Here is a 55,617-nt window from a genome sequence, read left to right as displayed (position 1 = left end):
TACGCGGCCGCGCCTCAAGCGCCAGCCGCGCCCGCCGTCCATAGCGCAGCGCGTTGCCAACGAGGTTGTCCAGCGCCCGCTCGACCGCCTGCGGGCGCAGGGGCACGAGCCCCACGTCGGGGGGCTCGGCCAGTTCTACCTCGCCGCCGCCGCGCCGCGCCTTGTCGGCCACCCGGCGGATCAGCGCTGCGGGGTCGGCCGGCTCGGGGTCGTCCAGCGTCTCGGACCGGGCGAAATCGAGAAAGGCGTCGATCATGTGCTCCATCTCCGCCACGTCGCGCAGCATCGCGGCGGTTTCGCCCGTCTCCTCGCTCATCGTCAGGCCCAGCTTGAGCCGCGTCAGCGGCGTGCGCAGGTCGTGACTGACGCCAGACAACATCAGTGTGCGCTGTTCCATCTGCCGTTCGATACGCGCGCGCATGTCAAGAAAGGCGCGCCCGGCCGCGCGGACCTCGGTCGCGCCCGAGGGCTTGTAGAACACCGCGCGCCCCTTGCCGAAGGCGTCGGCCGCGTCGGCCAGCCGCTTGATCGGCTTGAGCTGGTTGCGCAGGAAGAGATAGGCGATCAGCGTCATCAGCATCCCGGTGACCACCATCAGCACCAAGAGCTGATGCGGGTTCGAGGCCGAAACCCGGCGCCGGTCGAACGCGACAGCCATCGGCCCGTGGCGCGTCTCCAGCGTCAGGCGCACCCGGCGCGTATCGGTGAGGTCGACGGCGGAGAGCGCCGGCAGCCCTTCGCGCAGCGTGGCCAGCACCGTGCGCCCCGACAGGTCGTAGAACAGCCGCCCCGGCACGACCGGCGCCGCCGCCGGCAGGCTGACCTCCAGCGCCAGCGGCGCGGTCAGCGTCTCCAGCCGGCGCTGGGCCGCGGCGCGGCTGGGCGCGTCGTCGACCCGTCCCACCAAATAGGCAAGCTCCTGCATCAGGTTGCGCGTCATCTGGCGCGTGACATCCTCGAAATGGCGCTGGATGAACACCACCGAGACCACGAGTTGCAAGGTCACGATGGGCACCAGCAGGATCAGCGCCGCCCGGCCGTAAAGCCCGCGCGGAAGGGTGCGTTTGATCCAGCCGTTCGCCATGCTACAGGCTTAGCGGGCCGGGCAGATCGACGGAAGGGCGGATATGGACAAGGCAGACGCGTTCGCCCCGGTGCCGGGCCGTCCCGAGCGGCTGGCACCGGGGCTCAGGCGGGTGCTGGCGCCCAACCCCTCGCCCATGACCTTTCGCGGCACCAACACCTATATCCTGGGCGCGCGCCGCGTCGCGGTGATCGATCCGGGCCCGGCGATCCCGGACCATCTGGGCGCGATCCTGGCCGCGCTGGGGCCCGGCGAGACGGTCAGCCATATCATCGTCACGCATTCCCACCTGGACCATTCGGCGCTGGCGCCCGCGCTGGCCGCCGAGACCGGCGCGCCGGTGCTGGCCTTCGGCGACAGCGCCGCGGGGCGGCGCGCCGACCTGGCCGCGCTGGCGGGTCTCGGCGGCGGCGAAGGTGTGGATGCCGGGTTTGCCCCCGACCGGCGTCTGGCCGACGGCGAGACGCTGGCCGGCGACGGCTGGTCGCTGAGCGCGCTGCACACGCCGGGGCATATGGGCAACCACCTGTGCCTGGCCTGGGGCACGGCGCTGTTTACCGGCGACCACGTGATGGGCTGGTCGAGTTCCATGGTCTCGCCCCCCGACGGCGATCTCGGCGCGTTCATGGCCTCGCTCGACCGGCTGTCCGCCCGCGTGCCGGGCGTGCTTTTCCCCGGCCACGGGCCGGCGGTGCCCGACGGCGCGGCGCGCATCACGGCACTGGCCGCCCATCGCCGCGCCCGCGCGGCACAGATCGTGGCCGCGCTGAGCGACGGCCCGGCCCGGCCCGAGGCGCTGGCGCGGCGCCTCTACACCGACACCCCGGCCGCGCTCTTGCCCGCAGCAAGCCGCAATGTCCTTGCGCATCTCGTTGATCTGACAGACAGAAACCTGGCCGAACCGCTGGGCGAGATGGCCATCGACACAGCCTGGCGGCTACGCTGAGACACGCAGGCGATTTCCGGCAAAACCCTCTGGACGGACCCCGGCCGAGTTGTTATATCGCGCGTCACGTTCCGGCGTAGCTCAGTGGTAGAGCAGTTGACTGTTAATCAATTGGTCGTAGGTTCGAATCCTACCGCCGGAGCCAATCAACCACTTGGTTGTAAAGCAAAAATGGCGATCCTCTGGGATCGCCTTTTTCGTTTTTTGCAACGATTTTGCAACGAGCGCCGATTTCGCACGTTTGTTAATCACTTCGAGACGGACATCCGTTTGCCCTGCGGGATCACAACCAGACCGAAGCCAAGTCATAGGCAAGCTAGGATTAATACTCGTCGATTTTTTCAAACAGAGAAGCCTGCTCCGCAACCGCAGTCACAGGACCCTCCTCAAACTCTACTCCGGCCATTGCTCCAAGATCGCGCAACACACGGGTCATATGATGGGCCATGTTCCACTCCCGCCAAATCGAAGGGTTACCGGGTGAAATGATGCCTTTTGCAGCTTCCCACATGCGGCGATCAGCATACGAGTAGGCCTGACCTGCGAAGTCGGGACGATCAATTAGACGGTTCAGCACCTTGGTCATGTTCGGCGATTGCTGGCCCGTCGAGGCACCACGAATAACAACGGTTGACTGCGCAGTGGTGTATCGAACGTGGGGAATCGGGCGTCCGCCGCCACCCTTCTTAGGAAACGCGATCTTGCCGCAATCAGCGCCAAAGTCGCTAAATCCCAACCGATCATTCGGAATAGAGCATTCGGAGAGTAGCCGCTTGTATATCGTCCACTCATACCGAGCGACCTCATAATCGCCGTTTTCCTCAGCAGGGTTCGTGGTAGGGAAATTGGAGGCTTGGAAGACGACACCGCCCCAAGGCGCTACTGCACCGACCATCTCAAGGCCACCAGCGACCGCCTCAGCGGCGGACTCCATGCCCAGATCCACGCTGCCTGTGTAGTCGACAAAGATCTCGCAGTCTTGGGCGCTGACGCCCAAAGACTTCAAACCTTCTTCGAGCGCCTTTGGATCAAAGTCCTCAAATGGCAGATGAATAGCCAGTCTCGGCGTCTGTTGTTGAACCAATTGCCGCCAGATCGGATTGAGAATGTCACAGGCAGGCGCAACCGCTATAAGGTTTTTGTTCCGCGCCCACGCAACTTGAAACAGGCGGACGAGGCCACCATCACCCAAAGCAGGCAGCACATACTGCGCATCAAGATAGGCTGGGTAGAGCGGCCAATGTTTGCCAATGCGCTCACCAGAGACATAGGCGATTTCATCCGGTGTCAGGGGTCGGCCCTTCTCAGGGTCACGCTCCTTGGGCGGCGGAATGATAAAAAACGGCCTCAAATACTTTTGCATGTCGGGCTGCACTTTAGCGCAAGCCAAGTATTCGCCTTGTTTAAATCGCTGTGCTGGACGATATGGCAGCATCATTTTTCTCCTTATCGGGTTGCTCGATCAATTGCTTCCTCACGGTTTTCCCCCCGATTTTTTGAGAGAACAGCGAATAATCGTTTCTCTCTTTTCTGATCCGACCATAAACAATGGCTGAATGAATTCCGATGTCTTTGGCAAACTTCTCGATTACCTTAGGCGACTTGGCGATGCGAGCAGGAGAGCGCCGCCAAAGCTCATCTGGTACTAACATATTGGAGGCAAAAGCATCAGCCTGCGCCTCTTGATCGTCAAGGTCTTCTGGTTCCGCCTCGCCTTCGCGGAACTGATCGAAAAAACCGCCCCGTAACCCAGTCAACCTATGCAAAACAACGTGACCGACTTCGTGCAGCAAGCTGAACCAGAAGTTGCCGATGTCATCTCGTCGCAGTGTCAATCCTATTACCGGCACCGAATTGACAATGAACGCAGCGCCGTCGATGGCAAGGCCCTGGATTTGACGTTCGGCCACGAGGACAACTCCATTATCGAGCAGCAATTGTTGGGCGCGCTTTGGCCCGTCGCCATGAATGCTAAGCTTAGACAGTTCCCCAAGCCAGCCGGTCTCAGCCGGATTGTATCTCGCCACACCTTTCGCAATGATCTCAGCAGCGCGCGTCGCGACCCGCGCGCGCCATGCGTGCAGTAGAATATCTTCGCTGTGATCATTGACGTTGAGTCCGGTACGCAGCAGCGTCGGACTGCCGAAGTCGATGCGATTTTCGGCAATTAGACGACGCAGCTGATCCTCCGTCATGTCTGCCCCGAACCAGCCGTGATCTCGGCCATGTTTCAATATCTTTTTGATGTCCGACTTGGTCACGTTGTCGATGACCATATCCAAACCCCGAAATTGCGGGTCTGGTTCAATTGCTGCGCTCAGCCGAACCCCCAGAAGCGCTGCGACGCGCGCATAGTTTTTCATGCTAATGCTGTTGTACCGGTCGGCTTCATACCTCTGGACTTGCTGCTCCTTTAGACCAAGCCGCCAAGCAAGATCGCGCTGTGAAAATCCCTTAGCGATTCTAGCGACGATGAGCATCAGGCCCGGGTCCCTATCGGCTCGGGTTTCCAAATGAGCGGGCTTCCCTGTCTCCTTTGCTGCCTCATAGGCTTCAATAGCGTCCGATAAATCAGCCCGCTCAGAGCGCATCGTGGCCGCTACTTGTTTGACAACTTCCGGTGGCAAGCCCTCAACGACCCGCGATAGCGATCTTTCCGTAGCCAGTGCCTCGTCAAACGCCGCAACACGGGTCCGGGCTTCACGCAGTTCTTTTTCGTTGAGAATGATGCCTGTATCCATGCCCCCAAAATACCCAACATTTTTGTTGGGGTCAACAGGACACAACAAAAAAGTTGCGAAGCCGGCGGGCCGAGCCTCTGAGGCGGGTTTTGGGCTGGCGGGCGGAGGTGCCCAAAACACGGAGACGCCCATCAGCGCGCGATTTTTCGGGGTCTCTGCGCACAAATGAAACGGGCGGCTCGATAGCCGCCCGCGTCCCCCAAATGAATGGGACGACAGCTATGTCGCCCCGTTCGATCAGTGATAGTTCGGAGGAATCGTCACACTTCGTTTTCGTTCAACTTCTGAGCCGACAAGCCGCGTAGTTTGCCATTTGTTGGCATCCGCGGCGCGCAGGTGTTGCACGTCGTCGCCACGATGGACAACGATTTCAGTGACACCGTGTTTCGCAAGTGCGTTTGCGAGACGGAGAAGGTCGTTTCGACCGAGTTCCGCAGGATTCAAGATGTTCATTTTGGTTGCTTTCTTTGTATTGCGGTTTCAGAGTTGCCGTCTTGGCGGGACCACGAAGCCACAGTCTCAACCGCAAGGCTGGAGCAGTGCGCACGAAGGAAAACTCCAGATCGGCGCGAGGCCTGAAAACGGGCGACGCTAATCCGCCGCCCGTATTCCTGTTACGCTGCTTGCTTTTCCAATTCACGGAAGCTTTGCAACCAACAGCGACGTCGCTGTGCTGGCAGCACACGAGCAGTGTATCTTCCGCCACCAATTGCGGTGATGACCACCACCCAGTTCGTACTCGCACCTACAATGACCGTCTCAGCCGAGCCGACGTAGTCCCACGTATCAGTCCGACTCTGCTGGTAGAGACCACCGTCCTTTCGCTTGTGCAGAAAAATCGGGTTTTGGCGCATGACGTCCGTGGCGGCTTCGAGCAAATTTCGCCCGGCGAGATCACCCTTTGTTTGCGCCTCTTGCATTGCGAACGAGAATTCAGCGGTCAGTTCTTCGCAATAGCCACTCATGCCGCATCCTCGTCGCGAATGAGGTGCGAAACGTCGATGGTCCAACGCGTGTCTTGCAGCTTCTCGTCGAATTCGAGACGAAACACTCCAGCAGAAGTTACAACTTCCGCCTCTATGATCTTGTCGAGCCTGTCGATCTTTTTCAGCGTGGCGATTGCTTCGCCGTCGATGTAGTCTTTCATTGTGGGTTCCTTTCGTGATTTCCACAGATCCGCCCTTATTTGGGCCACCATGGCTTCCCACACGCGGACATGAATTTTTGGAGCAGCGGACATGGGAGAAAACTCCAACTTGGACGAACTCGCAGAGGCCGCGCGCCTCGAACCCGGCGACGCCAAGAAGGCTTGGCAACTTCTGTCCGCTCACATCGAGGGGGTCGACCTACCAGCTTGGGTGAAAGCCTACGTGCGGAGGTCCGCCGTCGCTGTGGCCGACTACGACTTGGAGAACGGCGATCAAGCCAAACTCGCTCACGACCTTGGGTTCTACAAAGAGGCCGAGCAGCAAGACGGTTGGAGCTACGACCTCGACGACGTTTTCGAATGGTTCACCGACCGGATGATGAAGGACGTTACGGACGGAAAGAAGATCAGCATTTCTCGCACCGCCCGCGAATACCTCGACGAAAACAGAATGTTCAACAATTCCCCTGACGGCGCGCGCAAAGCCTACGAAAAGGCCCGCAAGCGCCATGCGGAACGAATGGCATCCGAAGCAGAGCTTGAACGGCTGTTGGCCGAAAGGGGCGTTTAGACGTTCAGCGCGTCAGAGAACGCGGTTTCCGGCGCTGCCCCACGCTGACACCGCACGACACCGAGTTGCCGCAGAGAGCCGCGAAAATCCGCGGTCTCTCGTCGATCTCAAGGCACATCGACCCAAGTGGATTTGGCGAGCGCAACGAGAGACGCGTTCACCACCACCCGCGAAGGGTCTGCTGCACAGCGAGGCCCGCTTGCAGGTATTGCGAGGCAAACCCGCCGAGGATCAGTGCGATGCCCAAGTCGCCGTGTCCCCCAACACTCCGACTCTGGCTGATGATCTGGTTGCCCGCCGCCGTTGTCGTCGTTGCGAAGGAAGCCAGGTCGGCCTCGATCTCGTCGCGCAGCGGCAATTCGGGCGCGAATTTGAGGTCGCCCGAGGCAAACAGCACGGCGAGGTTTTCGATCATGAAGGTCTTGCCCGCATTGACATAGCGCGACCCCTTCTTCGACCAATCCTGCCCGCCCGTCATCTGCACCGCCTTGTGATCGACGCCTTGGTCCCACAGCATGTCCGACACCACGCGCCCGATGGACGTGCCGTCGATGGCGAGTTCAGACTTTCCGCCAAACGGCGGCGCGTTGCGCAGGCGCACGAGGTGATCCACAACATCGACATATGACACGCCACGGAAGCGGTCGGCGTAGACCACGGTGCGCTCACGCGGGCCGACGATGATCTTGCCGTCGTCCACGATGGGCAACGCCTGATCCTTGATCACGACGACCGCCGAGAAGTCATTTGCCTGCCCGAGGTCAGCGGCCACCCAATAGCGTTGGTAGCCCGAGATGCGCGGGATAGCGGGGTCTTGGTTGGTCTCGTTCACCACCTCGCCGTCAGGCAGATAGACGAGGTTCAATTCGGGTTCGTAGTTCAGAGTTTCGGACATATCGCAACCTCCGTGGTGCTTGTCGCTTGTTCGATGATGGAAAGGTCGAAATACGCCTGACCATCGGCCAGCATTTCGACTTCGATTTCTTGGCGGAATTTGGTCGCGGAGAGCGTGCGGCGCATTCGTTCGACCTTTTCAGCGAGCCTCGGAATGTCCGTGCCACGCACGACAATGCGGTGAATGCCGTCGCCCGGTTTCGCGTCGAGGAACAGCCGCGCGAAATAGTTGTTCTTGCCTGCGGGCGTGCTGCTGAAAAACACCTGCCCGTCTTTGGTCAGCATCGGCAGGACACCAGCAATCAGGTCTTCGCCGCCGTTCTCGCCCGCGAGGAAGGCGCACTCGTCGATCACGGCGAGGCTCACGCTGGGGTAGCCCCTAATGGTGTCTGACGTGGACGGCAGCGCGACGACACGCGCCCCGTTCGACATTTCGAGTTCGGTCAAGGTCGAACGCGTGATGACCAAGTCGGTGCGGCGGAGCTGCTGCCCGATCTCGCGGGCGATGATCTTCGCCTGCCGCTCGGCGGGTGCAACGCAGATGGTCAGGCTGTCGGGGACGTGCAGTTCCTCGACGGCACGCGCGGCAAGCACCGACGTTTTGCCCGCCTGACGGCCCACACGCAGCGCAATCTCGGACGCCTGCGTGGTGAACGCCTCGACCTGCCAAGGATCAGGCGCGTGACCGATCCAATGGCTCAGGCGCGCGACGGGATCGAGGTCACGTTCGAGGCCCACGCACCAGTCATGAAGGGCGTCAAACGGCATTCTTCTGTCGCTCGTAGTAGGCGCGCATGTTGGCGACGCTGCACTGGGTGCAGTTCCGATTTCCGTCGCGCGGCGAGACATGGCCGTTTTTGCAGGGGATGCCCGTGAAGTAGAGCTTGCCGCCCTCGTCGAACATCACATCGCGGCTTTGCGGCAGGCGCGCCCAATCGGGCGATCCGGCTTCCGTGGCGGCGGCAACGCGGCGGCTGTATTCTTCGAAGCCTTCGAAATCGCGGTGGGTCATAGCACCTGCTCCTCTTTCGTGACGGATAGAACGTGGTGGCGCATGTGCTTGAGAAGGACAGGTTGCGCCTCGGGCACCTCGTCACAGACAGCGCGGAGGATGCTTTTCATCGTCACCCATTCGGGCGACTCCGCGAGCGTGACTGAAACCGAAAGGTTGGTCGCCATCTTCCCGTGCATCTGTGCAATGTCGCGGAGCACTTTGCGTAGGCCTTCCATCGCGGCGAGAGCGAACCCGTCGTCCTCGGTTTCCTCGGCCTTGGTGATCAGCTTTTCGACGCGCCGCGCGAGGCTCTCATAGGTCCGCGCAACGTCCATCCGTTCGTCGTTGAGAACGCGCGTCGCCTCGTCCACTGGTTCGAGGCGCGCCTCGGCCAAGATCGCACGCTCCATCTCCTCGGTGATATGCTGCTGGCGGTAGCGCGAAACAGAATCCGGGTGCATCCCGACACGTTTTGCGACCTGAGCCTTCGACATGCCACCGGGCAGACCGTGTTCCCCGAGGACGATCTGCTTGATGATCGTCTTCTTCTCGGGGTGCGTGTTGATCGTGCTTGGGCGTCCGCTGCCTTTGTTCCCGGCCATTTTCAGGATACTCCCGCTGCTTTGGTTGAGGCCGTGATCGGCAAGCACGTATCGTCGCGATACCAATTGATCCGCTCATTCAGGCGGTTCCATTCCCCAACGGAGACATCGACCAAATGATCATGAACGCGATTTGCAACCTCTTCCCTCATGCCCGCCGCGACGAGATCGCAGCGCAGCTTGCCAGCCTGAACGCCAGCCAGACGGAGCTTCATCACCTGCGCCACGGCGACGATCAGCGCGTCCTGTGCGCTGTTTGACGGGTCGAGTTGAGCATGGTCGTGCTGTGTGACCACGGTCAGGTCGCGCAGCACGAACACCTCGTCTTCGGCGGAAAACCCGAGGACGACACGATAGGCCCATTCGAGGGTTGCACGATCCTCAGGCGTCATGGGATTTCTCCATGAGCGCGAGTTTCGTCTGCATATGCTGTGGAAGGTCGTCGGGCTGGTCCCAGGATTTGACGGTCATGCCCTCGGCGCGCAGGCGCTGATACTGACGCGGGTCCGCCCCCATCACATCGCGGCGCATGTAGGCGACCTTTTGGTCATCGTCCTTGATGATCGTGGTCGTTGTCGTGGCGACATTCCCACGACCGCGACGGTGGGTGTCGTCGGTCTTGTCGGGATCGACAATTTCCAGCGTTGCACCGATCTTGGCCGCTGCTTCCTTGGCCGCGTGATACTTCGCAGGGTCTCGCGCCTCGGCCCGTGTCAGGGTGTGGGCGGGTTTGGTGCCTTTGGGGTAGTAGTTGCCGTCAGACGCGCGCTCATAGCCCATGTCGGCCAGTTGTTTGTCCGTCTCGGTCTGCTGTTCGAGGCGGCGTTGCAGGTCTTTCTTCTCGTCCAAGACGCGGGCGTTGAAGTCGTGCAGCCCTTCGAGCTTCTTCTGCTGCGCACCCACGGTTTCGGTCAGTGCCGAAACCTGCTGAATGAGGGCCTTGAGTGCGGCGGATGTATCGTCGGCCATTGCGGTATCCTTTCATGTCACAACCAAAAACGGACACAGGCGGAGGCCCATGTCCGTTTCTCTGATTGGACATGACGAGACCACCGATCCGTCACAGGCAATGTATCAAGCGGCCCTTGCTGCCCCGACCGCAGAAGCAGGTGGAGCGCGTTTTGAAGGGGTGTTTTTCAGGTGGAGCCAACGCGCCCGAAGGGTTTCGACGGCTTGCGCGTGGCGCTTTTGAGCAGCGGGCGTTCGGTCTGTGGGCAACGGGAAGTCGGCACCTTCCATCATGCGTCGAACGCGCTCTGCGAGCACGTTACCATCCCAACCGATCAGGCTGCACAGGAAGGCACGGTGGCGGGCGTGTGGGCCTGTTCGATCCGTCAGGAACGCGATTGCCTGATCCTGTTCCGCCTGCGTCGTGAAGGTCGAGTAGGTGTCGGGCTTGGCGATCACGAACAGGTCGCGGTAGGCCTGCATCAAGATTGCCGTGACCAAGGCCGCCTCGGGCGATTGGGGGCTATCCCCAAACATCAGGCTCGCAGTTGGGCGACCACGGAGGTGATATGCTGCCACGGGATAGGGAACGAGTGTGGGTGAACTTCGACGGTCACGCCCTCGGGCTGCACCAATACATTGTAGCCGTCGCGGTAGATGTTGCCCTGATCGGGTTCGAGCGTCGATTTGAGGTCGTCAGCAAAGGCGGCAGCATCGGGCACACCGAGGTTCGACGTGGTGTTCATGCGGGTGTAGGTGAGGTTGACGGCTTCGTGCTCGTCGATTGTTGCGGTAATGGTCATTGTCATGTCCTTTGTGTTGTGGCGCGCACCGGGTCCATCGCGGCAAATAGGAGAGCCGATGCTAGGCCATTCCCGATGCGCGCAGACCCAGCACGAAATGCGTATCACCCGCTGTCGGGGCGTTGTTCTGGGGAATGAGGTGGAGACGGGACGAAAGCAGGTGACAGAAATCATCTGTCGCCCGGGGGATGAAATTCGGAACTTAAGCGACTACTTTACTTCCCCCGAATACAACTGCAGGCGGTTTTCATGAAAGCAAATTTGAGAAAGATCGAAGGGAACTGGGACATTGGATACGCGCTCGACAAGCACATGCTCTACAGCAATTTCCTCGGGCACAATGAAGCGGGTTATCCGATGTTCGACAACCACCGAACAGAAGCAGGTGAGGCCGTCTATCAGCTGAAGTACCGCTCAGATTGGGATCAGGTTGAGCCATTGGCGGACGCCATCGTAGAACACATCGCGCCCAAGCTTGGCCCAATCGGGCTGGTCATCCCTGTACCCGCCTCAATAACAAGGGCGCGCCAACCTGTCTACGAGGTGGCCGCAGCGGTAGCGAAGCGGATCAAGGTTGAATCCTTCGAAGGCATCATCTGCAAGACTGCGGCAGCGAACGGCACTGTGGCGCTCAAGAACCTTGGCACCAAGGATGAAAAGGTTGCCGCGCTCGAAGGCAGGTTTATTATTGAGGACACCATCACGAACGAAGGGTGCTGGAACGCCTTGGTGGTGGATGACCTATTTGACTCAGGGGCTTCGATGGAGGCTGTGTGCGCCTCGCTTCGAACCTACCGCAAGATCGACAAAATCTACGTCGCAACGTTAACATGGAAATAAGATGGCCAAGGTATTCATAGCAGGCTCTATCAAGATTAAGCGGCTCGACCCGAAGTTCATCGAACGCATTCGAAACATAGTGGCCGATGATCTTGAAGTGGTTGTCGGCGATGCAAACGGTGCGGACACTTCCATTCAGAGCGAATTGCGGAGTCAGTTTGCCGAGAACGTAACCGTCTATTGCTCGGGTAACGAACCTCGGAATAACGTCGGTGGATGGAAGGTCAAACTCATTCATTCCTCCGCAGAACCGGGTACGCGGGCGTTCTTCACAGCCAAAGACAAGGCTATGGCGGCAGATGCTGATTACGGCTTAATGCTATGGGACGCCGCAAGTGCTGGAACGCTAAGCAACGTCATTGAATTGATCAAAGACGGGAAGAAGTGCGTTGTTTTCGTGAACAAGATCAAGTCTTTCGTGAACGTAAAAGAGCCCAGTGATTTGAATAATTTGGTTTCGGTTATGTCCAGCGGCGCAAGGAACCAAGCAGAGAGGAAAATCGGCTTGAGCCGTATGCTTTCTGAAGTCATCAATCCGCAACTTGGATTACCGATCTAAATTTTCGTGGCCGTTATCCAGTTATGTCAACCTTGCTGACCGGTTTTCGCCCAGATTTCCGTCGCCGTTGCAAAGCGCGTTGCAAGAGGCTGCGCCAAAACGGCTAACCGATTGACTGCGCAGCCAGTTTTTGACCAAAATACTTGATTAACAATCAATCGGTCTGTTTTCAGACACGTAGTTGCGACTGTCTCGCAACAATCAGGTGGAGATAGCGGGAGGAGGTAACCAGCCAAATCGCGAGGGCAATGCCGCCTCTGCACGGTTGCACGGTTGAACCGTGATTTTCGAAACTAATGGAATTTTTAGTTGGTTGGTTGTGTCCACCCCCGCCATACAAACAACCAACCAATGGCGTTACAGAGTTTGATAACCGACCGCGCGACCGTGCAACCGTGCAGCACGCCGAAAAATGGGCGAAGCGCGCACTCGCACCCCGCCCATCAATACCAAGTCGAACAAACTCAGAATGCCGACTTCTGACTTGCCATCTCGATCACAGCGTCAATCGCTTCCTGACTGCTGTCATCCCACTCAAAGATGAATGTCCTGCGTGGGCCTCTCTCGACCCGAACACCGTGTTGCTTGAGCATTGGAATTGCGCGCTCCACACGGCTACCCATGCCTTTCGGCGAGCGAGGCACATCATCGCGGGCGACCGTCAAATGCCCGACTTCGATTTGCTCCTGCATCGACTCCCAAAGCTGCTTCGAGTTTGCCTCCCAACGCCGATCACCGACACCCGAGGACGCAATCTGCCGCGTCAGGAATTCGAAAACGCTGTCCGAGTGTTCGAGGTCGGCCATTTCTTCCGCGCTTTTCTCGGCCATGCGTTCGACGAACCAACCATCGGGTCGCCCCAAGTGGCGCGCGATCACTTCGCCCACACGGCAGAAAGTCGCGAAGCGTGACCCGCTATACTCGATCTGATCCGCCTCGTTGATACAAAGCACAACGAGGTCAAGCAGTGCGCCTGTGAACCTTGCGCGCTTCTCCTTCAACATGCTCTCGAACTGCATATCGTTGAGATATTCGTCAGGACGATGCAGCCTGATCCGCACGATGCGCTCGGACAAATCGGCCGCGTAGAACGTCGGATCAATGCCCGCGATGATGATGGGGCGTTTTGCCGACATGGAGACGCTTTCGAAGTCGGTATACAGCTTGCGCTTCCGAATGCCGCCGCCTGTTGATAGGCGACACAACGGATCGCTGATTTTCGCGATGGACGAGAAATTGTCGCCCGATACCGTTCCCGCGTTGTATGCGGCAGCGAACAGATCATCCTCGCTCTTTGGTTCGCCTGCCTGCGCGCCAACCTTCGGATCAATCGTTTCGATGATCGTCCGCAAAGCCGATGACTTGCCCGAACCCGCAGGGCCATCGAGAAGCGCGATAGGGCACGCCTGCCCAGGGAAATACATCGCCGTGACCATCCATGCGAGCAGGAACGGCATTTCCTCGTCGCCCACGTTCAGGAAGTCACAGAGTTCCGATAGCTCACCCTTTTGGGGGACAGGCATGGGCAGGCAATCGCCACGACGGAACACCACTGGCGGATCATCGACCACGCGCCATCCCGCAGCGTCGATCTCGACGACCTGACACAGGTCATCCGCAAGGAACACGTACCGAGATGCACCAGCTTGGGCAAAGCGCAGCCAAACCGCCTCTCTGTCGGTCTGCGAGGCGAGGGCGTCTGCGTAGTTGACCACCGAGTTCAATGTCGTGTCGTCAGGCGTCAGCCCTTTGTCGTTGAACAGACCGAGCGTGACGTGGTGTTTGAACGCGGTCGAACGGATGGGCATGAAGTTGCGGTCGCCAATCTGCGCGTATCCCACGCCTACCTCGTCACGAAGCAAGCGCACGTCGTCGAGAAACGAAAGGGCGGTGAGCTTGCGCGATTCCGTCTTGTTGTAGGGTGTGCCGCCTGTGTAGCCGCTCTCCTTGGCATACAGCCAAAACGTGATGGGCGAAAATTGCGACGTGCCCGTGTTGAACCACTTCTGCTCGTCTCCACGCTTGTAGGCGTCGGCTGTCTTGGACCATTCCGTCCACCGTTTGCGCGCCCAATCAGATCGTGGACCGTCTTTGCGTTCGAATGCAGCGATCAGGCACAAGGCAGCTGCGCCCCATTGATCGTATGTTTCCACATCGTAGCGCGAGATGAAGGCGTCGAAAGCGGCATCGTAGTCGATCCCCGTTTCTTTCGACTTCGGGCCTGACTTTTGCTGCTTCGCAAACTCAATTTTGAGTTCGTCACCATCGACCAAGTGAGCGAAACCATTTTCGTCTACGCCATCGACCCGCAGTGCGCGCGACTTGCGAGAAAGTGGTAGAGCGACGTTGTAGTGGTCTTTCTGCCCCTTTGGGAAGATTTCGATCTGATGGTTGTCGCTGTCCGCAAACAAGCCTTTTGTGCCGACCGTGAATGCCTCGTTCGGCCAAACGGTTTGCAGGATCGTTGTCGCCGTTTCGAGAATCTTCTTTCCCGAATTGATGATCTGATCGGATGAAAACTCGCGTTCGAAGACGACCCACAGATGGACGCCGCGACCACCGCCTGACCGGACAGCGAAGAACGGAATTTTGTGCGCGACGAGCGCGCCCGCGATTGCGCCTGACCGCGAACCAATGATTGCGGGGTCCAACTTTCCGTCGTGGTCATCAATGTCGAAGATGAGGAAGCGGCTTTTCCGCTCCGCGCTCGCAATGTTCATGCCAAGCGGGGTATCGCCTGATAAATGCGCGTCGATCATCTCGTCTGTGATCTTGCCCTCGCGCATCGAATAGCCATTCGTTCCGCGATAGAGCCAATAGTCGGGGCCACCGTAGCCAACCAACTCTTTCAATGCTGATTTGTTGTCCATACCATTTTCAGGATGGACCCGCTTCACCGGTTCAGCGTCGCCAAGTCAGCGTGTATAACCGACTTATTCCCAATTTCGTGACGACGCTGATCCAGTGGGGCGGGCCTTATGCCTGCCCCACTTCTTTTTGCTTCGCCCATGCCATCACGGCGTCGAGATCGTAGCGAACGGTGCGCTCGCTCCAATAGATCGCGGGCGGGCTGTCGCCTGCGCGCTTCCACTCGTAGAACTGGCGTTCCGAGATTTGCAGGAAGTCGCACACCTGACGAGGCGTCATAAGTTTTGGGGTAGTGATCTGGGTTTCCAGATCTTCGATACGGCGCTCAAGCGCACGGATTTCATCTGTGGACATTGCAACAGAGTCCTTTCGTCATGTCCTAATCAGACAGACGCCCTCTGTTGCTACGCGACACTGCGGGCCTTCATCTACCAAGCCGCTTGTGTCGCCGCGCGCTCGGGATGCTGTGCACCGCCAGAATGGCGCGCGTCTCACGACGGGCATAGGTGCGCTGCAAACATGGTGCGCTTTCGCGCATCATTCAAGGCTGAAATCAGGTTCTACCTTAATCCGCTCGAAGTAGACTTTCTCAATGTCCTCGACGGCGCGGCGATTGCCCATGCGCTTGAGGTATTTCATGAGCATGTCGCTGCCCTCGCCCGCCTTCTTGTCGCCGCGCAGGAAATGGGCGACGTAGTCGGGCAAAAACGCCTCGGCTGACGCCTGCATGAAGTGACGCCTACCGTCGTGAGGCAGAAATACACGAACGCGTTCTCCGTCGATCTCTGCGAACGTGCCCTTGGGGTCCGTGATGTATCCGGTGGCCGACGACGCCGGGAACACCCACTCGCTGCCCGACTGACGGATTGCCTTGAGCAATTCGATCACCGTGTCCATGACGGGCAGCGTGCGCGCGAGCTTGTTTTTCATCTTGGTCAGGTGGATCGTCTTGTTCTGTAGATCGACCTGATCCCACGACAGCGAGCAGACGTTTTCTGACCTGATGCCCGTCAGGAACATGACAGCGACCGCCGTGCCGACAATGATGTTCTGCTCCCGCCGCGCCATGATCGCCTCCCAGATCACCGACCAGTCGTCCGCGTCGAGGTCGTGCGCCCGCGCAACCGCCGTCCACTGCGCCTCTGTCTCGTCGCTCTTAGCGACGCGTGTCTTCTTCTGCCCGACGGGGTTCACCACCGGGGCGAAGTTGAAGGCGTTCCCGATCCCGATGCGCACGGCCCGCGCTGTTGCCTTCTTGCCGTCTGCCATGAGGCGGTTGAGGACGGCCTGCACGTCTGCCGAGGTCACGTCCGCGACGTTGCTGTCCATGATCTCCTTCGCGTGCATCTCAAGCTGGCGCGTCATGCGCTCACGGTGGGCGTCGGACATGCCGCCTTGTGCCTGCGACGTGTCGCACCAGAAGCGCCAGCCGTCGCGAACCGTCTGAATGTCGCTCTTGGCAACCCCTGTCTTGGTGTCGCCCTGTTTAAACGCGGTGGTCGCGTCCATCGCCGGGAAGCCGCCGATCTTGATCGACTTCGTTTTCCCATCGACGCGGCGCTTGATGTACCAAGTGCTCTTGGTCTTGCCGACGTTCAGGTAGAGGCCCGGAAAGCGGTCGCCGTCGTGGCGATACATTCCCGGAGGCGTTTTCATCAGGCGCGCGGGCTTGGTGAAGTCGATTGCGGTGGTCATCTGTCTCGCTCCATTTTTGCAACGTTTTGCAACGCGCAATGTCACTAAGACGCATTATGGCGCACTGTCAACCGATTGATTATCGTTGCAAAATAGGTGCAAACACTTGTTTTTACTGACGAACCGCATCACCACGCACCAAGTGAATAAATATCGTCGCTTGACTGTTAATCAATTGGTCGTAGGTTCGAATCCTACCGCCGGAGCCAAAACACCACAAAAAATCAAGAAGTTAAAAAACGTCGCTCAGGGTTCTTTGGCGCTTTTCCGTCCAAGACAACGCTGGGGCAACGGGCTCACAGGGGGAGACGCAGTGGGCGAAAACGCGAACGATGGAATGCGGATTTCGCAAAGGCGGGAATCACTGCCGCGCTCACGATTAAATCCGGCGCCCTTGTCGCTACCCTGTTCCAGCTTGATCAACTTGAGGTCCTACCCACCGGCCGTGTCGCCCACGCCTTCGAATGATGGGCATATGGTGTGACCGCGGCGGCCTCGACTTGGGTTTTTGCGACACTTGCGGCCAGCTTTCACGCCAATCGTAGGCGCAGATCGGAAATCGTTATCTGTTGGGTTGGTTATGCCGCTGTCATCGGAAGTATTACTTGCTTGGCACTCGGCGCACTGGAAGTGGCGGCGGGACTGGATGGCCAAGATTAGCAAGGAGGAACACGAAGCCGCGCCCGCAACCATGGATGCCCTCTACTTTTGGCTTGGCAGGCGCGCGCAGTGCCAACGCGATATCGAAGCAGGTCAGCGCCTATGACGCGCAGAGGCGCAATCCGCTTCGGCTGTCCGACGTCACATGTGCCTCGACCCGGCAGGCGATGGTCTGCGTCGGCTTCGTGATCGACGTCTTTGCCGGACGGATCGCCGGCCGACGCCTCATCCGGACGTCGCGCGCAACAGCCGCTTTCGTGCGGGCGGGATGGCCCGGATTTCCAGCCCGGTGAAGACGTGCAGCGTGTTGAGGTCGCGGTCGACCACGGCGTGGTCGGACACCCACCCGCCCATCACCAGGTAGCTGCGCAGCAGCGGCGGCATGCCCAGCATCGCGCGCTTGGCGTCGGGCTTGCGGCGCCGGAGTTTCTGCGCGAACCTGAACACGTTCGGCGCCTTGACGCGCGGCAGCCAGCGCTTGGGGCCGAGGTGGCGCTCTTTCAACAGCGCGAAGGCGTCCATGTAGGCCTCGGCCTCCGTGCCTTTGAACGACGAGCAGCCGAACAGCATCTCGACCCCCTCCTCGTCGACGAAACGGGTCATGGCGCCCCAGGCCACGCGCAGGATGTCGGGGTCGCGCCAGTCGGGATGGATGCAGAAGCGGCCCATCTCGACCATGGGGCCATCGAAATCCTGCAAGCCGGACAACTCGTAGAACTGGGCCGAATAGCTTTGCCCGATCTCGCCGCCGCCCCTGAGCGGCAACAGCCGGAAGCAGCAGACCAGCGTACCGGTCCGGGTCTCTTCCACCAGGACGTGGCGGCAGATGTCGTCGAAGGCGTCGGCGTCGCGCCCCGCGCCCGCGGGTTGGCCCGCCTCGGCGCGGAAGGTGACAAAGCGCAGCCGCTGGGCGGCCTCGATGTCGGCCCGGCTCTCTGCCAGGCGCGCCGCATAGCGGCCCTTGCGCAGGGTTAGCATCACAGCTGCTCCAACAACACTGGCGGTTCGGCGCCGCCTGGCTACATATCGTTCAGACCGCGATATCACACAAGATGTGACACATGTTTGACAGCGTTGGAGAGACACAATGCCCCAAAAGATCACGAAAACCGATGCCGAATGGCGCGGCCAGTTGTCCGAGCTCGCCTATAAGGTGACCCGCAAGCACGGCACCGAGCGTGCCTTCAGCCATGACGATTTTCCCAAGGCGCCCGGCAACTTCCACTGCGTGTGTTGCGGCGCGCCGCTGTTCGACCAGGCCGACAAGTTCGACAGCGGCACCGGCTGGCCCAGCTTTACCAGGCCGATGGACGCCGAGGCCGTCGGCGAAAAGGAGGATCGCAGCCTGTTCATGCGCCGCACCGAGGTACATTGCGCCCGGTGCGAGGCGCATCTGGGCCATGTATTTCCCGACGGGCCGGCGCCGACGGGGCTGCGCTATTGCATCAACGGGGTGGCGCTGGATTTCGAGCCCGAGGGCGCGTGACCGGGCGCGGGCTATTCGCCCAGGAACTGACCGGCGTCGAAATTGCCGATATTGCCCAGAAGCTGGCGGATGAAGCTGATGCCGGCCACGTTGTCGTCGGTCACCCTGCGGTTCAGGGCGATCACCCGGCCGTCCTCCATCGCGTAGCGCTCGATATTCGCGACCGTGCCATCGTCGTCGAAGGACACCGCAACCACCTGGCGCTCGATGAGTTCCGGCGCGCGGTAGGCGACGGTCCTCCAGCGGCTGGCCACATAATACCACGCGTCGTCGCGCATCATGCCAGAGGTCGCGGGCGGGCCCACAAGCTCGGCCACCGCGTCGCGGCTGTCGATGCCGACGACGATCTCGGACAGCTCGCTTTCGGTGGGGGCGTAACCGTGGTTGCGATAGATCGGGCTGCAGGCGCTCAGCCCCAGGGCCAGGGCGACCGCCAATGCCAGTTTCACAACGCCTGCGGGCTGTTGCATTCCGTCCCCTTGCCATGCACCCTGTCCGTCGTTCCCGCTTACAGAAGGAACGGCTGCGGTTCAAGAAAGGAACGAACGCGCCCATGGCCGAGCTGCCCCATCGCGTCTACCCGGCCCGCCTGTCGCAGGGCAAGGCACATGATTTCAGCATCGTCCCCGATGCCGAGGCGCGCGCCGCGCTGGCCGATCGGCTGGGGCTGAGCGCGCTGAGAAAGCTGCGGTTCGAGGGGCGGCTCATGCCAGAAAACCGTGCCGACTGGCAGCTCGAGGGCCGGCTCGGCGCCACCGTGGTACAGCCCTGCACGGTCACGCTGGATCCGGTGACCACCCGCATCGACGAGACCGTGGTCCGTCGCTATCGCGCCGGGATGGCCGAGCCCGAGGGCGAAGAGGCGGAAATGCCCGAGGACGACACCGAAGAGCCCCTGCCCGAGATCATCGACCTCGACCGGGTGATGGAAGAGGCGCTGGCGCTGGCGCTGCCGCTCTACCCCCGCGCCGAGGGGGCTGACCTGGGCGAGGCGGTCTTTGCCGCGCCGGGGGTGGCGCCGATGACCGACGCCGACGCCCACCCGATGGCGGCTCTGGCGAAACTCAAGCGCGACAAGGGCTCTTGAGGCCGCGAGAAAACGCTTGCGCCCACACCGAATCCGAGTATGTTCCCGGCCTCGTTTACATGTTGGGTGGGACGCTGCGCCAAGCGCGTCGACGTCGCTCATCCCCTGAAATTCCAAGGGCGCTGGCCCTGACAGAGACCGAGGTTGAGACATGGCTGTCCCTCAGAACAAAGTCACGCGGTCGCGCCGCAACAATCGCCGTTCGCACGACTCGCTGGTGCCCGGCAACCCGGCGGAGTGCACCAATTGCGGCGAGCTGAAGCGCCCGCATCACGTCTGCCCGGCCTGCGGTCATTACGATGACCGCGAGATCGTGGCCCAGGCCGACGAGATCGATCTGGACGAAGACGACGCTGCGTAAGCCGCAAGGCCCGGGCACGCGTCGCAGATGACCGAAGAACAACACCAACAGTTTCGCGCCGCCCCTCGTACGGTGATCTCGGTTGACGCCATGGGCGGAGACCGGGGGGCCGGTGCAGTGGTGGCCGGCATCGCCCGCTCGGCAGCGAAGAACCCCGATATCCGCTTCATCCTGCACGGCCGTGCCGATGAATTGGAGCGGCTGGTCGCGCGTCGGCGCGTGCTGGAGGGCCGGGTCGATATCCGCGGTGCCGCCGACGTGGTGACGATGGATGCCAAGCCCAGCCACGTCATGCGCCACGGCAAGGCCAGTTCGATGTGGTCGGCCATTGACAGCGTACGCAACGGCGAGGCCCCGGTGGTGGTGTCCTGCGGCAACACCGGCGCGCTGATGGCGTTGTCGATCGTCAGGCTCAGAAAGCTGCCGGGGATCAACCGGCCGGCCATCGCCTGCCTGTGGCCCTCGCGCAACCCGCAGGGTTTCAACGTCATGCTCGACGTTGGTGCCGACGTGCGCGCCGACGAGCACGACCTGCTGCAATACGCCCTGATGGGCACGTCTTACGCCCGCAACGGCCTGGGGCTGGAGCGGCCGAGGCTGGGGCTCTTGAACGTGGGCACCGAAGAGCACAAGGGCCGGGCCGAGCTCAAGGCCGCCCATGACCTGATCGCAAGTTGCGCCGCGTCGGCGAGTTACGATTTCGTGGGCTTCGTCGAAGGCGGCGACATCCCGTCGGCCAAGGTGGACGTGATCGTGACCGACGGGTTCACCGGCAACGTGGCGCTGAAGACCGGCGAGGGCACGGCGCGGCTGATCGGCGACTTCCTGCGTCAGGCGTTCAAGGCCACGCCGCTGTCACGGATCGCCGCGCTGCTGGCCCTCACCTCGCTGCGCCGTTTGAAAAAGCGGATCGACCCGCGTCGGGTGAATGGCGGCGTATTCCTCGGGCTCAACGGCACCGTGGTCAAATCGCACGGCGCATCCGATGCAACCGGCGTTTCGGCGGCCGTCAAGCTGGCCTTCGAACTGGCGCAGTCGGGCTTTACCGAGCGGCTGGCCGCACGGGTTGCATCTGCCGCCTGCGTTGAAGAAGATGCCCTGCAGGCGAGGACCGGGAGCGAACAAAAACCATGATCACACGGGCCATCGTCAAGGGAGTGGGGCACTACCTGCCCGAACGCGTGGTCGACAATCGCGAATTCGAAAAAACGCTGGATACGACCGACGAATGGATTCGCAGCCGCTCGGGCATCGAGCGCCGCCATTTCGCCGCCGAGGGCCAGACGACATCCGACCTGGCGGTCAAGGCCGCCCGTGCAGCGCTGGCCGATGCCGGGCTCGGGCCCGACGATCTGGACGCGATCGTGCTGGCCACCTCGACCGCCGACCTGACCTTCCCCTCGGCCGCCACCATGGTGCAGGCCGAACTGGGCATGACCCACGGCTTTGCCTACGACGTTCAGGCGGTCTGTGCGGGCTTCGTCTTTGCGCTGTCGAACGCCAACGCGCTGATCCTGTCGGGCCAGGCGCGGCGAGTGCTGGTGATCGGCGCCGAAACCTTCAGCCGCATCCTGGATTTCACCGACCGCGGCACCTGCGTGCTGTTCGGCGACGGTGCCGGGGCGCTGGTGCTGGAGGCGGCCGAAGGCGACGGCACGTCCGACGACCGCGGCATCCTCGCGCTCGACCTCAATTCGGACGGGCGCCACCGCAACATCCTTTACGTCGACGGCGGCGTGTCGACCGGCACATCGGGCCATGTTCGCATGATGGGCAAGGAAGTGTTCCGCCACGCGGTGGAAAAGCTTGCCGCGACCGCCCATGCCGCGCTCGACAAGGCCGGGCTTTCCGGGGGCGACGTGGACTGGCTGGTGCCACATCAGGCGAACCTGCGCATCATCAAGGCGACGGCCCAGAAGATGGGCCTGGGGATGGATCACGTGGTGGTCACCGTGCAGGATCACGGCAACACCTCGGCCGCCTCGATCCCGCTGGCGCTGTCGGTGGGCAAGGCCCGCGGCCAGATCAAAACCGGGGACGTTGTGGTGACCGAGGCCATCGGCGGCGGACTGGCCTGGGGGGCCGTTGTGCTGCGCTGGTAGAAACCCGCGCAAACTCCACTGCCCAACCCGTTGATATTGACTTTGAAATCCTTTGCCCGCCTAATTGACTCGTATCCGAGTCGGGGGAGCACGATGGGAAACAAGACATTGACGCGGATCGATCTCAGCGAAGCGGTGTTTCGCGAGGTCGGATTGTCCCGCAACGAATCCGCTCAACTCGTGGAGAGCGTCCTGCAACACATGTCGGATGCGCTGGTTTCCGGCGAGACGGTCAAGATCTCGTCTTTCGGCACGTTCAGCGTGCGTGACAAGGCCGCGCGCATCGGGCGCAACCCCAAGACCGGCGAAGAGGTGCCGATCCATCCGCGGCGCGTGCTGACCTTCCGGCCGTCGCATTTGATGAAAGAACGGGTGGCCGCGGGCAACCGCGGCTAAGGCGCGCGGGATATGGAGAAATCGCCCGAGGCTTTCCGAACGATCTCAGAGGTTGCCGACTGGCTGGACACGCCGGCCCACGTCCTGCGCTTTTGGGAAAGCCGGTTCAGCCAGATCAAGCCCGTCAAGCGGGCGGGCGGGCGACGCTATTACCGGCCCAGCGACATGCTGTTGCTGGGGGGCATCAAGAAACTGCTGCACGAGGACGGGATGACCATCCGCGGTGTGCAGAAAATCTTGCGCGAACAGGGGGTTCGCCATGTTTCGGCGCTGTCTGCGCCGGTCAATGGCGGCGAGGTGATCGACGCCGAGGCGAGCGAGGCCCCGATGGCCGAAGACGTCGTGCCCGAGCCTGAGGACAACGTGGTGGCGCTGAACGACACGCGCCACACCGCGCCCGCGCCGCCGCCCGAAGACGCGCCCGACACCCCGCCGCCCGACACGGCCCCGCCGCCCGAACCCTCGCCCGATACGGCCCCGGCCCCGGAGTCCGCACAAGAACCGGATGGCGCGACACAGGCCGCCGACGCGGCCCCTGGCCCCGATGCGGGCGCCCCGCCGGACGAGGGCCCGGAGCCCGGCGTCGAAGCGCCCGCCGATGCCACCGCCGCCAGCCCCGGCCCCGAATCCGAGATGCCGCCACCGCCCACCCCGCTCGGGGCCGGTCTGCTCGCCACCGACCCGGAAGATGACGACCCGGCCTTTGCGCCGATCGTATCGCCCATGACCACGCTGCTGCGCCGCCCCGCCGCGCGCGCCGCGCTCGGCGCGCTGCCCGCCGATCGGCTGGCCACGCTGGAAGAGCGGCTGTCGGCGCTGCACGACCGTCTGATGCGCCCCGACGGGGACGAAAAGCGATAGGATTTGCGTCTTGCCCCCGCGCGCAGACATGGTAATACACGCCCCACGTCGGGCTATGGCGCAGTCTGGTAGCGCGTCCGTCTGGGGGACGGAAGGTCGCAGGTTCAAGTCCTGCTAGCCCGACCATTACCGATAAGCCGCCCGCGCCCGGACAGGGCGGCGGGCGTTTCGGTTTCGGGGCCGGGCACGAGGCGGAGAGCACGCATGGACACGGGCACCGGGGTTCTGCCCTCGCAGGAAATCGAGGCCATGCTCGCCCGCGGCGAGATCGCCGCCGACACGCCCCCTGCCCCCGATCAGGTCCAGCCCGCGTCGCTCGATTTGCGCCTGGGCCCGGTGGCCTACCGCGTGCGCGCCTCGTTCCTTGCCGGCGAGGGGCGCAGCGTGGCCCGGCGCCTCGCCGATTTCGAAATGCACCGCATCGACCTGTCAGCGGGCGCCGTGCTGGAAAAGGGCTGCGTCTACGTCGTGCCGCTGATGGAGCGGCTGGCGCTGCCCGCCGACGTGCAGGCGGTGGCCAATGCCAAAAGCTCGACCGGCCGTCTCGACCTGCTGACCCGCGCGATTACCGATGGCGGCACCGAATTCGACCGCATCGCCGCGGGGTATGACGGCCCGCTTTATGCCGAGATCTGCCCGCGGTCCTTTTCGGTGCTGGTGCGCCCCGGTATGCGGCTGAACCAGATCCGGTTCCGGCGCGGCCAGGCCGTGCTGAGCGATGCCGAGCTTGGCGCCCTGCACGCCGAGCAGGGGCTGGTCACCGGCGGCCCGGCGGTCATTTCCGGCGGCCTGGGCTTTTCCGTCGACCTGCGCCCGGCGTCGGGCGATTTGCTGGGCTACCGCGCCAAGCCGCATGCCGGCGTCATCGACCTGGACCGGATCGGCGCCTACGACCCCGCCGAATACTGGGAGGAGATCCGCAGCGACAGCGGGCAGGTCATCCTCGATCCGGGCGCCTTTTACATTCTGGTCAGCCGCGAAGCGGTGCATATCCCGCCCGACTACGCCGCGGAAATGGCGCCCTATCTGGCGATGGTCGGCGAATTCCGGGTGCATTACGCGGGCTTCTTCGACCCCGGATTCGGCCATTCCGAGGCCGGAGGCACCGGATCTCGGGGTGTTCTCGAGGTCCGATGTCACGAAGCGCCTTTCGTGCTGGAACACGGTCAGGTTGTAGGCCGGCTGGTCTATGAACGCATGGCGGGCCGTCCCCGGCGGCTTTATGGAGCCGACATGGCGTCGAACTACCAGGGCCAGGGGCTGAAGCTTTCCAAACATTTTCGGGTGATCTGAGGCGCTTACGCGCGGGTCCGGCCAGTCCGTCGCCGCGGCAAAGGATGAGTCACGCGCGCGTGATACGCCCTATCGTTTAAATTGTTTTTTTTAATCTTGTATAGGTATAATTTTTGAAATTTTATTGCTTATCTCACGAATCATGCGCTAGCGTCTGTCCAGCACCCCGGAACAGCATACCACCGTATTCCGGGGTGATTGGGAAAAAAGGGGGACACCACATGAAACCGTTTTTGACGGGAAGCGCCGCATTTGCGGCAGGCATTGCGCTCTTTGCAGCCGTGGCCACGGCGCAACAGGACTTCACGCCGGATTACGCGATCGAGGACGACGCCGCCGATTTCGCGACGGAGGCGCCGGCCAATCCGTCCGAGCCCTGGATTTTGGCAGCCGGGGGGAGGATTTACGACAACTGGTGGGAGGCCTTGAACAGGCCGGCGCCGCACTACATCACCCATCCGTCCTACCCGGAGGTCGGGCAGAAATCGGGTGCGGAGACCTGGCGGTGCAAGGAATGCCACGGCTGGGATTACGCCGGGGTGCAAGGCGTCTACCGCGCAGGCAGCCATTACACCGGCATCAAGGGGATCGAGGGCGCCAAGGGAAAATCGGTGGCCGAGATCTTCGAGTTGCTGCGCGGCCCGGTCCATCTCTACAACCGCGAGATGATCCCGGACGATGCGCTGGCGCGGGTCGCGGCCTTCGTTTCGCGCGGCCAGTTCGACATGTCGGGCTATATCGACCCGTCGACCCGGCAGATCGTGGCCGGCGACATCAACCGCGGCCGCGAGGTCTTTCAGACGATCTGCGCCGCGTGCCACGGCTTTGACGGGCGCAAGCTGAACTGGGGCGGTCCGGGCGAGGATGCCTATATCGGCACCGAGGCCGTCGATGTGCCCGATGAGGTCTTGAACAAGATCATGCACGCCCATACCGGGGTCGAAATGATCAACCTTCAGGCCTTCGGCCCGGAGTTGGCGGTCGACGTGCTGCGCTACACCAGCACCCTGCCCACGGAATAGAGCAGTGACGACGCGGGGCCGCCTCTGCCTTTCGGCGGGCGGCCCCGTGCCTTTCGGGGCCTGACGCCCCGGCCAGGTGCACCCGGGACGGCCCGCCGGTAAACGGCACGCCAGAGGCCGCGCGGGGCGGGCGACACAACTCTTCAGACCGCATCACAGCCACGCCGCGCATCGGGGCGGTCTTTCATGAAAAGTCGGATTTCCGGGTGACGCGACCAACCCGGCGCCATACTAAGCGGCATGGCCCGCCCATCGGGCCGGCCAGCGGCCTTGCCCTAGGCCTCGACCGGTTCGATCAAGTCGGGACCGCTGGCCCGGTTGGAATTTACCGCCCTGCCCACCCGGTAAAGCCGCAACACGCCCTCTGCGGCCGGGCGCATCAGCACCGCCGCGCCGTGCCCCTCTTCGCCCAGCCAGAGCGGCCAGTCGGCGGCCTCCAAAATCACCGGCATCCGGTGATGGACCGGTGCCATCTCGGCATTCGCGTCGGTGGTGACGATGGCGCAGGTCGTCAGCGCCTCCTCCGCCTTCTCCCAGTCCTGCCAGATGCCGGCGAGGGCCATCGGCGCGCCATCGGCGCGGGTGACGTACCAGGGCAGCTTTTCGCCCGCCCGCCCCGTGTGCCATTCGTAAAACCCCGAGGCCGGCACCAGGCACCGCCGCGACCGCGCCGCCGCGCGAAAGGCGGGCTTTTCGGCCAAGGTGTCGGCGCGGGCGTTGATCAGCAGCGGCCCGTCGGTCGGGCTCTTGTACCAGTGCGGGACAAAGCCCCAGCGCATCGGCCTGAGCCGCCTTTGACCCTCGGCGCTGGTAACGACCGCCACATCGTTGGTGGGGCACACGTTGTAATTGGGTCCCTCGGGCAGATCGTTCGATGGCACGGCCTCGAAAAGCCGCGCCATCGCCTCGGTCGGGTGGGTGATGGAAAACCGTCCGCACATGGGGCGAGCATAGCCCGGACCGGCACCGGGGATCAAAGTCAGGGCGCGCGCGGTCGCCACGCACGCGCGCGCGCCCGATGGCCGTTATTCGACGGCGGTGATGCGCCCGTCGGTATAGGGCTGGTAGGGCGCGTTCGCGGCCAGGTACTCTGCCGTCACGTCGGCCAGGTCGGGCCCGAAGTCGTAGACGTCCGAGGCATTCACGAACATCTCGTAGCCGTCGCCGCCGTTGCGCACGTAGTTGTTGGACACCACGCCATAGGTCGCGTTCGGGTCGATGGGCGCGCCGCCCACCATGACATCGACCACCCGGCTGCCCGGTTCGGCCGCCGGGTTCCAGGTAAACGTCATGCCCGCCACCTGCGGGAAGCGCCCGGCGCCGTCCTCGACCTGGCTCAGCCCGTTTTCCAGCGCATCGACGATGGTCTGGCCCGAGACGAAAAAGGTCGAGAGCGTGTTCTGAAACGGCAGCACGGTCAGAACCTCGCCCATGGTCACCGGCCCCGCGTCGATCGAGGCGCGCAGGCCGCCGCCGTTCTGGAAGGCGATCTGGATGCCCTGGTCCCTGACCCGGTCGAGCATCGCGTCGGCCACCAGGTTGCCCATCGGGCATTCCATCGCGCGGCAGACCGAGCGGTCGCCCTCGATCGCCTCGGCGGATTCGGCCACCACCTTTTGCCGGATTTCCTCCAGCGGGCCGGCCAGCTCGCCGATGCGCGCCTTGGTGTCGGCGTCCTCGGTCACGGCGGCATCCATGATCAGCGGCTCGCCCACGGCCTCGGTGATCTCGCCGGCATCGTTGAAGGTCACGTTCAACTCGCCCAGGAACTTGCCGTAGGCATAGGCCGACACGATGGCGGTGCTGCCGACCATGGTCGGATAGGGCCCCTCGGCCCGGTCCGACGTGTTCGACAGGTAGGTGTTGGTGTGGCCCCCCACGATCACGTCCACCCCGGTGGTTTCGGCCGCGACGCGCTGATCGACGGCATAGCCCGAATGGCTGAGCACGATGATCTTGTTCACGCCCGCCTCGGTCAGCTTGTCCACCTCGGCCTGCACCGCGCCCACCGGGTCGGTGAAGACGATGTTGGGGCCGGGGCTGGCCAGTTCGTCGGTATCCTGCGGCGTCAGGCCGATGAGGCCCAGCTTTTCGCCGCCGCGCTCGATCACCGTGGATTTCTCTATGGCCCCGGTCAGGAGGTCTTCGCCCGAAATATCGGCGTTCGACATAAGGATCGGAAAGTCGACCGCGTCGACGAAACCGCGCAGCACCTCGGGGCCGTCGTCGAATTCGTGGTTGCCCACGGTCATCGCGTCATAGCCCATCTTGTTCATCATCTCGGCCGCGACCTGGCCCTTGTAGTAGGTATAGAAAAGCGTGCCCTGGAACTGGTCGCCGCCATCGACGAGGATGAAATTGTTGGTCCGCGCCTTGGCCGCGTCGAGCGCGCTCACCAGCCGCGCCGAGCCGCCGAAACATTCGCCCGCGGCGTTGTCCTCTTCCGAACAGCCCGAATCGTATTTCGAGATCGGCTCGAACCGGGCGTGGAAATCGTTGGTGTGCAAAATGGTCAGCGAATAATCGGCCTGGGCCATCCCGGCCGACAGCGCCAATACCGCAGCGGTAGAGAGGATGCGCGTTTTCATGTCTTGAGTCCCCTGTTGGTTAACATCCCCGAATGTGGCGCGCGGCCCGGGGGACTGTCAAAAGGTTCCGCGCGCTGCGGCCCCTTTCCCCGAGAGGCAAGGCACCCCGATCGGGTCCGGCGCGGACCGGGCCGCGGCAATCACCCGCCGGCGCACCGCCCGCGCACCGGCCGCGCAAGGGGCCGGGTGTCCCATTGACCCGGCCCGAATTGCGGGGCATCACCTAGCCCCATGCTGATCTACAAGATCTTTCGACGGGCGGAATGGGATGCCCTGCGCGCGGCGGGACGCACCGCCGGGGCACCGGTCGATCTTGCCGACGGCTTTATTCATTTCTCGACCGCCGAACAGGTGACCGGCACCGCCGAAAAGCATTTCGCCGGGGAAAGCGACCTCGTGCTGGTCGCCGTCGAGGCGGACCGGCTGGGCGACGCCCTGAAATGGGAGCCCTCGCGCGGCGGCGCGCTGTTTCCGCATCTCTACCGCGAGCTGCGGATGGCCGAGGTGGTGTGGGACAAGTCGCTGCCGATGGGCGCCACCGGGCATATCTTCCCCGAGGGTGTGGTATGAACCCGCTGGAACGCGCGGGCCTTGCGCTGCTGCACCGGATGGACCCCGAACGCGCCCATACACTCTCGCTGTCCGCGTTGAAATCGGGGCTGGTGCCGCTGCCGGGGCCGGTCAGCACCCCGCGGCTGAAAACCAGGCTCGCCGGGCTCGACCTGCCCAACCCGATCGGGCTGGCCGCGGGGTACGACAAGAACGCCGAGGCGCTGGCGCCGCTGGCGCGCGCGGGCTTCGGCTTTGTCGAGGTGGGCGCGGCCACGCCCCGGCCGCAGCCGGGCAACCCGCGCCCGCGCCTCTTTCGGCTGACCGGGGACCGCGCCGCGATCAACCGCTTCGGGTTCAACAACGACGGCATGGTGGCAATCGGCGCGCGGCTGGCCGCCCGGCCCGCCGGCGCGGTGATCGGGCTGAACCTGGGCGCCAACAAGGACAGCACCGACCGCGCGGCCGATTTCGCCGCGGTGCTGGCCCATTGCGGGCCGCATGTGGATTTCGCCACCGTGAACGTCTCTTCGCCCAATACCGAGCGGCTGCGCGATCTGCAGGGCAAAGCGGCGCTTTCGGCGTTGCTGGCCGGGGTCATGGCCGCGCGGGCCGACCTGCCCCGCGCGATCCCGGTGTTTCTAAAGATCGCGCCCGATCTGTCGGACGCCGAACTGGAAGAGGTTGCCGAGGTGGCGCTGGAGCGTGCGATTTCGGGGATCATCGCCACCAACACGACGCTCGCCCGTGGCGGGCTGACCAGCCCCCATGCGGCAGAGGCCGGCGGGCTGTCGGGCGCGCCGCTTTTCGCCCGCTCGACCCGGGTGCTGGCCCGGATTTCGGTCCTTACGGAGGGCCGGCTGCCGCTGATCGGCGTGGGCGGCGTGGGCTCGGCCGAAGAGGCCTATGCCAAGATCCGCGCCGGGGCCAGCGCCGTGCAGCTTTATACCGCGCTGGTTTACAGCGGGCTCGGGCTGGTGGCCGAAATCGCGAACGGGCTCGACCGGCTCTTGGCGCGCGACGGGTTTGCCAGCGTGGCCGAGGCGGTCGGCACCGGACGGGAGGAGTGGGCATGACGCAGGTGGTGATCTGGCACAACCCGCGCTGTTCGAAATCGCGCGCGGCGCTGAAGCTGATCGAGGACCGCCGCATCGCGCCCGTGGTGCGCCGCTATCTCGACGACCGGCCCAGCCTGGCCGAGCTGCGGCTGGCCCGCGATACGCTGGGACTGCGGGCGGTCGAGATGATGCGGGTCAAGGAAAAGACCTTCCGCGAGTTGGGCCTGTCGCAGACCGACGAAGACGAGACGCTGCTGGCCGCGATGGCCGCCCATCCGATCCTGATCGAACGCCCCGTTGTGTTCGCCAACGGCAAGGCCGCGCTGGGCCGCCCGCCCGAGCGGGTGCTCGACATCCTGTGAGCGGCGGTTTTCCCGGCTCGGCCATGCGAGAGGTAGGTCCACGTTTGCCCCGACCTGCGCAGCCCGCTCATTTGCTATTGCGGATGGCGAAATCGCAACTTGGCGCTTCAACGCCACCGTCCGTCCGAGCCGGACGCGCTCGGACGCTCGGACGGACAAACCGAGGCGAGATAACATTTCCCGGCTAAAACAGCGGCTTGGTGGTGCCCCCAGAGAGACTCGAACTCCCGACCCTCTGATTACAAATCAGATGCTCTACCAGCTGAGCTATAGGGGCGCTGGACCTGATCTAGCCGCCACCAGCCGCGCGCGCAAGGATTTCGCGGGCTCAGCGGTTGGCGCGTGCGAGGAAGGCGACGGCGATCAGCCCCACCGCGCTGACCAGCAGCGCGGCCGGGGCGGCATCGCCGAGGTTTTCCAGGCTCGCCTTCTCGTAGACGCGCGTGGCCAGCGTGTTGAAGTTGAACGGGCGCAGCAGCAGCGTCGCCGGCAGCTCTTTCACGCAATCGACGAAGACCAAGAGCAGCGCGGTGCCCACGGTGGGCCGGATCAGCGGCAGGTAGACAGCCCCCAGCGTGCCGCGCGCGCTGCGGCCCAGCGACCGTGCGGCCATCGGCAGGCTGGGTGCGATCCGGCCCATCGCCGCATCGGCGGCCCCTTGCGCGATGGCGAAAAAGCGCACGCCGTAGGCATAGATGATGGCAAAGGCCGAGCCGGTCATGACGAGGCCGATATCGACGCCCAGGGCGCCCTCCACCGCGTCGGCCAGCGCGTTGTCGGCGGCGGCCATCGGGATCAGCAGGCCCACCCCCAGCACCGCGCCGGGCGCGGCATAGCCGATGGTGGTGACCGGCAGCAGCAGCTTGGGCAGCATCCGCCCCGTCAGCCGCACCCCGTAGACGAGAAACAGCGCCGCCGTCACCGTGCCCAGCGCCGCCAGCCCGCCCACCGTCAGCGTGTTCCACAGCGCGCGCAACAGGCCCGGGTCGATCCATGCCCCCCCTGCGCCGAAGGCGTGGGAGGCCAGAACGCCGACCGGCAGCACGAAGCCCACCCCGACCGGCAGCGCGCAAAGCGCCGTCATCGCCCAGCCCGCGGCGCCCGTCACCCGCACAGGGTTGAGCGGCCGGTGATGGCGGGCGATATTGTGAAAGCGCAGGTTGCGGCGGCTGACCTTTTCCAGCGCCACAAGCGCCAGGATCATCGCCAGGATCACCATCGCGATCTGCGCGGCGCCACCGGCATTGCCGCTTTCCAGCCAGACCGAGAAGATGCCGGCGGTCAGGGTCTGAACGGCGAAATAATCGACCACGCCGAAATCGTTCACCGTTTCCATCATCACGATGGCCGCGCCCGCGGCGATGGCCGGGCGTGCCAGCGGCAGGCCGACGCGGGTGAACAGCCCCCAGGGCCCCGCGCCCAGCGCGCGCGCCACCTCGTAGGCGCCGCCGGACTGTTCGCGGAAGGCCGTGCGCGCCAGCAGGTAGACATAGGGGTATAGCGCCGCCGACAGCACCAGGATCGCCGCACCGCGCGAACGGATCTCGGGGAACCAGTAGTCGCGCGCGCTTTGCCAGCCCATCAGGCCGCGCAATCCGGTCTGGACGGGTCCGGCATATTCCAGGAAATCCACCAGCGCGTAGGCGCCGACATAGGCCGGGATCGCCAGCGGCAGCAACAGCAGCCAGTCCAGCCAGCGCGACAGCGGAAACCGGTACATCGCCACCATCCAGGCGGCCCCCGTGCCCATCGCCGCAGACAGCCCCGCCACGCCGGCCATCAGAACACCGGTATTGCCCAGGTAGCGCGGCAGCGTGGTGTTAAGAAGATGCGGCCAGACATTCTCGGCGGGGTTGAGCGCCAGCCACAGCACCGAGGCGATGGGCATCAGGACCGCCGCGGCGATCAATACCGCACCGACCGACCAGGGGTCGGGCCAGAGGCGGCGGGCTGGTAACCGAGTGTTTTGCTCAACCATATCGCCGCTCTACAGGAAAGCCGATTTACTGTCCACAAATCCTCGTATAGTCACGTCATACGCGTGTGAGAGGCAACACGGAGAGCGACATATGCAGCTCGTCTATCATATCGGGGCGCATTGCACCGACGAAGGGCTGCTGATGAAATGCCTGCAGAAAAACCGAAAGCGGCTGGCCGAAGAGGGAATCGTCGTGCCCGAGCCGGCGCGCGCGCGTCCCGTTCTGCGCGAGTCGATGATCTCGCTGCGGGGCAAGCCCGCACCGCGTGAGTTGCAGGAAACCATGCTCGACGCGATGATGGACGAGGACGGGGCCCGGCGGCTGATCTTTTCCAACGAGTCCTTCATATGCATGCCCGCCAAGGTGCTGCAAGAGCACATGCTCTACCCCATGGCCGGGGAAAAGGCGACCTGGCTCGCCCAGTTGTTCCCCGAGGCGGGGTGCGAGTTCCACCTCGCCATCCGCAACCCCGCCACGTTCGTCCCCGCGCTTTTCGCGCGCTCCAACGAAAAGAGCTTCGAAGGGTTCATCGCCGGTGCCGATCCCGGGCGGCTGGCCTGGTCGGACGTGGTGCGCCGTATCCGCAACGCCAACCCCGATGCCGAGTTCACCGTCTGGTGCAACGAGGACACGCCGCTGGTCTGGCGCGACGTCTTGCGCAGCTTGTCCGGCCACGGCCCCGAGACCGAGCTTGAGGGCGCCGACGCGTTACTGGCGACGATCATGACCGAGGGCGGGCTGAAGCGTATGCGCGCCTACCTCGCCAGCAATCCGCCCAAGACCGAGCTGCAGCGCAGCCGCGTCGTGGCCGCCTTCCTCGACAAGTTCGCGATCCCCGAGGCGCTGGAGATGGAACTCGACGTGCCCGGCTGGACCGAGGACCTGGTCGAGGACCTGACCGAGGCCTACGAGGAAGACATTTTCGCCATCGAACGCATGGATGGCGTGAACTTCATCGCGCCCTAGGCCGGGGGCGCCGGGCGGCGCCCCCAAACGCCCCTACGCCAGCAGGTCGAACACGCCCCCGCCGATCTCGATATTGATCTCCGCCTCGCCGCCGCCGTCGATCAGCGCCCACATGATCTGGCCCGTGGGGCGGTAGATCACGAAGGCCTCCTCGACGCCCGCGGTGCCGGCATCCTCGGTCTCGACGAAGGTCACGCGGAAATCGTCGGCGCTGGCCGAAGCGTTGCCGAACAAGAGCACATCGCCCTCGGCCGAACTGTAGTCCTGGATCCAGTCCGACCCGTGGTCGGCCACGCCCAGATGGTAGAACTTGTCCGCCCCGGTGCCGCCGTTGATCCGGTCGTAGCCGAAGCCGCCATTGACGAAATCGTCGCCCGCCCCGCCATAGACGAGGTCCGAGAGCGCCGAGCCGGTGATCACATCGTCGTCGTCCTGCCCCTGCAGCTCGTCGGCGCCGAACCCGCCCGAGATCCGGTCATTGCCGGCCATCCCGTAGATCAGGTCATTGCCGTAACCGCCGTTGAGGATGTCGTCGCCGTTGCCGCCATAGATGATGTCGCGCCGGTCGTCTTCGGTATCGCCACCCTCGATCGTGTCGGCGCCGTCGCCGCCATTGATCGTGTCCGACCCGTCGCCGCCGCTCAGCGTGTCGTCGCCGTCGCCGCCAAGCACGCGGTCATCGCCCTCGCCGGCGTCGATCCGGTCGTCGCCCCCGCCGCCGTCCACCGTGTCGTCACCGCGCCCGGTGTCGATCCATTCGCCCTCGTCCGTGCCCTCGACCTCGTCATCGGCGTCGGACGTGCCGTAGATGAATTGCGACAGGCTTCGCTCGGCATCGGCAAAGACGAAATATTCGACACCGCTCAGCGTGTCGGTGCCCAGCGCGGAGGTGACTGTGACCGTGTCGCCGTCGAGCGTCACCGTGGCGCTGCCGAACTCCACGTCGAAGCGCGCGGTGTCTTCGCCCGCGCCGCCCTCGATCACGTCGTCCCCGCCGCGCCCCTCGAACACCTCGTCGGCATCGCTGCCGACCATCGTGTCGTCGAAATCGGTGCCACGAAGGCGATAGGTCGCGCCAATCACCGTGTCGGTGTCGCCGAACGGGTCGATGATCGTCCCGGCGGCCAGGTCGGCGTCGATGCCCTGGCTCGCGCCCAGCCCCTCGTCGCGGCGATAGTCGAGCGTGACGCGGCCCGCCCCGGCGATAAAGGTGTCATCGCCCTGGAACCCGCGAAAGCGGACATGCTCGTCCGGGTCGTCGCTGCCGGTGAAGGTATCGGCACCGGCAGTGCCGAGGATCATTTCCATCCCGCTGATCGTGTCACTGCCGCCATAGGTGTCGGTCGCGGTGCCCGCGGCGATATCGACGGACACGGCCAGCGGCCCGTCCTCGTCGAGATAGCTCAGCGTGTCGTAATCGGTCTCGCTGCCATCCTCGCCGCCGATTATCACGTCGTTGCCGAGGCCGCCGACAAAGCCGTTTTCGCCGGCCCCGCCGACCAGCCGGTCGGCCCCCGTCCCGCCGAGCAGCACGTCGTCCCCGACGCCGCCGCGCAGGATATCGTTGCCCGCTTCGCCAGAGATGAAATCGTTGCCGGCGCCCCCGGCGATCACGTCGTTGTCGTCGAACCCCTGGATCACGTCGTCCTGCGTGATCGCCACGCCGGGAATGGCGGCCAGGCGGATCGCATCGCCGGGCGCAAAGCCGGAGCCCGCGTCGGGCGTGTCCACCGACTCGATCCGCTCGTCGAAGGCCAGGAAATCGTTGGCGGTTTCGAACACCGGCAGCACGTCGCCGCCAAGGCGGAAGATCAGGTCGCGCCCATCGGAGAATTGCAGGTTCAGCACGTAGACCGTATTGCCCGACCACTCGACCTGCAGCACCGAGATGCCCTCGATCTCTTCGTCTTCGCCGTCGATCAGCTCGCGATAGCTGTCGAGCGCCACATCGACCAGCGGCATGCCTTCGTCGTCGCGCCCCACCGTCTCGTAGCTGAACGAGGTCGTGCCATCGGGCACGATCAGCGCAAGTTCGACGGTTTCAATCGGGGTCGCCCCGGGGGCGTCATCCACGGGAAGGCCGAAGCCCTGGATCGTATAGGTTGTCATCTGGTCTCCTGTCGCGCGTAGATATTACTTTAAGTTTGTCCGATAAAAACTTGAGTTATAAACATTATATGTCAACACCCAAGCGCCTTTCGGGCATGGATTCCGTGCCGTGTTGTTGCGATGTCCTCAGATCAGCAGGTCGAAAACGGTGCCATCGATTTCGATATTGATCTCTGCCTCGCCGCCGCCGTCGATCAGCGCCCACATGATCTGGCCCGTGGGGCGATAGATCACGAAGGCCTCTTCCACGCCCGCCGTGCCGGCCGAGGCCGTTTCGACGAAGGTCACGCGGAAATCATCGGCGCTGGCCGCGGCGTTGCCGAACAAGAGAACGTCGCCCTCGCCCGAACTGTAGTCCTGGATCCAGTCCGACCCGTGGTCGGCCACGCCCAGATGGTAGAACTTGTCCGCCCCGGCCCCGCCATTGATCCGGTCGAAGCCGAAGCCGCCATTGACGAAATCGTTGCCCGCCCCGCCATAGACGAGGTCCGAGAGCGCCGAGCCGGTGATGACATCGTCACCATCCTGCCCTTGCAACGTGTCCGCGCCAAAGCCCCCCGCGATAGTGTCGGCGCCGCCCATCCCGAAGACCTGGTCGTTGCCGTAGCCGGCGTCGATGAAATCGTCGCCCTCGCCGCCGTAGATCACGTCGCGCAGGTCGGCCACGGTCTCGCCGCCATAGATCGTGTCGTTACCGGCGCCGCCGTTCAGTGTGTCGGGCCCGTCGCCGCCATGGATCGTGTCGTCGCCATCGTCGCCGGTCACATGGTCGGCGCCGCCCCCGGCCATCAGCGTATCGTCGCCGCCGTTGCCGGAAATCTCGTCGTCGCCATTGCCGCCGGTCAGCTCGTCGGCCTCGTCCGATCCCGAAAGGACCATGCCCTCGACGGGGCCGCCCTCCAGCATGTCCTCGACGGTGAAAAGACCGTCTGAAAACTCGAACCGCTCGATCCCGCGCAGGGTGTCGGTGCCTTCGGACGACGACACGGTCAGGGCCGAGCCGCTTTGGGTGACGGTGGCCGACCCCGCGGCGATGCCGAACACGGCCGTGTCGATGCCGTCGCCGCCCACCAGCACATCGTTGCCGGCCCCGCCGGCCAGATGGTTGTTGCCCGCGTTGCCATAAAGCACGTTGGCCCCGGCCCCGCCGGTCAGGCTGGCGCCGGCCAGGCCCAGCAGGGCGGCATCGGCGATGCCCGAGACCAGCGTCAGGCTGGTTGCCGATTTCAGGAAGGTGCCGCCGAGAATGTCGAGCTTGGCATTGCCGTCAGATGTATCGACGCGCACCACGCTGGTGCTGCCCGCCGCGGTGATCGTGACCTCGGTCGCGGCCGAAGACGACACGCCCAGCGAATAGCCGCCCGCCGCGGCGGTGCTGGCCGAGGCGCCCCCCGAGGACAGGCTGACCCCGCCGGTGCCCTCGCCGACCGAGTAGAACTCGTCGCCGTCGCTGTCGGTATAGGCCACGCCGGTGACGACGACGGTGCGCCCGGATGTGGCGAAATTCTCGGTCAGCATCGAGCTGCTGTAGGCGGTGCCGCTTTGAGTGAAAAAGCCCTGCACCTGTGCCACGCCGATCTCGCGGAACCCGTCATCCAATAGGTTCGCGCGGTGTCCGGCCGACAGGAACAGGCCCTCGTGATGGGCCAGGATCGACGCGCCCAGATCGATCGTACCGGTCGTGCCCTGCCAGGCGATGTTCTCGCCCGTCGACCACGGAGAGGTCAGGGTATAGCCGGCATCGCGGATGCGGTCGGTACTGGAACTGCCGGCCGCGCCGGTATGGCTGAACGTATCGGCCGACAGCATCCAGGCCGAATGAGCCTGGGCCGCCGCCTCGATGAACGTATTGGGCGCCAAGACCTGCTTGGGCGTTGCGTTCAGCGTGCCCGCGGCCAGCCCATCGTTTAGGTCCGACAGCCCGTACCGCGCGGCCTCGCCCAGCGGGTCGAGCCGGGCCCGGTTGATAAGCTCGATAAGATACTGCTCGTTTGCCGTGATTGCCATGTAACTGCCCCGTCCGATTTTTTGGCAACAATACCCGTCGCATCACGGATTTCAAAGCCAACTGGCGATATTGCGGCGAAGTTTGGGCCTATGCGCCCAAAGCGCATGGAAAAGGCGGCGCAGCCGTGCCGCGCCGCCCCTCTGCCCTGCGTCACGCTCAGGCCAGCAGGTCGAACACCTCGCCGCCGATCTCGACATTCAGGCTGGCCTCGCCGCCGCCGTCGACCAGCGCCCAGACGATCAGGCCCGCGGGCCGGTAGACGACGAACGCCTCCTGCACGTCGTCCTCGCCCGACCGCCCGGTTTCGGGCGACGAGGTATGGGTGAACCGCACCGTGAAATCGTCCGCCGAGGCCGTGGCATCGCCGAAGAGCAGCACGTCGCCCTCGGCGGCGGTGTAGTCCTGCACCCAGTCCGAGCCGTGGTTGGCGATGCCGAGGTGATAAAAGCTGTCGGCCCCTGCGCCCCCGTTGATCCGGTCAAAGCCGAAGCCCCCGTTGACGAAATCGTCGCCATCCCCGCCGAAGACGAGGTCGGACAGCGCCGAGCCGGTGATCACGTCGTTATCGGCCTGCCCGCGCAGGTCGTCGGCGCCGAAGCCGCCGGCGATGGTGTCGTTGCCGCCGCCGCCGAACACCTGGTCGTTGCCGTAACCGGCATCAATGGTGTCGTTGCCGTCGCCCCCGAGGATCACGTCGCGCCGGTCGGCCGAGGTGTCGCCGCCGAGGATCGTGTCGTCGCCGTCGCCGCCATTGATCGTGTCGGTGCCGTCGCCGCCCTCGATGACGTCATCGCCACCGAGGCCGAACAGGGTGTCGGCCCCGCCCAGCCCGCGCAGCGTATCGGCGGCCTCGCTGCCCGAAAGCTCGTCGTCGCCCTCGGTGCCGGTGATTTCGGCCGCGCCCACCGCGACGCTGCCCGTGGCGGCGCTGGTCACACGCTCGTCCGTGCCGCCGCCATCGGTGTAAGAGACGCGCACCGAAATCGCGGCGCCCAGATCGGCATCGGTCAGCGTGTAGCTGGCCGCCCCGGCCCCCGATATCGCGCTGCCGTCGCGCAGCCAGGCATAGCTGAAGGCGCCCAGCCCGTCCGGGTCGTCCAGCGCGCCGGTGTCGGCGGTCAGCGTCTCGCCCACCCGGGCGGCGCCGGCGATATCGACGCCCCCCTCGGGGTCGTCATTGACGTTCACCACCGCCGCACTCGCCGTGCTGGCCACGCTCTCGGCGCTGTCGAAATTGTCGACATAGCGCAGCTCGGCCACGATCTCGGCGCCGACATCGGCCTGGGTCAGGGTGTAGGTCGCGCGCCCGTCGCCATCCACCGGGCCGGCGGCGGAGGCGATCTCGGCCCCGTCGCGCAGCCAGTGCACCCTCATCGTCGCAGCGACGATCCCGTCGAGATCGGTGACGCGCGAGGCATCGGCGGTAAGCGTTTCGCCTTGCCGCGCGGTGCCGGTCAGGCGCACCTCGCCCTCGGGCGCATAGTTGCGCGGTACGTCCTCGAAGATCAGCGCGCTGCCGTCATCCAGCGACAGCCGCCGGTCGCCGCCGACGGTATCGACGGCAAAGCCGGTGCCCTCCACGCTGTCTGTCCCGACCTCGAAATCGCTGATCGTATCGGTGCCGCCGCCCGCGGCCAGCACCACCGTATCGGCCCCCTCGCCCAAGGCGATGATGTCGGCCCCGGCGCCGCCGTCCACGCGGTCGTTGCCTGCGCCCGCCCGGATCTCGTCATCGCCGTCGCCGCCGGCGACCGTGTCGTCGCCCGCGCCCGCATTCACATAGTCGCCGCCATCGGCCATCGCGATCACATCGTCGTAGGGGCTGACCGGCAACCGGTCGATCTCGGCCAGGAACACGTCGCCGGCCGCGTTGGTATCGTCTTCGACGATATGCGAATTGTGCGATTGAAACACCACGTATTTCCCGTCGGCCGAGACCTTCGCATCGGACGAGGAGAAGCCGCGCGCCACGCCGTCTTCGTCGCCCGAGGCCAGGCGCAGATCACCGGTTAAGCGGTCGTAGACGAAGATATCGGGCTGCGAATAGCTGTCGGCGCCCATGCCGAGGTTGTTCGCCTCGCTGGTGAAGGCCACGAAGCGGCCGTCGTCGGAGATGCTGGGCGCCGAACTTGCCCGGTCGGGCTCGCCGCCCTCGGCGCCGAAGGTCAGCCGCTCCAGGCTGTCGTCGACACGGTCGTAGACGAAAACGTCCTCGACCCCGTTCGTGTCGTCGGCCACCAGGTTGGTGGCGTGGGATGAAAAGGCGACATAGCGGCCGTCGCCGCTGATGCTGGCCTGGTAGCCGTTATAATAGTCGGCGTCGCCGACCTCGCCCGCGGCGTTCTTCGTGATCAGCGTGTAGCTGTCGGTGTCGCGGTCGAGCAGGTAGAGATCGCCCACCGACCTCGTGTCTTCCACGGTGAACGCAAGCGGCGAGTAGAAGGCGACATAGCGCCCGTCGTCCGACAAGCTTGGCCTGAAAGAGCTGGCGCTGCTGCCCGAGCCGAACACGTCGACCACCGCGTGGGTGGCGGTGTCGACGATGCGGATCGTGTTGCTCCAGGCCACGCTCGGCGTGTCAAAGCGCGACGCGATGGCCAAGAGCGACCCGTCCTCGTTCAACGAGAACTCGTAATCCATATAGGTGCCTTCGTAGACCAGGCTCACTTCGCCGCTGTCGCGGTCGTAAAGGTACAGGTCATCGGTGGTGTCGGTGTCGGATGGCACCAGTTGCTGGGCGTGCAGGAAGGCCACGTAGCGCCCGTCGCCCGAGATCGACGCTTGCCCCTCGAACGTCTCAAGGCCCGGGTCATAGCTAGTCGGATCGTTGTCGCCGACGATCACCTCGCCGGCATCCGGCGCGGTCCGGACGATCGCCTCGCTGGTCCCGGTCAGGCGGTCGTAGACGTAGAGATCGCGCACGATGCCGCTGACATAATGGGTGAACACGGTGTACCGCCCGTCGCTGGAGACCTCGCCGTAATAGGATTGCTGTCCCCAGTCGAACTCGGCCCCGTTCACATCGACCGATGCCCGCGCGGCGAGCGTGCCGGGATAGGCGGCCCAGCCTTCGGGCGCGGTCCAGCCGCCGGCAAAGGCCCAGCTTCCCGCGCCCAGCACGTCCTCGGCGGCCACGACCTCGGCCCCGGTCAGATGCGCCAAGAGGCCGGTCAGCGCGCGGCCCTCGGCCCCCTGCCCGGACGCGCAGGCGGCCAGCACGATGCGCGCGTCCCCGGCCAGATGGGCGCGCCAGCCGGCCAGTGTCTCGGCGTTGTCGGCCAGTGTTTCGGCGCTCAGCCCCGCCGCACCCAGCGCGACCCGCCCCGGCGTGCCGTGGGCGACAAGCACCAGTTCGCTCACCGGTGCGTTCGCGGCCAGCGCCGCGCCGATGGCAGCCAAAGCGTCCGGATGCGCGCCGAGATGCAACACGCGCGCCTGCGCGGGCACGGCCCGATCCAGAAGCGCCAGGTCGTCGAGCCGGGCATCGAAAACATAAAGCGCGCGCCGCGCGGCCGGGATGCGCGACAGCGATGCGGTGAACTGGGAAACGGGATGTAGTGGCATGTTGGCTCCACGACTTGGGGTTGACTCAAGTCAAATGAAGTCACACGCGTCCACCCGCCACTTTGATCTGGCACAAAGCGGCGGAGAAAGTAGCAATCTCAAAAACATAATAGAGGCGGCGCAGCGGGGCTGCACCGCCTGTCGAGGTTTTTCTCGCGCTCAGGCGAGGAGGTCGAACACCTCGCCGCCCAGTTCGATATTGATCGAGCTTTGCGCGCCGCCATCCACCAGCGCCCATAGGATCTGCCCTGCCGGGCGGTAGATCACGAACGCCTCCTCGACCCCGGCGGTGCCGGCATCCTCGGTCTCGACCAGGTTCACCTGGAAATCCGAGGCCGACGCCGAGCCGCCGAAGACCAGCACGTCGCCCTCGGACGACGTGTATTCCTGGATCCAGTCCGACCCGTGATCGGGCACGCCGAGGTGGTAGAACCGGTCCGCCCCCGCGCCCCCGTTGATCCGGTCGTAGCCGAACCCGCCATTGACGAAATCGTCGCCGTCGCCGCCGAAGACGAGGTCGGACAGCGCCGAGCCGGTGATCACGTCATTGCCGGCCTGCCCGCGCAGGTCGTCGGCGCCAAAGCCGCCGGCGATGGTGTCGTCGCCGCCGCCGCCGAAGACCAGGTCGTTGCCGTAGCCCGCGTCGATTGTGTCGTTGCCGTCGCCGCCGTAGATCTCGTCGCGCCGGTCGGCAGAGGTCGCGCCGCCCTCGATCGTATCGTCGCCGTCGCCGCCGTTGATCGTGTCGCGCCCGTCGCCACCCTCGATCAGGTCCGCACCGCCCTCGCCGAACAGCAGGTCGTCGCCGCCAAGGCCGCGGATCGTGTCGCCTTCCGCCCCGCCGCGCAGATCGTCCCCGTCCGGAGTACCGGTCAGGGTAAGGCCACCGCCGCCGGGCTCGGTCGTGTCGCGCACGAGGCCCGCCACCGTCTGCGAGCCGAAGCCGTAGGTCGAATCGGTGGCAGAGGTCTCGCTCACATCGGTCAGGCGGAAGGTGAAGCCCTCGTCGCTCTCGTCCAGCTCGTCTTCGGCGACGTCGATGGTGACCCGTCGGATATCGGGCCCGCCGGCGGTGAACTCCACCCGGCCGCTCAGCCCCCCCGACACGTCATCGGCGTCGATGCCGTCCTCCGCGGGCTCCAGCGTCCACTCGACCTCCAGGTTGATGTCGGTCTCGCCGGTGCGGATGATCGAGAATTCCAGCGTTTCGCCCTCGAAGGCGTCGGCATTGGCGCCGTAGGCATAGATCAGCGACTCGTAATAGCGGGTGCCGTCGGGGATGCCGTCGGTCAGGTCGGTGCCGTCATCGGTCAGCCAGATCTCGGACTTGACGCCAACATTGCCGTCAATGCCGATACCGCCTTCCGACGCCCCCGATCCGGGGCTGCCGTCGGCGCCGCCGACGAGCTGGCCAAAGGCGCGGTCGCCCGCCTCGCCGGCGGCGCCGCCATCGCCGCCGGCGCCGCCGGCGAACAGAAGCCCGTCGCGGGCCGCACCCGTCACGGCGTCCGGGACGCGAATGCCCAGCCCGCTCAGCACCTCGATCTCGCCCCGGTTCAGGATGCGTGCCGAGGCATCGCCGCCGTCTCCGCTGTCGCCGCTGTCACCGCCGGTCCCGCCGGCGCCGCCGTCGCCGCCGTCACCCGAACGAACGGCCGGGAAGGCCAGCCGGCCCGGCCCGCCCTTGCCGCCGTCGCCGCCGTCGCCGCCGTCACCGCCGGGGCCGCTGTTGCCGCCCCGGCCAGCGGTGCCGTCGAGGTCCGAGCCGAAGCCGATATCGGCCAGGCGCGCCGTGCCTTCGTTGAGCAGCACGCCGGCAGCCGTGCCGCCTTTGGCGCCATTGCCGCCATCGCCCCCCTGTCGGCCGTCCCCGCCGTCGAACCCGTCATCGCCGTCCCCGGTCCTGGCCGCCGGGCTGTCCCCGTCTGTTCCGTCCCAGCCAGCGCCGCCATCCCCGCCGTCACCCGCCTTGACCCCGATCCGGTCGAAACTGCTGCGCAGCAGCGTCAGCGTCGCATCCGACATCACATGCAGAAGGGCCGCGCCGTATTCGGGCGTTTGCCCGTCCGTGCCGGCCGAATTCAGGATGGAGTCGCCCGGCGCCCCGTCGGCGCCGTCCGCCTGTTCGATGAAGACATCGCGAAAGCGCATCTCCTGGATGCGCACCGCCGCGCCGGCCTCGAAGCGGAACAGCGACGGGCCGTCGATGGCGCTGTCATCCTCGGGCCCGCTGATCGTGATGTCGGCAAAGCCGTCGCCGTCCTGGTCGCCGATAATCGTCAGCGCGGGGTCGGTGAATGCGATCGTTGCGTCCAGCCGCAGGGTCGACAGACCGTCGGCAAAAACGATCGTGTCGGCCTCGTCGGTGGCCGCCGCCATGGCAACCGCCTCGCGCAGGCTCAGGAACTCGTCGGTGTCGTCGGTGGTGTCGGTGGCAATGTCGACAATATATTCGGCCATTCGGAAACTCCCTGAAAAATCAATCGTGAGCCAACCGGCGCCGACAGGAGGACCGAGCCATTGCGCAGGTGGGAATAGTCATGGACGCGGCTGGCGGTCGCGTGCTCCCTTCACGTCAACCGGCGCCCACTACGACAGGTTGGCCAATCCCGGTGGCCACCCTGCGTCAAGGTGCCACACCAAATTCGATTTTGTCAAAATCTAATGTCATCAAGGTGGTGCAGCCGCGCACCGGCGGCTGCACCAGATTCCGGTTGCCAGATCAGGCCAGCAGGTCGAACACCTCGCCGCCGATCTCGACATTCAGGCTGGCCTCGCCGCCGCCGTCGACCAGCGCCCAGACGATCAGGCCCGCGGGCCGGTAGACGACGAACGCTTCCTGCACGTCGTCATCGCCCGACCGCCCGGTTTCGGGCGACGAGGTATGGGTGAACTGGACGTTGAAGTCGTCGGCCGAGGCCGTCGCATCGCCGAAGAGCAGCACGTCGCCTTCGGCGGCAGAGTAGTCCTGGATCCAGTCCGAGCCATGATCGGCGATGCCCAGATGGTAGAAGCTGTCCGCCCCAGCCCCGCCGTTCACCCGGTCGAAGCCGAAGCCGCCGTTGACGAAATCATCGCCCTCGCCGCCGAAGACAAGGTCGGACAGCGCCGAGCCGGTGATCGTGTCGTTGCCGTCCTGGCCCTGCAACTCGTCGGCGCCGAAACCGCCGGCGATGATATCGTTGCCACCTTGGCCGAAAACCGCGTCGTTGCCGTAGCCGGCATTTATCCGGTCGTCGCCCGCGCCGCCGAAGATCTGGTCGCGGCGGTCCGCCTCGGTGTCGCCGCCGAGGATCGTGTCGTTGCCGTCTCCGCCGTTGATGGTATCGGTGCCGTCGCCGCCGTAGAGGAAGTCGTCATCCGCTTCGCCCCGCAGAACGTCGGCGCCGTCGCGGCCGCGCATGATGTCGTCGAACTCGGTGCCCTCGAGCACATCGTCGCCATCGGTGCCGCTGAGCACGACACCCTCGAAGTTGACGGTGCCCGAGGTCGGCGCCTCGGCGGCCGAGTCGATGTAGCTGTCATCGCTGGTGACAAGCAGGTCCAGCACGGCGTTGTCGAACCGCGTCGTGCCCTCGATCAGCCCGGCATCGCGCGCCGCCTGTTCCGCGGCGTCTACCTCGGCCGCGTCGAAATCGGCGATGGTCAGGGTCGCACCGGGAATTTCGGCCTGGTAAAAGCTCTCGACGCTTTCGCCCGTGTCGTAGGTGAACAGGCTCTGCGCCTCGCTCGTCACCCGCCAGTCGTCGCGGTAGGCGCCGTAGAGGTCGTCATAGGCCAGCGGCCGGGCCAGCACGGTGCCGTCGGCCAGCGCCACGTCGTTGTCGGGGTCGGCGTCGGCATTGCCCAGCAGCCCCTCGACATCGCCCACAAGCTCGGCGTTGGCCCGCACGGCGACATCCACCCGGCCGTCGCGCACATCGACCATCATCCGGCTGTCGCCCGCGTTCACGATGCCGTCGCGGCCCGAATAGACCACCGTGTAGCTGTCGTCTTCGCGGTAGATCCGCCCCGCGCCCACGGCGACCGAGCCGAAATTCTCGATCTCCGTCGCAACGCCGTCGATCAGCACCGGCTGGGCATCGGCCCCGTCGATCATCACGACCGCGTCGCCCACGCGCATCGCCACCGCCTCGATCACCGTCAGGTCGTCACTCACCGGGGTGAAGCGGCCCTGGATCTCGAAGCCGGCATCGCCGATGCCGCGCGACAGCACGAACTCGCCCGCGGCGTGGAAGTCGTAGTCGAACCCGTCCAGCGTCGACAGGTGCGGGTCGCCCGAGGTCCAGCCGGTGGCGCCGCGGTCGGGCAAGGGCGGGATGTCGGCGCTGACGATGTCGCCCGAGCGCACGTTGAACAGCCACCGGCCCACGTCGCCGGTATTGCCCTCGGTCTCGTCCAGCGCCAGGATCGCCGCCTGGTCGCCCGAGGCGGGCAGTTCGAAATAGGCGTCCGGGCTGCCGGTGCCGGCGGTATAACCCGCCCGCGCCACGGTGCCGCCCAGCCCGTCGGTGCCGCCGCTGGCATTGCCGGTGGTCCAGTCGATCTCTTCGTAGCGGAACTCGATGTCGAAATCGCCGTCGCCGCGGTCGCTCAGGATCAGCTGGAAGGCGTTCAGCTTGTTGGTGGCGCTGCTGTAATAGCCGACATCGTCCCAAGTCACGATGAAGCGGTCATTGACCATGTCGAAGTCGTAATAGACCAGGTTCGTGCCCATCGAGTTGCCGCCCGGCGTCGCCTCGACCGCACCGCCGCGCGTGTCGACATCGGCGAAGAAGGGAGAGATCTCGGGGTTGCCGCTATCCTCGGTGATCGCGGTGGGGGTGAAGGTGCTGCGTGCGCCGTTGAAGGTCACGCTGCCGTTGTTGTTCACCCAGAGCGTCGTGAACTCGCGCCCGAAAAAGTTGACCCCGCTCTCGAAGATCGACGTGATATCGACCTCCATGGTCGAGCCGTCGTCGTTGCGGGCCAGAAACTGTTCGCCGAACCCGGCGTCGCCGCCGAGGCCGGAAATCAGCGCGACACCTGTATCGCCATCTGCCATGTGTTCTTCTCCCATCTACAGAATGCATCCAAAAAGTGCGTCCAAAGGACGGTTTTGGATACCCGTTTTCAATCTTCCGCCCGGTGCGGCATATTGGCCGGCGGGCACCTCCCGAACCGAGATTCGGACGTTACCAGACTCGCGCTCCAATCGGGCTTAGACCACCACTTTTTGGTAGAAATTTGACAGCCCCCCATAAACAGCCGGCGCCGGCTGTCAGGCCAGCAGGTCGAAGACCTCGCCGCCGATCTCGATGTTCAGGCTGTCCTGCCCGCCGCCATCGACCAGCGCCCAGACGATCAGGCCCGCGGGCCGGTAGACGACGAACGCTTCCTGCACGTCGTCATCGCCCGACCGCCCGGTTTCGGGCGACGAGGTATGGGTGAACTGGACGTTGAAGTCGTCGGCCGAGGCCGTGGCATCGCCGAAGAGCAGCACGTCGCCATCGGCGGCGGTGTAATCCTGCACCCAGTCCGAGCCGTGGTTGGCGATGCCGAGGTGATAAAAGCTGTCCGCCCCCGCGCCCCCGTTGATCCGGTCAAAGCCGAAGCCCCCGTTGACGAAATCGTCGCCATCCCCGCCGAAGACGAGGTCGGACAGCGCCGAGCCGGTGATCACGTCGTTGCCGGCCTGCCCGCGCAGGTCGTCGGCGCCGAAGCCGCCGGCGATGGTGTCGTTGCCGCCCATGCCGAAGACAAGGTCGTTGCCATAGCCCGCGTCGATGCTGTCGTCGCCCGCGCCGCCGTAGATCTCGTCGCGCCGGTCGGCAGAGGTTGCGCCGCCCTCGATCGTGTCGTCGCCGTCGCCGCCATTGATGAAATCGGTGCCGTCACCGCCGCGCAGCGTGTCGTTGCCGCCCTCGCCCTGGATCGTATCGTTGCAATCCCCGCCCTCCAGCGTATCGGGGCCGTCGGTGCCGATCAGTTCGAGGTCGACGCAGGTCGGCGGCGTCTCGGTGATCTCTATATCGGGGATATCGGCCAGCGTGATCGCCCGGCCCGGCCCGAAAGCGCCGCCCGGCACCGAGATCGACACCGACGAGGCCAGGCTCTCGAACTCGCCGGGGCTGGAAATGGGCGGCAGGGGCGTGCCCCCCAGAACGAAGATCGCATCGTAGTCGCGCGTCGCCGTCTCGAAGTAGTAGTCGAGGATATACGTGGTGTTGCCGTCCCAATCGACCCGGCCGATCATGGGATAGGCCTGCGGATCGGCAAGAACGTCGATGCCGTTGATCGTCAGGCTGTCGGGCAACGGCGTGATGTTGGCAATCGGCAGCGGATCGTCCGGATAGGCAAAGCCGCCGACCGAATAGCTGATCGAAGAAACACTGTCCGGAAAGCTGGCGTCCAGATTGGCCGTCCCGACGGAAACGGCCCGATCGTCCTCGTAGCCCACAAGGAGCCCTGAAAGCGCGTAGTCGGTCATCTGATCCTCCCTCCTTGGCCGGACGATCCCGCACGGAATTGCCCGTCTACCTAGAGGTCACTATCCGGATTCCTGGCTGCGAAGTCGAGTCGCGCCCGAGGTTTCCATCGGTCCCCGCGCGCCCTATCATGGCCACCGCCGCCACGAAGCGCCGGCAAAACGAGAGGGCCGAATTTGCCCAGGGCGTCCCAAAAGTCCCCCGCGATCCGGCAGCGCGCATGATCGACAAGCTGGAGATGTTCATCGCCCTGGCGCGCGAGCAGCATTTCGGCCGCGCCGCCGAGGCCTGCGGCGTGACCCAGCCCACCCTGTCGGCGGCGATCAAGCAACTGGAGGACCAGTTGGGCGTGATGCTGGTCTGGCGCGGCTCGCGCTACGGCGGGCTGACGCCCGAGGGCGCGCGCGTGCTCGACTGGGCGCGGCGCATCGTCGGCGACACCCGCGCGATGCGCGACGAGATGCGCGCGGCCAAGCGGGGCCTGTCCGGCAACCTGCGGCTGGCGGTCATTCCCACCGCGCTGGCCATGGTCGGCGCGCTGACCCGGCCGCTTGCCGCGCGCCATCCCAACCTGCGCTTCAGCGTGCTGTCGCGCAACGCGACCGAGATATTGCAGATGATCGACGATCTGCAGATCGACGCCGGCATCACCTACCTGGAGGGCGGCGCGGCCGCGGGCCGGATGACGGCGATCCCGCTTTATGCCGAGCATTACAACCTGGTGATCCGCGCCGACCACCCGGCCGCGGCAAGGGCCCAGATCACCTGGGCCGAGGCCGCCGAGCTGCCGCTTTGCCTGCTCAGCCCCGACATGCAGAACCGGCGCATCGTCGACAGCCACATGGCCGAGGCCAACGCCGCCCCCGCGCCGCGGCTGGAATCGAACTCGGTGCTGACGCTGGTGGGCCATGTGCTGGGCGGCGACTGGGCCACGATCCTGCCGATGAAGACGGCCGCTCTGTTTCTCGCGCCGGACCACCTGGCGGCGATCCCGATCACCGAACCGGCGGCCGAGCATCCGGTCGGCCTGATCGCCCCCTTCCGCGAGCCCCATACGCCGGTTCTGGCCGCGCTGATCGAGGCGGCGCGGCGGCTGGAGGAGCGATAGCAAAACCAAGAACGCGATAGAAAACGCCTATCGCCCGACGAAACGCCCGGATTGATTCCGCCCCGCCCTGCCCGCAGGCTGATCCCAGGACATCGGCCGAGGGAGGAAACCGGATGGACCTGCCTGACGACGCGACCGCGCGGCGTGCGCGCGAAATCGCCGGGGCCCATGCCGGCCGCGACGGCGCGCTTTTGCCGATCCTGCACGATCTGCAGGCCGAGTTCGGCCATATCCCCGAGGCCGCGCGCCCCGAGATCGCCGATGCGGTGAACATCTCGGCCGCCGAATTGCACGGGGTTATCAGCTTTTACACCGATTTCCGCACCGCACCGGCGGGGCGGCGCAGCCTGCGGCTGTGCCGGGCCGAGGCTTGCCAGGCGATGGGCGGCGCGGCGCTCTGGCGCGAGGTGCTGGCCGGTCTCGGCCTTGACGAATTCGGCACCACCCCCGACGGGCGGCTGACGGTGGAGCCGGTCTATTGCCTTGGGCTGTGCGCCTGCGCCCCCGCGGCGATGCTGGACGGCGAGCCGCTGGGGCGGGTCACCGCCGACCGCCTGTCCGCCGCGCTGGCCGGCGCCGCGCCATGCTGAGGCTTTTCCTGCCCCGCGATGCCGCCGCGCTGGCGCTCGGCGCCGAGGACGTGGCCCGCGCCATCACCGCCGAGGCCGCGCGGCGCGGGGTCGAGGTAACGCTGGTGCGCACCGGCAGCCGCGGCATGATCTGGCTGGAGCCGCTGCTGGAGGTCGAGCGCGACGGCATCCGACAGGGCTTTGGCCCGGTGACGCCGGCCGATATTCCCGCGCTTTTCGAGGCGGGGTTTGACGACCACCCAAGCGCCCTCGGCCCGGTCGAGGATATCCCCTTCCTCGCCCGGCAGACGCGGCTGACCTTTGCCCGCTGCGGCGTGACCGACCCGTTCGACCTGGACGCCTACCGCGCCCATGGCGGGCTGGCGGGGCTGGACCGCGCGCGCGCCATGACACCGGCGGAAATCGTGCAGGAGGTCACCGACAGCGGGTTGCGCGGGCGCGGCGGCGCGGGCTTTCCCACCGGGGTCAAGTGGCGCACCGTGCTGGAGGCCCGGGGCCCGCGGAAGTACATCGTCTGCAATGCCGACGAGGGCGACAGCGGCAGCTTTGCCGACCGGATGCTGATGGAGGGCGACCCCTTCGCGCTGATCGAGGGCATGGCCATCGCCGCCCGCGCGGTGGGCGCGGACCGGGGCTATGTCTATATCCGGTCGGAATACCCCCATGCGATCGCGGCCATGGAGCGCGCCGCCGGCATCGCCCGCGCGGCGGGGCTGTTGGGTGCCGCGGCGCGCGGCAGCGGCGCGGCTTTCGACATCGAGATCCGCGTCGGCGCGGGCGCCTATGTCTGCGGCGAGGAGACCTCGCTTCTGAACTCGATCGAGGGCCGGCGCGGAGAGGTGCGCGCAAAGCCGCCATTGCCCGCCCACAAGGGGCTTTTCGGACGGCCGACAGCGGTCAACAACGTGCTGACGCTGGCCGCGGTGCCGGCGATCCTGGCCCAGGGGGCCGCCGCCTATGCGCGGTTCGGTCTGGGACGGTCGCGCGGCACGATCCCGATCCAGATCGCCGGCAACGCGCGCCGCGCGGGGCTGTTCGAGACCGGATTTGGCCTGAGCCTGGGCGAGATCGTCGAGGAGATCGCCGGCGGCACCGCCTCGGGGCGCCCGGTCAAGGCGGTGCAGGTGGGCGGCCCGCTGGGCGCCTATTTCCCGCCCGCTCTGTTCGACACGCCCTTCGGCTACGAGGAGTTCGACGGCGCCGGTGGCCTTATCGGCCATGCCGGGATCACGGTCTTCGACGACACCGCGGACATGGGCGCGCTGGCGCGCTTCGCCTTCGAATTCTGCGCCGAGGAAAGCTGCGGGAAATGCACGCCCTGCCGGATCGGCGCGGTACGCGGGGCCGAGGCGGTGGACCGGCTGTGCGCCGGCGACACGGGCGCGCTGCCGCTGCTGGGCGATCTCTGCGAGACCATGCGCGCCGCCTCGCTCTGCGCGCTGGGGGGCTTCACCCCTTACCCGGTGGAAAGCGCGCTGCGGCATTTCCCCGAGGAGTTCGGCCTCGGCCGGGCGGCGGCGGAATGACCCGGGCGCTCCCGCCCCCGGCCGGCGCGGGCTATCGCCCGCTTGGCCGGCCTTGGGCGTGGCGCGCCCTGGCGGGCGCGCGCCTCCGGCGGGGATATTTGCGGCCAGAAGATTGCGCAGGTCTGCGCGCCGGACCTGGCCGATGGGAGGGTTGAGATGAAGGATTTCGTTTTGCCGGAGGCGGATTTCGGCACCCCCGCGCGCGCTGCGGCGGCGGCCACCGTGACGCTGAGCATCGACGGGCAGGTGGTGCGCGTGCCCGAGGGGACGAGCGTCATGCGGGCGGCGGCAGAGGCGGGGATTTCGGTGCCGAAGCTGTGTGCGACCGACAGCCTCGAGGCGTTCGGCTCGTGCCGGTTGTGCCTGGTGGAGATCGAGGGCCGGCGGGGCACGCCGGCCTCTTGTACCACGCCGGTGGCCGACGGCATGGTGGTGCGGACCGAAACGGACAGGCTGGCCAAGCTGCGGCGCGGGGTGATGGAGCTCTACATCTCGGATCACCCGCTCGATTGCCTGACCTGCGCCGCCAACGGCGATTGCGAGTTGCAGGACATGGCGGGCCGGGTGGGGCTGCGCAAGGTGCGCTACGCCCCCGGGGCCAACCATGTCGACGCAGAAACGCAGGGCGCCGCGAACCCGCTGCATGTGCCGGTCGACGCATCGAACCCCTATTTCAGCTACGACCCGTCGAAATGCATCCTTTGTTCGCGCTGCGTGCGGGCCTGCGAGGAGGTGCAGGGAACCTTTGCGCTGACCGTCGCGGGGCGCGGGTTCGAAGGGCGGATCTCGGCCGCCGCGCCCGATTTCATGACCTCCGACTGCGTCAGTTGCGGCGCCTGCGTGCAGGCCTGCCCGACCGCGACGCTGCAGGAGAAAACGGTGATCGAACAGGGGCTGCCCGACCGGGCGGTCGTGACCACCTGCGCCTATTGCGGGGTGGGCTGTTCGTTCCGCGCCGAGATGCAGGGCGAGACGCTGGTGCGCATGGTGCCCTGGAAGGGCGGCAAGGCGAACCGGGGGCATAGCTGCGTGAAGGGGCGGTTTGCCTGGGGCTATGCCAGCCACCCCGACCGCATCCTCACCCCGATGGTCCGCGCGCGTATCGACGACCCCTGGTGCGAGGTGAGCTGGGAGGAGGCCCTGGCCTTTACCGCCAGCCGCTTTCGCGCGATCCAGGCCGCCCACGGCAAGGGCGCCATCGGCGGCATCACCTCGTCGCGCTGCACCAACGAGGAGACTTTCCTCGTGCAAAAGCTGATCCGCGCGGTGTTCGGCACCAACAACGTGGACACCTGCGCGCGGGTCTGCCACGCGCCCACCGGCTATGGGCTGAAGACGACCTTCGGCACCTCGGCGGGGACGCAGGATTTCGACAGCGTCGCGGCGGCGGATGTCGTGGTGGTCATCGGCGCCAGCCCCACCGACGGTCACCCGGTTTTCGCGAGCCGCCTGAAGAAGCGGCTGCGGGCGGGCGCGACCCTGATCGTCATCGACCCGCGTCGGACCGATATGGTCAAGAGCCCGCATATCCGGGCGGCCCATCACCTGGCGCTGAGGCCCGGCACCAACGTGGCGGTGCTGACCGCCATGGCCCATGTGATCGTCACCGAGGGGCTGGTCGACGCGGGCTTCGTCGCCGAGCGCTGCGAGGCCGATGCCTATGCCGACTGGGCCGATTTCGTGGCCGAGCCGCGTCACGCACCCGAGGCGGTGGAGCGGCTGACCGGCGTGCCGGCGGCCGAGCTGCGCGCCGCCGCGCGGGCCTACGCCACCGGGGTCAACGGGGCGATCTATTACGGGCTGGGGGTGACCGAACACAGCCAGGGCTCGACCGCGGTGATGGCGATTGCCAACCTCGCCATGGCCACCGGCAATATCGGCCGGCCCGGCGTGGGCGTGAACCCGCTGAGGGGCCAGAACAACGTGCAGGGCTCGTGCGACATGGGCAGTTTCCCGCACGAGTTGCCGGGTTACCGGCATGTCGGCGACGCGGCCGCGCGGGCGGCGTTCGAAACCGCCTGGGGCGTGCCGCTCGATGCCGAGCCGGGGCTGAGGCTGCCCAACATGCTGGACGCCGCGCTCGACGGCAGCTTTCGCGGGCTTTACCTGCAAGGTCAGGACCTGCTGCAATCGGACCCCGACACCCGCCACGTGGCCGCGGCGCTGGCCGCGATGGACTGCGTCGTGGTGCAGGATCTGTTCCTGAACGAAACCGCGAGCTATGCCCACGTTTTCCTGCCCGGGGCCACCTTCCTGGAAAAGGACGGAACCTTCACCAATGCCGAGCGTCGGATCAACCGCGTGCGCCGGGTCATGGCGCCAAGGGCGGGGCTGGCCGACTGGCAGGTGACGCAGCGGCTGGCCAATGCGATGGGGGCGGACTGGGCCTATGAGCACCCCGCGCAGATCATGGAAGAGATCGCCGCGACGACGCCGGCCTTCGCAGGCGTCACCTACGATCTGCTGGAGCGCGAGGGCTCGGTGCAGTGGCCCTGCACCGACAGCGCGCCCGGTGGCACGCCGGTGATGCATGCCGGGGAATTCGTGCGCGGCAAGGGGCGCTTCGTGATCACCGATTACATCCCGACCGAAGAGCGCACGGGCCCGCGCTTTCCGATGCTGCTGACCACGGGTCGCATTCTCAGCCAGTACAACGTGGGCGCCCAGACACGGCGCACCGCCAACGTGGCCTGGCATGACGAGGACCTGCTGGAGATCCATCCCCACGACGCAGAGCAACGCGGCATCGCCGAATACGACCTGGTGCGGCTGGCCTCGCGCAGCGGCGAGACGACCCTCCGGGCGACGCTGAGCGAGCGGGTCGCGCAGGGCGTGGTCTACACCACCTTTCACCACCCCGGCACCCAGGCCAATGTCGTGACCACCGACCTGTCGGACTGGGCCACCAACTGCCCCGAATACAAGGTGACCGCGGTGCAGGTGAGCCGCGCCAACGGCCCCTCGGACTGGCAGGACGAGGCCCAGGCCCGGGCCCGCGCGGGACGGCGCGTGCTGCCGGCGGCGGAATGACCGGCGCGGCGCGGGCGATACCGGCGCTGGCCGTCGCGCCCGGCGGGCGCGAAAAGGTGGCGCGCGATCTGGCCGAGGAGGCCGCCGTGGCGCTGAGCTATGACGGCACCACCCAGGCGGTGATGATGGCCAGCCCCGCCGATCTGGAGGAGTTCGCGCTGGGCTTTTCGCTGAGCGAAGGGATCGTGGCGCGGCCGGATGAGATCGAACGGCTGGAACGGGTGGACCACGACGGCGGGATCGAGCTCCGGATGTGGCTGGCCGCGGGGGCCGGCGCCCGGCTGGCGGCCCGGCGGCGCGCGATGGCCGGGCCGGTGGGCTGCGGTCTGTGCGGCGTCGACAGCCTGGAGGCCGCGCTGCGGCCGCTGCCGAGCCTGCCCACAGGCGGCCCCCGCCTGCCCGCCGCGGCGATCGCGCGGGCGATGGCGGCGCTGGCCGCCGGCCAGAGGTTGCACGCCGAAACACGGGCCGCCCACGCTGCGGGGTTTTTCACCGCCGCCGAGGGGCTGGTGGCGCTGCGCGAGGATATCGGGCGGCACAATGCGCTGGACAAGCTCGTCGGCGCGCTGGCCCGGGCGGGACGCACGGCCCGAGGGGGCGTGCTGACGATCACCAGCCGGGTGTCGGTCGACATCGTGCAAAAGGCGGTGCTGGCCGGTGCGCCGGTGCTGGCCGCGGTGTCGGCGCCCACGGCGGCGGCAGTGGAACTGGCCGCCGACAGCGGGCTGACCCTGATCGCCCGGGCCCGCGGCGATGCGTTCGAGATCTACACCCATCCGGAACGGATCGACCTGACGGAGACCGAGAATGTCGCCTGAGAAACTCGCCCGCATGGCCAACCAGATCGCCGCGGCCTTCGGCCACCGCCCCGACGACGAGGCCGCCGCGGCGGTCGCGGCCCATGTCAACGATTTCTGGGACCCGCGCATGCGCGCCGAACTGCTGGAGCTGATCGCAGGCGGGGCATCGGGGCTGCACCCGGCGGTGCGGGACGCGGCGGCCGCGATCCGCCCGGCGGCCGCGGACTGACCGGCCCGGCCGGGCGCACCCGGCGGGACGGTTGGGATTTGGGTATTTTCGCCAAGAAGAAGCGGCAGGGGCTCAGTTGCCGAGCTCGAAGCGCAGCGGCAGGGTGAAGCCGTAGCTGGCCCGCGTAAGCCCCACGGGCGCGGGCGGGAACGGTCCGGCGCGGCGCACGGAGGCCAGCGCGGCGCGGTCGAGAAGCGCCGAGCCCGAGCTTTCGGCCAGCCGGGCCGAGGCGAGGCGCCCGTCGCGGCGCACCTCCAGCGCCACCAGGGCGCGGCCCGTCAGCCCCTGGCCGAGCGCGGCGCGCGGGTAGCGGTGGGCGCGGGTGACGCGCGCAAGGATCGCGCCGCCCCATGCTGCGCGCAGCGACCGCGCCTCGGCCCCCGACACACCGCTTTGGGCGCCGCCGCCCTGTCCGCCCAGGGTGCCGCCGCCGGCACCGCGGGCCAGGTGGGCGGGCGCCTGGGACCGGTCGGGGCGCGGCGCGGGGCGCGGCGTGGCGTGGGGGGCCGCGACGGCGGCGGCTGGCGGCGCGGTCTCGAATACGGGCGCGGCCTGCGGCGCCGGGGGCGTGGGCGGCGCGGTGGGCACGGCAAGCGCCGGGGCCGCGGTGCGGGCAGGCGGCGCCGGGTTTGGCAGCGGCAGCGCGGCGCGGGGGGCCGGCGGCGCGGCGGCGATGTGCGGCGCCTGGCCCGGGGCGGTCTGCGCGGGCGCGGCCGGGCGCGGG

51 protein-coding genes and 3 tRNA genes (1 of these 54 only partly in view) are annotated in these 55,617 nt (G+C 65.7%); 25 read left to right on the top strand and 29 right to left on the bottom strand.

The features are described from left to right. A protein-coding gene (locus Ga0609869_RS09345) for an ATP-binding protein (protein WP_125403144.1) crosses the window boundary here: on the bottom strand, positions 1-1,084 show its 5' portion. Its footprint begins 233 nt before the window's first position; only the first 1,084 of its 1,317 coding nucleotides appear in the window; the start codon lies at positions 1,082-1,084; the stop codon falls past the left edge of the window. 43 nt (positions 1,085-1,127) lie between these two features. On the opposite strand from Ga0609869_RS09345, the gene Ga0609869_RS09340 reads away from it, so the two are divergent. Both Ga0609869_RS09340 and Ga0609869_RS09335 read left to right on the top strand, forming a co-directional pair. Continuing rightward, positions 1,128-2,030: an MBL fold metallo-hydrolase gene (locus Ga0609869_RS09340; RefSeq protein WP_125403145.1), complete on the top strand. Its 903-nt coding sequence runs from the start codon at positions 1,128-1,130 to the stop codon at positions 2,028-2,030. Positions 2,031-2,100: 70 nt separating this feature from the next. Further along, positions 2,101-2,175: transfer RNA gene (locus Ga0609869_RS09335), tRNA-Asn, on the top strand. Between the two features lie 177 nt (positions 2,176-2,352). Here the strand turns inward: Ga0609869_RS09335 and Ga0609869_RS09330 are convergent. From Ga0609869_RS09330 to Ga0609869_RS09315, 4 genes are all read right to left on the bottom strand, one after another. Further along, positions 2,353-3,468, bottom strand: a complete 1,116-nt coding sequence (locus tag Ga0609869_RS09330) for a beta family protein (RefSeq protein ID WP_125403146.1) — start codon at positions 3,466-3,468, stop codon at positions 2,353-2,355. After that, entirely contained in the window at positions 3,434-4,771 is a 1,338-nt protein-coding gene (locus Ga0609869_RS09325) for an XRE family transcriptional regulator (RefSeq protein WP_125403147.1), read from the bottom strand. The genes Ga0609869_RS09330 and Ga0609869_RS09325 overlap by 35 nt, the downstream gene beginning before the upstream one ends. Before the next feature lie 614 nt (positions 4,772-5,385). Then, positions 5,386-5,736: a hypothetical protein gene (locus Ga0609869_RS09320; protein ID WP_125403148.1), complete on the bottom strand. Its 351-nt coding sequence runs from the start codon at positions 5,734-5,736 to the stop codon at positions 5,386-5,388. Then, positions 5,733-5,918 (bottom strand): hypothetical protein, encoded by a 186-nt coding sequence (locus tag Ga0609869_RS09315; protein ID WP_125403149.1) that lies wholly within the window; start codon positions 5,916-5,918, stop codon positions 5,733-5,735. Before Ga0609869_RS09315 ends, Ga0609869_RS09320 begins: the two co-directional genes overlap by 4 nt. 109 nt (positions 5,919-6,027) lie before the next feature. Between Ga0609869_RS09315 and Ga0609869_RS09310 the strand changes: the two genes are divergently transcribed. Continuing rightward, positions 6,028-6,489, top strand: coding sequence for a hypothetical protein (locus Ga0609869_RS09310; RefSeq protein ID WP_125403150.1), 462 nt, complete (start codon positions 6,028-6,030; stop codon positions 6,487-6,489). Between the two features lie 157 nt (positions 6,490-6,646). On the opposite strand, the gene Ga0609869_RS09305 is transcribed toward Ga0609869_RS09310, so the two are convergent. The 8 genes from Ga0609869_RS09305 to Ga0609869_RS09270 all read right to left on the bottom strand — a co-directional run bounded on the left by Ga0609869_RS09305 (position 6,647) and on the right by Ga0609869_RS09270 (position 10,730). Then, complete coding sequence (locus Ga0609869_RS09305) at positions 6,647-7,384, bottom strand: hypothetical protein (protein ID WP_125403151.1); 738 nt, start codon at positions 7,382-7,384, stop codon at positions 6,647-6,649. Next, positions 7,369-8,151 carry a terminase large subunit domain-containing protein gene (locus tag Ga0609869_RS09300; protein WP_125403152.1) on the bottom strand — a complete coding sequence of 261 codons (783 nt, stop codon included), beginning with the start codon at positions 8,149-8,151 and terminating at the stop codon, positions 7,369-7,371. Before Ga0609869_RS09300 ends, Ga0609869_RS09305 begins: the two co-directional genes overlap by 16 nt. Further along, complete coding sequence (locus Ga0609869_RS09295; protein WP_125403153.1) at positions 8,141-8,395, bottom strand: hypothetical protein; 255 nt, start codon at positions 8,393-8,395, stop codon at positions 8,141-8,143. The genes Ga0609869_RS09300 and Ga0609869_RS09295 overlap by 11 nt, the downstream gene beginning before the upstream one ends. Continuing rightward, a complete protein-coding gene (locus Ga0609869_RS09290; RefSeq protein WP_369022850.1) occupies positions 8,392-9,027 on the bottom strand; it encodes a hypothetical protein in 636 nt (211 codons plus the stop codon). Before Ga0609869_RS09290 ends, Ga0609869_RS09295 begins: the two co-directional genes overlap by 4 nt. Next, on the bottom strand, positions 8,982-9,371 hold the full coding sequence (locus Ga0609869_RS09285) for a hypothetical protein (RefSeq protein WP_125403155.1): 390 nt from the start codon (positions 9,369-9,371) through the stop codon (positions 8,982-8,984). Before Ga0609869_RS09285 ends, Ga0609869_RS09290 begins: the two co-directional genes overlap by 46 nt. Further along, a complete protein-coding gene (locus Ga0609869_RS09280) occupies positions 9,361-9,948 on the bottom strand; it encodes a hypothetical protein (protein WP_125403156.1) in 588 nt (195 codons plus the stop codon). Before Ga0609869_RS09280 ends, Ga0609869_RS09285 begins: the two co-directional genes overlap by 11 nt. A 105-nt stretch (positions 9,949-10,053) precedes the next feature. Continuing rightward, a complete protein-coding gene (locus Ga0609869_RS09275) occupies positions 10,054-10,410 on the bottom strand; it encodes a hypothetical protein (RefSeq protein ID WP_125403157.1) in 357 nt (118 codons plus the stop codon). Between the two features lie 53 nt (positions 10,411-10,463). Continuing rightward, positions 10,464-10,730 (bottom strand): hypothetical protein, encoded by a 267-nt coding sequence (locus Ga0609869_RS09270; RefSeq protein ID WP_125403158.1) that lies wholly within the window; start codon positions 10,728-10,730, stop codon positions 10,464-10,466. Positions 10,731-10,979: 249 nt separating this feature from the next. On the opposite strand from Ga0609869_RS09270, the gene Ga0609869_RS09265 reads away from it, so the two are divergent. Next, entirely contained in the window at positions 10,980-11,570 is a 591-nt protein-coding gene (locus tag Ga0609869_RS09265) for a ComF family protein (RefSeq protein WP_125403159.1), read from the top strand. 1 nt (position 11,571) lies between these two features. Continuing rightward, the gene (locus Ga0609869_RS09260) at positions 11,572-12,129 is read left to right on the top strand and encodes a hypothetical protein (protein WP_125403160.1); all 558 of its coding nucleotides are present in this window, start codon (positions 11,572-11,574) and stop codon (positions 12,127-12,129) included. 464 nt (positions 12,130-12,593) lie between these two features. Here the strand turns inward: Ga0609869_RS09260 and Ga0609869_RS09255 are convergent, their stop codons facing one another. From Ga0609869_RS09255 to Ga0609869_RS09240, 4 genes are all read right to left on the bottom strand, one after another. Continuing rightward, a complete protein-coding gene (locus Ga0609869_RS09255; RefSeq protein WP_211336767.1) occupies positions 12,594-15,026 on the bottom strand; it encodes an AICE element replication initiation protein in 2,433 nt (810 codons plus the stop codon). Between the two features lie 79 nt (positions 15,027-15,105). Continuing rightward, positions 15,106-15,351: a helix-turn-helix transcriptional regulator gene (locus Ga0609869_RS09250; RefSeq protein WP_125403162.1), complete on the bottom strand. Its 246-nt coding sequence runs from the start codon at positions 15,349-15,351 to the stop codon at positions 15,106-15,108. Between the two features lie 183 nt (positions 15,352-15,534). After that, positions 15,535-16,692: a tyrosine-type recombinase/integrase gene (locus Ga0609869_RS09245; protein WP_125403163.1), complete on the bottom strand. Its 1,158-nt coding sequence runs from the start codon at positions 16,690-16,692 to the stop codon at positions 15,535-15,537. 885 nt (positions 16,693-17,577) lie between these two features. Continuing rightward, positions 17,578-18,330 (bottom strand): GNAT family N-acetyltransferase, encoded by a 753-nt coding sequence (locus Ga0609869_RS09240; protein ID WP_125403164.1) that lies wholly within the window; start codon positions 18,328-18,330, stop codon positions 17,578-17,580. 109 nt (positions 18,331-18,439) lie between these two features. On the opposite strand from Ga0609869_RS09240, the gene msrB reads away from it, so the two are divergent. Further along, on the top strand, positions 18,440-18,838 hold the full coding sequence (gene msrB, locus Ga0609869_RS09235; RefSeq protein WP_125403165.1) for a peptide-methionine (R)-S-oxide reductase MsrB: 399 nt from the start codon (positions 18,440-18,442) through the stop codon (positions 18,836-18,838). A gap of 11 nt (positions 18,839-18,849) precedes the next feature. Here the strand turns inward: msrB and Ga0609869_RS09230 are convergent, their stop codons facing one another. Next, complete coding sequence (locus Ga0609869_RS09230; RefSeq protein WP_125403166.1) at positions 18,850-19,308, bottom strand: outer membrane protein assembly factor BamE; 459 nt, start codon at positions 19,306-19,308, stop codon at positions 18,850-18,852. Between the two features lie 83 nt (positions 19,309-19,391). Here Ga0609869_RS09230 and Ga0609869_RS09225 point away from each other — a divergent pair, with 83 nt between their 5' ends. The 9 genes from Ga0609869_RS09225 (at position 19,392) to Ga0609869_RS09185 (ending at position 25,960) form a co-directional block, all read left to right on the top strand. After that, the gene (locus Ga0609869_RS09225; protein WP_125403167.1) at positions 19,392-19,925 is read left to right on the top strand and encodes a YceD family protein; all 534 of its coding nucleotides are present in this window, start codon (positions 19,392-19,394) and stop codon (positions 19,923-19,925) included. Positions 19,926-20,076: 151 nt separating this feature from the next. Beyond that, positions 20,077-20,286: a 50S ribosomal protein L32 gene (gene rpmF, locus Ga0609869_RS09220; protein ID WP_125403168.1), complete on the top strand. Its 210-nt coding sequence runs from the start codon at positions 20,077-20,079 to the stop codon at positions 20,284-20,286. A 27-nt stretch (positions 20,287-20,313) separates the two neighbouring features. After that, complete coding sequence (gene plsX / locus Ga0609869_RS09215) at positions 20,314-21,420, top strand: phosphate acyltransferase PlsX (protein WP_125403169.1); 1,107 nt, start codon at positions 20,314-20,316, stop codon at positions 21,418-21,420. After that, on the top strand, positions 21,417-22,388 hold the full coding sequence (locus Ga0609869_RS09210; protein WP_125403170.1) for a beta-ketoacyl-ACP synthase III: 972 nt from the start codon (positions 21,417-21,419) through the stop codon (positions 22,386-22,388). Before plsX ends, Ga0609869_RS09210 begins: the two co-directional genes overlap by 4 nt. 93 nt (positions 22,389-22,481) lie before the next feature. Beyond that, entirely contained in the window at positions 22,482-22,784 is a 303-nt protein-coding gene (gene ihfA, locus Ga0609869_RS09205) for an integration host factor subunit alpha (protein ID WP_125403171.1), read from the top strand. 12 nt (positions 22,785-22,796) lie between these two features. Further along, positions 22,797-23,645 carry a MerR family transcriptional regulator gene (locus Ga0609869_RS09200; protein ID WP_125403172.1) on the top strand — a complete coding sequence of 283 codons (849 nt, stop codon included), beginning with the start codon at positions 22,797-22,799 and terminating at the stop codon, positions 23,643-23,645. A 49-nt stretch (positions 23,646-23,694) separates the two neighbouring features. Continuing rightward, positions 23,695-23,771, top strand: a tRNA-Pro gene (locus Ga0609869_RS09195). A gap of 78 nt (positions 23,772-23,849) precedes the next feature. Continuing rightward, the gene (locus Ga0609869_RS09190) at positions 23,850-24,938 is read left to right on the top strand and encodes a 2'-deoxycytidine 5'-triphosphate deaminase (RefSeq protein ID WP_125403173.1); all 1,089 of its coding nucleotides are present in this window, start codon (positions 23,850-23,852) and stop codon (positions 24,936-24,938) included. Between the two features lie 221 nt (positions 24,939-25,159). Beyond that, positions 25,160-25,960 carry a c-type cytochrome gene (locus Ga0609869_RS09185; RefSeq protein WP_125403174.1) on the top strand — a complete coding sequence of 267 codons (801 nt, stop codon included), beginning with the start codon at positions 25,160-25,162 and terminating at the stop codon, positions 25,958-25,960. A gap of 275 nt (positions 25,961-26,235) precedes the next feature. On the opposite strand, the gene Ga0609869_RS09180 is transcribed toward Ga0609869_RS09185, so the two are convergent. Beyond that, positions 26,236-26,901 carry an SOS response-associated peptidase gene (locus tag Ga0609869_RS09180; protein WP_125403175.1) on the bottom strand — a complete coding sequence of 222 codons (666 nt, stop codon included), beginning with the start codon at positions 26,899-26,901 and terminating at the stop codon, positions 26,236-26,238. Between the two features lie 84 nt (positions 26,902-26,985). Then, positions 26,986-28,548: a bifunctional metallophosphatase/5'-nucleotidase gene (locus tag Ga0609869_RS09175; protein ID WP_125403176.1), complete on the bottom strand. Its 1,563-nt coding sequence runs from the start codon at positions 28,546-28,548 to the stop codon at positions 26,986-26,988. A gap of 231 nt (positions 28,549-28,779) precedes the next feature. Between Ga0609869_RS09175 and Ga0609869_RS09170 the strand changes: the two genes are divergently transcribed. The 3 genes from Ga0609869_RS09170 to arsC are packed head-to-tail and all read left to right on the top strand — an operon-like array spanning position 28,780 to position 30,517. Beyond that, on the top strand, positions 28,780-29,118 hold the full coding sequence (locus tag Ga0609869_RS09170) for a DUF952 domain-containing protein (RefSeq protein ID WP_125403177.1): 339 nt from the start codon (positions 28,780-28,782) through the stop codon (positions 29,116-29,118). Beyond that, the gene (locus Ga0609869_RS09165) at positions 29,115-30,173 is read left to right on the top strand and encodes a quinone-dependent dihydroorotate dehydrogenase (RefSeq protein ID WP_125403178.1); all 1,059 of its coding nucleotides are present in this window, start codon (positions 29,115-29,117) and stop codon (positions 30,171-30,173) included. Before Ga0609869_RS09170 ends, Ga0609869_RS09165 begins: the two co-directional genes overlap by 4 nt. Then, complete coding sequence (arsC, locus tag Ga0609869_RS09160; protein WP_125403179.1) at positions 30,170-30,517, top strand: arsenate reductase (glutaredoxin); 348 nt, start codon at positions 30,170-30,172, stop codon at positions 30,515-30,517. Before Ga0609869_RS09165 ends, arsC begins: the two co-directional genes overlap by 4 nt. A gap of 201 nt (positions 30,518-30,718) precedes the next feature. Here the strand turns inward: arsC and Ga0609869_RS09155 are convergent. Beyond that, a tRNA-Thr gene (locus Ga0609869_RS09155) sits at positions 30,719-30,794 on the bottom strand. Positions 30,795-30,845: 51 nt separating this feature from the next. Continuing rightward, positions 30,846-32,495: an ABC transporter permease gene (locus Ga0609869_RS09150; RefSeq protein ID WP_125403180.1), complete on the bottom strand. Its 1,650-nt coding sequence runs from the start codon at positions 32,493-32,495 to the stop codon at positions 30,846-30,848. A gap of 91 nt (positions 32,496-32,586) precedes the next feature. Here Ga0609869_RS09150 and Ga0609869_RS09145 point away from each other — a divergent pair, with 91 nt between their 5' ends. Next, entirely contained in the window at positions 32,587-33,462 is an 876-nt protein-coding gene (locus Ga0609869_RS09145) for a hypothetical protein (RefSeq protein WP_125403181.1), read from the top strand. Between the two features lie 33 nt (positions 33,463-33,495). On the opposite strand, the gene Ga0609869_RS09140 is transcribed toward Ga0609869_RS09145, so the two are convergent. The 6 genes from Ga0609869_RS09140 to Ga0609869_RS09115 form a co-directional block, all read right to left on the bottom strand. Beyond that, positions 33,496-35,571, bottom strand: coding sequence for a calcium-binding protein (locus tag Ga0609869_RS09140; protein ID WP_125403182.1), 2,076 nt, complete (start codon positions 35,569-35,571; stop codon positions 33,496-33,498). Between the two features lie 126 nt (positions 35,572-35,697). After that, on the bottom strand, positions 35,698-37,578 hold the full coding sequence (locus Ga0609869_RS09135; RefSeq protein ID WP_125403183.1) for a CAP domain-containing protein: 1,881 nt from the start codon (positions 37,576-37,578) through the stop codon (positions 35,698-35,700). A gap of 157 nt (positions 37,579-37,735) precedes the next feature. Then, the gene (locus Ga0609869_RS09130) at positions 37,736-41,143 is read right to left on the bottom strand and encodes a DUF4347 domain-containing protein (RefSeq protein ID WP_125403184.1); all 3,408 of its coding nucleotides are present in this window, start codon (positions 41,141-41,143) and stop codon (positions 37,736-37,738) included. Between the two features lie 159 nt (positions 41,144-41,302). Beyond that, entirely contained in the window at positions 41,303-43,603 is a 2,301-nt protein-coding gene (locus Ga0609869_RS09125) for a calcium-binding protein (RefSeq protein ID WP_125403185.1), read from the bottom strand. Positions 43,604-43,865: 262 nt separating this feature from the next. Then, the gene (locus Ga0609869_RS09120; RefSeq protein WP_369022849.1) at positions 43,866-46,187 is read right to left on the bottom strand and encodes a nidogen-like domain-containing protein; all 2,322 of its coding nucleotides are present in this window, start codon (positions 46,185-46,187) and stop codon (positions 43,866-43,868) included. 216 nt (positions 46,188-46,403) lie between these two features. Beyond that, positions 46,404-47,612, bottom strand: a complete 1,209-nt coding sequence (locus Ga0609869_RS09115) for a calcium-binding protein (protein ID WP_369022848.1) — start codon at positions 47,610-47,612, stop codon at positions 46,404-46,406. 218 nt (positions 47,613-47,830) lie between these two features. On the opposite strand from Ga0609869_RS09115, the gene Ga0609869_RS09110 reads away from it, so the two are divergent. From Ga0609869_RS09110 to Ga0609869_RS09085, 6 genes are all read left to right on the top strand, one after another. After that, positions 47,831-48,718 (top strand): LysR family transcriptional regulator, encoded by an 888-nt coding sequence (locus Ga0609869_RS09110; protein ID WP_125402930.1) that lies wholly within the window; start codon positions 47,831-47,833, stop codon positions 48,716-48,718. Between the two features lie 113 nt (positions 48,719-48,831). Then, the gene (locus Ga0609869_RS09105; RefSeq protein WP_125402929.1) at positions 48,832-49,308 is read left to right on the top strand and encodes a formate dehydrogenase subunit gamma; all 477 of its coding nucleotides are present in this window, start codon (positions 48,832-48,834) and stop codon (positions 49,306-49,308) included. Continuing rightward, on the top strand, positions 49,305-50,834 hold the full coding sequence (locus tag Ga0609869_RS09100) for a formate dehydrogenase beta subunit (protein WP_125402931.1): 1,530 nt from the start codon (positions 49,305-49,307) through the stop codon (positions 50,832-50,834). Before Ga0609869_RS09105 ends, Ga0609869_RS09100 begins: the two co-directional genes overlap by 4 nt. A 156-nt stretch (positions 50,835-50,990) precedes the next feature. Then, positions 50,991-53,864: a formate dehydrogenase subunit alpha gene (fdhF, locus tag Ga0609869_RS09095; RefSeq protein WP_125402928.1), complete on the top strand. Its 2,874-nt coding sequence runs from the start codon at positions 50,991-50,993 to the stop codon at positions 53,862-53,864. After that, a complete protein-coding gene (fdhD, locus tag Ga0609869_RS09090; RefSeq protein ID WP_125402927.1) occupies positions 53,861-54,682 on the top strand; it encodes a formate dehydrogenase accessory sulfurtransferase FdhD in 822 nt (273 codons plus the stop codon). The genes fdhF and fdhD overlap by 4 nt, the downstream gene beginning before the upstream one ends. Next, positions 54,672-54,893 carry a formate dehydrogenase subunit delta gene (locus tag Ga0609869_RS09085; RefSeq protein WP_125402926.1) on the top strand — a complete coding sequence of 74 codons (222 nt, stop codon included), beginning with the start codon at positions 54,672-54,674 and terminating at the stop codon, positions 54,891-54,893. Before fdhD ends, Ga0609869_RS09085 begins: the two co-directional genes overlap by 11 nt. Before the next feature lie 72 nt (positions 54,894-54,965). On the opposite strand, the gene Ga0609869_RS09080 is transcribed toward Ga0609869_RS09085, so the two are convergent. Continuing rightward, on the bottom strand, positions 54,966-55,617 hold a 652-nt coding region (locus Ga0609869_RS09080), incomplete at its 5' end, for an energy transducer TonB (protein WP_369022847.1).

Origin of the sequence: Rhodovulum iodosum, assembly GCF_041020385.1 — a bacterium.
Classification (GTDB): Bacteria; Pseudomonadota; Alphaproteobacteria; order Rhodobacterales; family Rhodobacteraceae; genus Rhodovulum; species Rhodovulum iodosum.
Note: the sequence above shows the minus strand (reverse complement) of the source record. Positions and strands in the feature narration are given on the sequence as shown.

What these genes read in the sequence shown, in the direction of transcription:
- Ga0609869_RS09340 (WP_125403145.1), top strand. Translation starts at nt 1,128, where the DNA reads ATGGACAAGGCAGACGCGTTCGCCCCGGTGCCGGGCCGTCCCGAGCGG.
- Ga0609869_RS09330 (WP_125403146.1), bottom strand. Translation starts at nt 3,468, where the DNA reads ATGATGCTGCCATATCGTCCAGCACAGCGATTTAAACAAGGCGAATAC.
- Ga0609869_RS09325 (WP_125403147.1), bottom strand. Translation starts at nt 4,771, where the DNA reads ATGGATACAGGCATCATTCTCAACGAAAAAGAACTGCGTGAAGCCCGG.
- Ga0609869_RS09320 (WP_125403148.1), bottom strand. Translation starts at nt 5,736, where the DNA reads ATGAGTGGCTATTGCGAAGAACTGACCGCTGAATTCTCGTTCGCAATG.
- Ga0609869_RS09315 (WP_125403149.1), bottom strand. Translation starts at nt 5,918, where the DNA reads ATGAAAGACTACATCGACGGCGAAGCAATCGCCACGCTGAAAAAGATC.
- Ga0609869_RS09305 (WP_125403151.1), bottom strand. Translation starts at nt 7,384, where the DNA reads ATGTCCGAAACTCTGAACTACGAACCCGAATTGAACCTCGTCTATCTG.
- Ga0609869_RS09300 (WP_125403152.1), bottom strand. Translation starts at nt 8,151, where the DNA reads ATGCCGTTTGACGCCCTTCATGACTGGTGCGTGGGCCTCGAACGTGAC.
- Ga0609869_RS09295 (WP_125403153.1), bottom strand. Translation starts at nt 8,395, where the DNA reads ATGACCCACCGCGATTTCGAAGGCTTCGAAGAATACAGCCGCCGCGTT.
- Ga0609869_RS09285 (WP_125403155.1), bottom strand. Translation starts at nt 9,371, where the DNA reads ATGACGCCTGAGGATCGTGCAACCCTCGAATGGGCCTATCGTGTCGTC.
- Ga0609869_RS09280 (WP_125403156.1), bottom strand. Translation starts at nt 9,948, where the DNA reads ATGGCCGACGATACATCCGCCGCACTCAAGGCCCTCATTCAGCAGGTT.
- Ga0609869_RS09275 (WP_125403157.1), bottom strand. Translation starts at nt 10,410, where the DNA reads ATGCAGGCCTACCGCGACCTGTTCGTGATCGCCAAGCCCGACACCTAC.
- Ga0609869_RS09270 (WP_125403158.1), bottom strand. Translation starts at nt 10,730, where the DNA reads ATGACCATTACCGCAACAATCGACGAGCACGAAGCCGTCAACCTCACC.
- Ga0609869_RS09265 (WP_125403159.1), top strand. Translation starts at nt 10,980, where the DNA reads ATGAAAGCAAATTTGAGAAAGATCGAAGGGAACTGGGACATTGGATAC.
- Ga0609869_RS09260 (WP_125403160.1), top strand. Translation starts at nt 11,572, where the DNA reads ATGGCCAAGGTATTCATAGCAGGCTCTATCAAGATTAAGCGGCTCGAC.
- Ga0609869_RS09250 (WP_125403162.1), bottom strand. Translation starts at nt 15,351, where the DNA reads ATGTCCACAGATGAAATCCGTGCGCTTGAGCGCCGTATCGAAGATCTG.
- Ga0609869_RS09245 (WP_125403163.1), bottom strand. Translation starts at nt 16,692, where the DNA reads ATGACCACCGCAATCGACTTCACCAAGCCCGCGCGCCTGATGAAAACG.
- Ga0609869_RS09240 (WP_125403164.1), bottom strand. Translation starts at nt 18,330, where the DNA reads ATGCTAACCCTGCGCAAGGGCCGCTATGCGGCGCGCCTGGCAGAGAGC.
- msrB (WP_125403165.1), top strand. Translation starts at nt 18,440, where the DNA reads ATGCCCCAAAAGATCACGAAAACCGATGCCGAATGGCGCGGCCAGTTG.
- Ga0609869_RS09230 (WP_125403166.1), bottom strand. Translation starts at nt 19,308, where the DNA reads ATGCAACAGCCCGCAGGCGTTGTGAAACTGGCATTGGCGGTCGCCCTG.
- Ga0609869_RS09225 (WP_125403167.1), top strand. Translation starts at nt 19,392, where the DNA reads ATGGCCGAGCTGCCCCATCGCGTCTACCCGGCCCGCCTGTCGCAGGGC.
- rpmF (WP_125403168.1), top strand. Translation starts at nt 20,077, where the DNA reads ATGGCTGTCCCTCAGAACAAAGTCACGCGGTCGCGCCGCAACAATCGC.
- plsX (WP_125403169.1), top strand. Translation starts at nt 20,314, where the DNA reads ATGACCGAAGAACAACACCAACAGTTTCGCGCCGCCCCTCGTACGGTG.
- Ga0609869_RS09210 (WP_125403170.1), top strand. Translation starts at nt 21,417, where the DNA reads ATGATCACACGGGCCATCGTCAAGGGAGTGGGGCACTACCTGCCCGAA.
- ihfA (WP_125403171.1), top strand. Translation starts at nt 22,482, where the DNA reads ATGGGAAACAAGACATTGACGCGGATCGATCTCAGCGAAGCGGTGTTT.
- Ga0609869_RS09200 (WP_125403172.1), top strand. Translation starts at nt 22,797, where the DNA reads ATGGAGAAATCGCCCGAGGCTTTCCGAACGATCTCAGAGGTTGCCGAC.
- Ga0609869_RS09190 (WP_125403173.1), top strand. Translation starts at nt 23,850, where the DNA reads ATGGACACGGGCACCGGGGTTCTGCCCTCGCAGGAAATCGAGGCCATG.
- Ga0609869_RS09185 (WP_125403174.1), top strand. Translation starts at nt 25,160, where the DNA reads ATGAAACCGTTTTTGACGGGAAGCGCCGCATTTGCGGCAGGCATTGCG.
- Ga0609869_RS09180 (WP_125403175.1), bottom strand. Translation starts at nt 26,901, where the DNA reads ATGTGCGGACGGTTTTCCATCACCCACCCGACCGAGGCGATGGCGCGG.
- Ga0609869_RS09175 (WP_125403176.1), bottom strand. Translation starts at nt 28,548, where the DNA reads ATGAAAACGCGCATCCTCTCTACCGCTGCGGTATTGGCGCTGTCGGCC.
- Ga0609869_RS09170 (WP_125403177.1), top strand. Translation starts at nt 28,780, where the DNA reads ATGCTGATCTACAAGATCTTTCGACGGGCGGAATGGGATGCCCTGCGC.
- Ga0609869_RS09165 (WP_125403178.1), top strand. Translation starts at nt 29,115, where the DNA reads ATGAACCCGCTGGAACGCGCGGGCCTTGCGCTGCTGCACCGGATGGAC.
- arsC (WP_125403179.1), top strand. Translation starts at nt 30,170, where the DNA reads ATGACGCAGGTGGTGATCTGGCACAACCCGCGCTGTTCGAAATCGCGC.
- Ga0609869_RS09150 (WP_125403180.1), bottom strand. Translation starts at nt 32,495, where the DNA reads ATGGTTGAGCAAAACACTCGGTTACCAGCCCGCCGCCTCTGGCCCGAC.
- Ga0609869_RS09145 (WP_125403181.1), top strand. Translation starts at nt 32,587, where the DNA reads ATGCAGCTCGTCTATCATATCGGGGCGCATTGCACCGACGAAGGGCTG.
- Ga0609869_RS09140 (WP_125403182.1), bottom strand. Translation starts at nt 35,571, where the DNA reads ATGACAACCTATACGATCCAGGGCTTCGGCCTTCCCGTGGATGACGCC.
- Ga0609869_RS09135 (WP_125403183.1), bottom strand. Translation starts at nt 37,578, where the DNA reads ATGGCAATCACGGCAAACGAGCAGTATCTTATCGAGCTTATCAACCGG.
- Ga0609869_RS09130 (WP_125403184.1), bottom strand. Translation starts at nt 41,143, where the DNA reads ATGCCACTACATCCCGTTTCCCAGTTCACCGCATCGCTGTCGCGCATC.
- Ga0609869_RS09125 (WP_125403185.1), bottom strand. Translation starts at nt 43,603, where the DNA reads ATGGCCGAATATATTGTCGACATTGCCACCGACACCACCGACGACACC.
- Ga0609869_RS09120 (WP_369022849.1), bottom strand. Translation starts at nt 46,187, where the DNA reads ATGGCAGATGGCGATACAGGTGTCGCGCTGATTTCCGGCCTCGGCGGC.
- Ga0609869_RS09115 (WP_369022848.1), bottom strand. Translation starts at nt 47,612, where the DNA reads ATGACCGACTACGCGCTTTCAGGGCTCCTTGTGGGCTACGAGGACGAT.
- Ga0609869_RS09110 (WP_125402930.1), top strand. Translation starts at nt 47,831, where the DNA reads ATGATCGACAAGCTGGAGATGTTCATCGCCCTGGCGCGCGAGCAGCAT.
- Ga0609869_RS09105 (WP_125402929.1), top strand. Translation starts at nt 48,832, where the DNA reads ATGGACCTGCCTGACGACGCGACCGCGCGGCGTGCGCGCGAAATCGCC.
- fdhF (WP_125402928.1), top strand. Translation starts at nt 50,991, where the DNA reads ATGAAGGATTTCGTTTTGCCGGAGGCGGATTTCGGCACCCCCGCGCGC.
- fdhD (WP_125402927.1), top strand. Translation starts at nt 53,861, where the DNA reads ATGACCGGCGCGGCGCGGGCGATACCGGCGCTGGCCGTCGCGCCCGGC.
- Ga0609869_RS09085 (WP_125402926.1), top strand. Translation starts at nt 54,672, where the DNA reads ATGTCGCCTGAGAAACTCGCCCGCATGGCCAACCAGATCGCCGCGGCC.